The sequence below is a fragment of the uncultured Chitinibacter sp. genome, assembly GCF_945957625.1.
In the GTDB taxonomy this organism is placed as follows: Bacteria; Pseudomonadota; Gammaproteobacteria; order Burkholderiales; family Chitinibacteraceae; genus Chitinibacter; species Chitinibacter tainanensis.
Map to the genome: position 1 here is coordinate 1 of NZ_CAMFLP010000002.1, position 55,113 is coordinate 55,113.

Annotated in this window: 57 protein-coding genes and 2 tRNA genes (1 of these 59 only partly in view); 22 read left to right on the forward strand and 37 right to left on the reverse strand. The window is 57.2% G+C overall.

The window, feature by feature from the left end; all coding sequences use genetic code 11:
* The 6 genes from QV747_RS03785 to yihA all read right to left on the reverse strand — a co-directional run.
* Window positions 1–2,764: Hpt domain-containing protein (locus QV747_RS03785; protein ID WP_288791469.1), on the reverse strand; the 2,764-nt coding region annotated here is incomplete at its 3' end.
* 61 nt (window positions 2,765–2,825) lie between these two features.
* On the reverse strand, window positions 2,826–5,003 hold the full coding sequence (locus QV747_RS03790) for a methyl-accepting chemotaxis protein (protein WP_028450399.1): 2,178 nt from the start codon (window positions 5,001–5,003) through the stop codon (window positions 2,826–2,828).
* Between the two features lie 36 nt (window positions 5,004–5,039).
* Window positions 5,040–5,513 carry a chemotaxis protein CheW gene (locus QV747_RS03795; RefSeq protein ID WP_273429680.1) on the reverse strand — a complete coding sequence of 158 codons (474 nt, stop codon included), beginning with the start codon at window positions 5,511–5,513 and terminating at the stop codon, window positions 5,040–5,042.
* Window positions 5,514–5,573: 60 nt separating this feature from the next.
* Window positions 5,574–5,930 carry a PleD family two-component system response regulator gene (locus QV747_RS03800; RefSeq protein WP_373277574.1) on the reverse strand — a complete coding sequence of 119 codons (357 nt, stop codon included), beginning with the start codon at window positions 5,928–5,930 and terminating at the stop codon, window positions 5,574–5,576.
* 41 nt (window positions 5,931–5,971) lie between these two features.
* Window positions 5,972–6,355: a twitching motility response regulator PilG gene (gene pilG, locus QV747_RS03805; RefSeq protein WP_028450402.1), complete on the reverse strand. Its 384-nt coding sequence runs from the start codon at window positions 6,353–6,355 to the stop codon at window positions 5,972–5,974.
* A 304-nt stretch (window positions 6,356–6,659) separates the two neighbouring features.
* Window positions 6,660–7,289: a ribosome biogenesis GTP-binding protein YihA/YsxC gene (gene yihA / locus QV747_RS03810; protein ID WP_273429677.1), complete on the reverse strand. Its 630-nt coding sequence runs from the start codon at window positions 7,287–7,289 to the stop codon at window positions 6,660–6,662.
* Between the two features lie 133 nt (window positions 7,290–7,422).
* Between yihA and QV747_RS03815 the strand changes: the two genes are divergently transcribed.
* The 4 genes from QV747_RS03815 to QV747_RS03830 all read left to right on the forward strand — a co-directional run bounded on the left by QV747_RS03815 (window position 7,423) and on the right by QV747_RS03830 (window position 12,260).
* Window positions 7,423–8,037, forward strand: coding sequence for a cytochrome c (locus QV747_RS03815; RefSeq protein ID WP_034619738.1), 615 nt, complete (start codon window positions 7,423–7,425; stop codon window positions 8,035–8,037).
* A gap of 81 nt (window positions 8,038–8,118) precedes the next feature.
* The gene (locus QV747_RS03820; RefSeq protein ID WP_273429674.1) at window positions 8,119–10,164 is read left to right on the forward strand and encodes a cytochrome c biogenesis protein ResB; all 2,046 of its coding nucleotides are present in this window, start codon (window positions 8,119–8,121) and stop codon (window positions 10,162–10,164) included.
* The gene (gene ccsB / locus QV747_RS03825) at window positions 10,161–11,465 is read left to right on the forward strand and encodes a c-type cytochrome biogenesis protein CcsB (protein ID WP_273429672.1); all 1,305 of its coding nucleotides are present in this window, start codon (window positions 10,161–10,163) and stop codon (window positions 11,463–11,465) included. Before QV747_RS03820 ends, ccsB begins: the two co-directional genes overlap by 4 nt.
* A gap of 261 nt (window positions 11,466–11,726) precedes the next feature.
* A complete protein-coding gene (locus tag QV747_RS03830; RefSeq protein WP_028450407.1) occupies window positions 11,727–12,260 on the forward strand; it encodes a hypothetical protein in 534 nt (177 codons plus the stop codon).
* Between the two features lie 3 nt (window positions 12,261–12,263).
* On the opposite strand, the gene QV747_RS03835 is transcribed toward QV747_RS03830, so the two are convergent.
* From QV747_RS03835 to QV747_RS03875, 9 genes are all read right to left on the reverse strand, one after another.
* Window positions 12,264–13,322: a GTP-binding protein gene (locus tag QV747_RS03835; protein WP_273429669.1), complete on the reverse strand. Its 1,059-nt coding sequence runs from the start codon at window positions 13,320–13,322 to the stop codon at window positions 12,264–12,266.
* Between the two features lie 14 nt (window positions 13,323–13,336).
* A complete protein-coding gene (pth, locus tag QV747_RS03840; RefSeq protein ID WP_047396949.1) occupies window positions 13,337–13,951 on the reverse strand; it encodes an aminoacyl-tRNA hydrolase in 615 nt (204 codons plus the stop codon).
* A gap of 74 nt (window positions 13,952–14,025) precedes the next feature.
* On the reverse strand, window positions 14,026–14,505 hold the full coding sequence (locus QV747_RS03845; RefSeq protein WP_288791470.1) for a GNAT family N-acetyltransferase: 480 nt from the start codon (window positions 14,503–14,505) through the stop codon (window positions 14,026–14,028).
* A 39-nt stretch (window positions 14,506–14,544) separates the two neighbouring features.
* Window positions 14,545–15,120 carry a 50S ribosomal protein L25/general stress protein Ctc gene (locus tag QV747_RS03850; protein ID WP_028450410.1) on the reverse strand — a complete coding sequence of 192 codons (576 nt, stop codon included), beginning with the start codon at window positions 15,118–15,120 and terminating at the stop codon, window positions 14,545–14,547.
* A 131-nt stretch (window positions 15,121–15,251) separates the two neighbouring features.
* Entirely contained in the window at window positions 15,252–16,202 is a 951-nt protein-coding gene (locus QV747_RS03855) for a ribose-phosphate pyrophosphokinase (protein ID WP_028450411.1), read from the reverse strand.
* A gap of 61 nt (window positions 16,203–16,263) precedes the next feature.
* Window positions 16,264–16,340: transfer RNA gene (locus QV747_RS03860), tRNA-Gln, on the reverse strand.
* A gap of 18 nt (window positions 16,341–16,358) precedes the next feature.
* Window positions 16,359–17,270 carry a 4-(cytidine 5'-diphospho)-2-C-methyl-D-erythritol kinase gene (gene ispE, locus QV747_RS03865; RefSeq protein WP_273429663.1) on the reverse strand — a complete coding sequence of 304 codons (912 nt, stop codon included), beginning with the start codon at window positions 17,268–17,270 and terminating at the stop codon, window positions 16,359–16,361.
* Window positions 17,267–17,866: an outer membrane lipoprotein LolB gene (locus QV747_RS03870; RefSeq protein WP_288791471.1), complete on the reverse strand. Its 600-nt coding sequence runs from the start codon at window positions 17,864–17,866 to the stop codon at window positions 17,267–17,269. Before QV747_RS03870 ends, ispE begins: the two co-directional genes overlap by 4 nt.
* A complete protein-coding gene (locus QV747_RS03875; protein ID WP_273429659.1) occupies window positions 17,832–19,574 on the reverse strand; it encodes a tetratricopeptide repeat protein in 1,743 nt (580 codons plus the stop codon). Before QV747_RS03875 ends, QV747_RS03870 begins: the two co-directional genes overlap by 35 nt.
* Window positions 19,575–19,658: 84 nt before the next feature.
* On the opposite strand from QV747_RS03875, the gene mutM reads away from it, so the two are divergent.
* The 3 genes from mutM to QV747_RS03890 all read left to right on the forward strand — a co-directional run bounded on the left by mutM (window position 19,659) and on the right by QV747_RS03890 (window position 23,384).
* Window positions 19,659–20,474, forward strand: coding sequence for a bifunctional DNA-formamidopyrimidine glycosylase/DNA-(apurinic or apyrimidinic site) lyase (gene mutM / locus QV747_RS03880; RefSeq protein ID WP_273429657.1), 816 nt, complete (start codon window positions 19,659–19,661; stop codon window positions 20,472–20,474).
* 78 nt (window positions 20,475–20,552) lie between these two features.
* Complete coding sequence (locus QV747_RS03885) at window positions 20,553–22,547, forward strand: dynamin family protein (RefSeq protein ID WP_051259022.1); 1,995 nt, start codon at window positions 20,553–20,555, stop codon at window positions 22,545–22,547.
* Between the two features lie 78 nt (window positions 22,548–22,625).
* The gene (locus QV747_RS03890) at window positions 22,626–23,384 is read left to right on the forward strand and encodes a copper homeostasis protein CutC (RefSeq protein WP_273429655.1); all 759 of its coding nucleotides are present in this window, start codon (window positions 22,626–22,628) and stop codon (window positions 23,382–23,384) included.
* A gap of 3 nt (window positions 23,385–23,387) precedes the next feature.
* On the opposite strand, the gene QV747_RS03895 is transcribed toward QV747_RS03890, so the two are convergent.
* From QV747_RS03895 to QV747_RS03915, 5 genes are all read right to left on the reverse strand, one after another.
* Complete coding sequence (locus QV747_RS03895) at window positions 23,388–24,518, reverse strand: oxidoreductase (protein WP_273429653.1); 1,131 nt, start codon at window positions 24,516–24,518, stop codon at window positions 23,388–23,390.
* A gap of 102 nt (window positions 24,519–24,620) precedes the next feature.
* Entirely contained in the window at window positions 24,621–25,085 is a 465-nt protein-coding gene (locus QV747_RS03900) for a GNAT family N-acetyltransferase (protein ID WP_273429651.1), read from the reverse strand.
* Window positions 25,086–25,139: 54 nt separating this feature from the next.
* Window positions 25,140–27,359 (reverse strand): ATP-binding protein, encoded by a 2,220-nt coding sequence (locus tag QV747_RS03905; protein WP_273429649.1) that lies wholly within the window; start codon window positions 27,357–27,359, stop codon window positions 25,140–25,142.
* A 106-nt stretch (window positions 27,360–27,465) separates the two neighbouring features.
* Window positions 27,466–28,854, reverse strand: a complete 1,389-nt coding sequence (gene argH, locus QV747_RS03910; RefSeq protein ID WP_273429647.1) for an argininosuccinate lyase — start codon at window positions 28,852–28,854, stop codon at window positions 27,466–27,468.
* Between the two features lie 168 nt (window positions 28,855–29,022).
* Window positions 29,023–29,742, reverse strand: coding sequence for a pseudouridine synthase (locus QV747_RS03915; RefSeq protein WP_047396953.1), 720 nt, complete (start codon window positions 29,740–29,742; stop codon window positions 29,023–29,025).
* Between the two features lie 138 nt (window positions 29,743–29,880).
* On the opposite strand from QV747_RS03915, the gene QV747_RS03920 reads away from it, so the two are divergent.
* Together QV747_RS03920 and QV747_RS03925 are read left to right on the forward strand one after the other, a co-directional pair.
* Window positions 29,881–30,402 (forward strand): GNAT family N-acetyltransferase, encoded by a 522-nt coding sequence (locus QV747_RS03920; protein ID WP_273429643.1) that lies wholly within the window; start codon window positions 29,881–29,883, stop codon window positions 30,400–30,402.
* An 84-nt stretch (window positions 30,403–30,486) separates the two neighbouring features.
* Window positions 30,487–30,720: a TIGR02450 family Trp-rich protein gene (locus tag QV747_RS03925; RefSeq protein WP_028450422.1), complete on the forward strand. Its 234-nt coding sequence runs from the start codon at window positions 30,487–30,489 to the stop codon at window positions 30,718–30,720.
* Window positions 30,721–30,776: 56 nt separating this feature from the next.
* Here QV747_RS03925 and QV747_RS03930 read toward each other — a convergent pair whose 3' ends face one another.
* Together QV747_RS03930 and QV747_RS03935 are read right to left on the reverse strand one after the other, a co-directional pair.
* Window positions 30,777–31,055, reverse strand: coding sequence for a peptidylprolyl isomerase (locus tag QV747_RS03930; protein WP_028450423.1), 279 nt, complete (start codon window positions 31,053–31,055; stop codon window positions 30,777–30,779).
* 291 nt (window positions 31,056–31,346) lie between these two features.
* Window positions 31,347–31,691: a hypothetical protein gene (locus QV747_RS03935; protein ID WP_028450424.1), complete on the reverse strand. Its 345-nt coding sequence runs from the start codon at window positions 31,689–31,691 to the stop codon at window positions 31,347–31,349.
* A 115-nt stretch (window positions 31,692–31,806) separates the two neighbouring features.
* Here QV747_RS03935 and QV747_RS03940 point away from each other — a divergent pair, with 115 nt between their 5' ends.
* Window positions 31,807–32,562, forward strand: coding sequence for a molybdopterin-binding protein (locus QV747_RS03940; RefSeq protein WP_273429639.1), 756 nt, complete (start codon window positions 31,807–31,809; stop codon window positions 32,560–32,562).
* Between the two features lie 266 nt (window positions 32,563–32,828).
* Window positions 32,829–33,860 (forward strand): patatin-like phospholipase family protein, encoded by a 1,032-nt coding sequence (locus tag QV747_RS03945; RefSeq protein ID WP_273429638.1) that lies wholly within the window; start codon window positions 32,829–32,831, stop codon window positions 33,858–33,860.
* Here QV747_RS03945 and QV747_RS03950 read toward each other — a convergent pair.
* The 3 genes from QV747_RS03950 to QV747_RS03960 form a co-directional block, all read right to left on the reverse strand.
* Window positions 33,844–35,049: an MFS transporter gene (locus QV747_RS03950; RefSeq protein ID WP_273429636.1), complete on the reverse strand. Its 1,206-nt coding sequence runs from the start codon at window positions 35,047–35,049 to the stop codon at window positions 33,844–33,846. The two genes, QV747_RS03945 and QV747_RS03950, sit on opposite strands and share 17 nt — an antisense overlap.
* Window positions 35,050–35,147: 98 nt before the next feature.
* Complete coding sequence (locus QV747_RS03955) at window positions 35,148–36,437, reverse strand: hemolysin family protein (protein ID WP_034619741.1); 1,290 nt, start codon at window positions 36,435–36,437, stop codon at window positions 35,148–35,150.
* A 63-nt stretch (window positions 36,438–36,500) separates the two neighbouring features.
* On the reverse strand, window positions 36,501–36,785 hold the full coding sequence (locus QV747_RS03960) for a hypothetical protein (protein ID WP_047396790.1): 285 nt from the start codon (window positions 36,783–36,785) through the stop codon (window positions 36,501–36,503).
* Between the two features lie 186 nt (window positions 36,786–36,971).
* On the opposite strand from QV747_RS03960, the gene QV747_RS03965 reads away from it, so the two are divergent.
* The 4 genes from QV747_RS03965 to QV747_RS03980 all read left to right on the forward strand — a co-directional run bounded on the left by QV747_RS03965 (window position 36,972) and on the right by QV747_RS03980 (window position 40,354).
* The gene (locus QV747_RS03965; RefSeq protein WP_028450428.1) at window positions 36,972–37,349 is read left to right on the forward strand and encodes a hypothetical protein; all 378 of its coding nucleotides are present in this window, start codon (window positions 36,972–36,974) and stop codon (window positions 37,347–37,349) included.
* A 247-nt stretch (window positions 37,350–37,596) separates the two neighbouring features.
* Window positions 37,597–38,967: a peptide MFS transporter gene (locus tag QV747_RS03970; protein ID WP_273429631.1), complete on the forward strand. Its 1,371-nt coding sequence runs from the start codon at window positions 37,597–37,599 to the stop codon at window positions 38,965–38,967.
* A gap of 80 nt (window positions 38,968–39,047) precedes the next feature.
* The gene (locus tag QV747_RS03975; protein ID WP_273429629.1) at window positions 39,048–39,284 is read left to right on the forward strand and encodes a hypothetical protein; all 237 of its coding nucleotides are present in this window, start codon (window positions 39,048–39,050) and stop codon (window positions 39,282–39,284) included.
* A gap of 92 nt (window positions 39,285–39,376) precedes the next feature.
* A complete protein-coding gene (locus QV747_RS03980) occupies window positions 39,377–40,354 on the forward strand; it encodes a sulfite exporter TauE/SafE family protein (protein WP_273429627.1) in 978 nt (325 codons plus the stop codon).
* On the opposite strand, the gene QV747_RS16595 is transcribed toward QV747_RS03980, so the two are convergent.
* Both QV747_RS16595 and QV747_RS03985 read right to left on the reverse strand, forming a co-directional pair.
* Window positions 40,329–40,523 (reverse strand): cysteine-rich CWC family protein, encoded by a 195-nt coding sequence (locus QV747_RS16595; protein WP_373317282.1) that lies wholly within the window; start codon window positions 40,521–40,523, stop codon window positions 40,329–40,331. The two genes, QV747_RS03980 and QV747_RS16595, sit on opposite strands and share 26 nt — an antisense overlap.
* On the reverse strand, window positions 40,520–41,125 hold the full coding sequence (locus tag QV747_RS03985) for a purine phosphorylase (protein WP_273429626.1): 606 nt from the start codon (window positions 41,123–41,125) through the stop codon (window positions 40,520–40,522). The genes QV747_RS16595 and QV747_RS03985 overlap by 4 nt, the downstream gene beginning before the upstream one ends.
* Window positions 41,126–41,288: 163 nt before the next feature.
* On the opposite strand from QV747_RS03985, the gene QV747_RS03990 reads away from it, so the two are divergent.
* On the forward strand, window positions 41,289–41,792 hold the full coding sequence (locus QV747_RS03990; protein ID WP_028450433.1) for a hypothetical protein: 504 nt from the start codon (window positions 41,289–41,291) through the stop codon (window positions 41,790–41,792).
* A gap of 79 nt (window positions 41,793–41,871) precedes the next feature.
* Here the strand turns inward: QV747_RS03990 and QV747_RS03995 are convergent, their stop codons facing one another.
* Together QV747_RS03995 and rlmF are read right to left on the reverse strand one after the other, a co-directional pair.
* On the reverse strand, window positions 41,872–42,162 hold the full coding sequence (locus QV747_RS03995) for a hypothetical protein (protein ID WP_028450434.1): 291 nt from the start codon (window positions 42,160–42,162) through the stop codon (window positions 41,872–41,874).
* A 93-nt stretch (window positions 42,163–42,255) separates the two neighbouring features.
* Window positions 42,256–43,212 carry a 23S rRNA (adenine(1618)-N(6))-methyltransferase RlmF gene (gene rlmF / locus QV747_RS04000; protein WP_273429623.1) on the reverse strand — a complete coding sequence of 319 codons (957 nt, stop codon included), beginning with the start codon at window positions 43,210–43,212 and terminating at the stop codon, window positions 42,256–42,258.
* Window positions 43,213–43,370: 158 nt separating this feature from the next.
* Here rlmF and QV747_RS04005 point away from each other — a divergent pair, with 158 nt between their 5' ends.
* Both QV747_RS04005 and QV747_RS04010 read left to right on the forward strand, forming a co-directional pair.
* Entirely contained in the window at window positions 43,371–44,666 is a 1,296-nt protein-coding gene (locus QV747_RS04005) for a tryptophan--tRNA ligase (protein WP_273429621.1), read from the forward strand.
* 140 nt (window positions 44,667–44,806) lie between these two features.
* Window positions 44,807–45,538, forward strand: a complete 732-nt coding sequence (locus QV747_RS04010; protein WP_273429619.1) for an ABC transporter substrate-binding protein — start codon at window positions 44,807–44,809, stop codon at window positions 45,536–45,538.
* A 137-nt stretch (window positions 45,539–45,675) separates the two neighbouring features.
* Here the strand turns inward: QV747_RS04010 and QV747_RS04015 are convergent.
* Window positions 45,676–45,751, reverse strand: a tRNA-Thr gene (locus QV747_RS04015).
* Between the two features lie 213 nt (window positions 45,752–45,964).
* Between QV747_RS04015 and QV747_RS04020 the strand changes: the two genes are divergently transcribed.
* Window positions 45,965–46,633, forward strand: a complete 669-nt coding sequence (locus tag QV747_RS04020) for an SPOR domain-containing protein (RefSeq protein WP_273429617.1) — start codon at window positions 45,965–45,967, stop codon at window positions 46,631–46,633.
* A gap of 48 nt (window positions 46,634–46,681) precedes the next feature.
* Window positions 46,682–47,341 (forward strand): thiol:disulfide interchange protein DsbA/DsbL, encoded by a 660-nt coding sequence (locus QV747_RS04025; protein ID WP_273429615.1) that lies wholly within the window; start codon window positions 46,682–46,684, stop codon window positions 47,339–47,341.
* Window positions 47,342–47,417: 76 nt separating this feature from the next.
* On the opposite strand, the gene QV747_RS04030 is transcribed toward QV747_RS04025, so the two are convergent.
* The 3 genes from QV747_RS04030 to QV747_RS04040 form a co-directional block, all read right to left on the reverse strand.
* Window positions 47,418–48,206 (reverse strand): hypothetical protein, encoded by a 789-nt coding sequence (locus tag QV747_RS04030; RefSeq protein WP_288791472.1) that lies wholly within the window; start codon window positions 48,204–48,206, stop codon window positions 47,418–47,420.
* A gap of 204 nt (window positions 48,207–48,410) precedes the next feature.
* Window positions 48,411–49,007, reverse strand: a complete 597-nt coding sequence (locus QV747_RS04035) for a hypothetical protein (protein WP_273429614.1) — start codon at window positions 49,005–49,007, stop codon at window positions 48,411–48,413.
* 388 nt (window positions 49,008–49,395) lie between these two features.
* Complete coding sequence (locus QV747_RS04040) at window positions 49,396–49,830, reverse strand: Spy/CpxP family protein refolding chaperone (RefSeq protein ID WP_273429612.1); 435 nt, start codon at window positions 49,828–49,830, stop codon at window positions 49,396–49,398.
* 157 nt (window positions 49,831–49,987) lie between these two features.
* Here QV747_RS04040 and QV747_RS04045 point away from each other — a divergent pair, with 157 nt between their 5' ends.
* The gene (locus QV747_RS04045) at window positions 49,988–50,671 is read left to right on the forward strand and encodes a response regulator transcription factor (RefSeq protein WP_273429611.1); all 684 of its coding nucleotides are present in this window, start codon (window positions 49,988–49,990) and stop codon (window positions 50,669–50,671) included.
* Window positions 50,671–51,762, forward strand: coding sequence for an ATP-binding protein (locus tag QV747_RS04050; protein WP_273429610.1), 1,092 nt, complete (start codon window positions 50,671–50,673; stop codon window positions 51,760–51,762). The genes QV747_RS04045 and QV747_RS04050 overlap by 1 nt, the downstream gene beginning before the upstream one ends.
* A gap of 90 nt (window positions 51,763–51,852) precedes the next feature.
* Here QV747_RS04050 and QV747_RS04055 read toward each other — a convergent pair whose 3' ends face one another.
* The 4 genes from QV747_RS04055 to QV747_RS04070 all read right to left on the reverse strand — a co-directional run.
* Complete coding sequence (locus QV747_RS04055; RefSeq protein WP_273429608.1) at window positions 51,853–52,080, reverse strand: hypothetical protein; 228 nt, start codon at window positions 52,078–52,080, stop codon at window positions 51,853–51,855.
* Window positions 52,081–52,249: 169 nt separating this feature from the next.
* Window positions 52,250–52,786 carry a hypothetical protein gene (locus QV747_RS04060; RefSeq protein ID WP_288791473.1) on the reverse strand — a complete coding sequence of 179 codons (537 nt, stop codon included), beginning with the start codon at window positions 52,784–52,786 and terminating at the stop codon, window positions 52,250–52,252.
* A 12-nt stretch (window positions 52,787–52,798) separates the two neighbouring features.
* A complete protein-coding gene (locus QV747_RS04065) occupies window positions 52,799–53,413 on the reverse strand; it encodes a PleD family two-component system response regulator (protein ID WP_288791474.1) in 615 nt (204 codons plus the stop codon).
* 158 nt (window positions 53,414–53,571) lie between these two features.
* A protein-coding gene (locus tag QV747_RS04070) for a radical SAM protein (RefSeq protein ID WP_273429603.1) crosses the window boundary here: on the reverse strand, window positions 53,572–55,113 show its 3' portion. The gene runs 360 nt beyond the window's last position; the window shows 1,542 of its 1,902 coding nt (coding positions 361–1,902); the start codon falls outside the window, past its right edge; the stop codon is at window positions 53,572–53,574.

The following is a 55,113-nucleotide window of genomic DNA, read 5'->3' on the forward strand; positions in this document are numbered from 1 at the left end:
CTTCGGCTTCGGCTTCGGCTTCGGCTTCGGCTTCGGCTTCGGCTTCGGCTTCGGCAAATGCTGGCACCAACTCAGTATCAAACGCCAGAGCTGCAGGTGCGGCATCGGCCGCTATTTCCTCGCCATCGAGCGAGAGTTCGGCTCCACTTGCCTGCAACTCGCTCAACCGCGCCACCAAGCCTGGTGCGGTCGGTGGCACTTGCTGGTTGAAAATCATGCCCAGCATGATATCGAGGGTGTTTACGGCATCGGCGAACAGATCTTTATGTTCACCGGCTTCGGCGCCCAGATTTTGCAGGCCATGCTCAACGGCGTAGGCTAGCTCCCCCTGTGGGCGGAAGCCCGCCGTCGAAGCGATACCACCCAGGGTATGGGCGGCCAGAATAAACTGTGGCTCGGTTTGATTGGTTTCCGCCAGCACGGCCACGCCATGCTGCAGCGCTGCCAAGTGTTTTTTGGCCTCATCGCAGAAGATGCCAAACAACACAGGTGACACAGCCACCGCGCCAATTTGGATGTCGGTATTTTCTTCGCTGAGCGCGGGCTCCTCGAGTGTTACTTCAGCCACCGGCGCAGGCGCTTCATCTTCACCCGTTTCAGCCATACTCCGCAGGGTATTGGCCTCCAGCTCAATTGCGCTGCTCTCTACCGAGACATGCCCCTCTTTTTGCAACTGTTGAACCCAGTTACCAAACGCGGTGTGGGTCAGTTCCAACAAGGCCAAGAGGCGTGGCGTGACTGGTTTTTCCAGCTGTAGCCATTTGTTCATCACCTGCTCGATCGACCAGGCCACTTCACCCAGTTGGAACAGCCCGACCATGCGGCCACTGCCCTTCAGAGTGTGGAAACTACGGCGGATGGTGGTGATGGCTTCGTGCTGCTGTGGATCGGTGCGCAGTACGTCAATATTCTGCTCAATCGCCGCCAGCACTTCGACCGCCTCTTCGAGATAGACCTCCAAGAGTTCGGCATCCATCGCCGCTTCTGAGACCGGCAGTGGTTTATTTTCAAGCACCGGCTCTGGCGCTTTCACTGCGACGGGCGCCTCAACAATACCCTGCACCTCGGGCTCGGCTTCCAGCGCCGCCAACGGGGCTTCTTCGATCAGAGCGGGCTGATCCTGCTCGCCTTGCAAGCGATGCAGCATCGGCAGTAGTTGATTCTCTTCATCCCGTTTTTGTGCAAGATCATCAACATAGAAGCCCAATGCCGACAGCGCCTCAGCAAGCTCTTCGAGCTTGCTTTGCTCTGGCAGCTCTTCGGCTTCCATATAACTGGTGATCCGCAACAGGCATTGGTGGCATAGCTCAACCGCCTGCGGGCGATCCAGCATCATCAGTGCGCCTTGCACCTGATGCAGCATCGGCTCGATTTGCTCAAGCTGGTGGCGCTGCGCCGGGTCACGGAAGAATGCATCCAGGATTTCTTCGATGCTTTGCAGATTGCTGCGAATCTCATTCGACAGCTGACCCAGCAACATCCGCTCCTGAGCTTCGCGACTCACTTCATCCAGCTGCGGTAATTCGTGGCTAGCCGCTGGGTCTTGCAAGCGGGCGAGCAGCGCATGAACTTGCTCGCTGAAATCTTCGGCCTGACTTGGATAAATCAGCAGCGCATTTTCGGCCAGCAAGAGCCCGGTGGCGATTTCCAGTGCCAAGGTGTCGGCCGCTTGCGGGCTATCGCTTGCCGTTAGCAAACCTTGCAACAAACCTGCAAAGCCATCAATTTGCAGCGCTTCGCTCTTGGCCAACACTTGGCGCAAATGCTGCTGCACTTGGCTGCGTTTTTCTTGATTGCCGCTGGCTACCCGCGCCCACAGATCTTTGGCTTGGCCCAATTCATCGCGCAAACTGCGCGCGAGCTGTTGCCCAGCAACGCTTTCGGCCGAGATGACGTCCTGCTCATTTGGCAGCATGGCCGCCAATTCAAACTGCTGCGCAAGACCTTTTGCCAGTGCGCTATCGGTATCGAGCTGGACCAGTACATACAACAAATCACGGAATAAGCGCTCGGCCACCTTGCTTGAGCCATCAGCCAAACGCCGAATTTGCAAATTCAAACGCAGCAGGAGCTGCTTAGGCTCAAGATCCAGCCCGGCGCGGTTAGTACCTAGGCCATCAATTACCGCCGCCGCGGTCCACCAGAAAGCACGCGGTATACTTGATGATTGCGCTTTGGCTAGCTCCGCCAAAGCGGCGGCCATCACTGGGGTGACCTGATTTTGCCCTTTCAGCCAGCGCAACAGGCCGCTCTCATAGCGTTTGCGCTGCTCGCGGATCAGCGCGGTGAGCGCTTCGGCCGCCAGCGGATTGCTGGGCAAGCCCACGGGCAAATCCAGCATCAGTTGCGGGAAAAACAATTCCGCCCCTGAAGCACTGCCTTTGCGCAACTGTGCCAGCAGCCGGAAGGTGGGCAGCAGGCTCAGTGGAATATTCGGCATGCCAGCCATCAGCCGTTGCAGATACTGATTGATATCGGCCAGGCCTTGCTCAATGGTGGGTAAGCTCTCGACGGTGAGGTCGCCACGCTCAAGGGCAAAAATCACCTGCTCAATTTCTTCGCAGAATCGCGCCACCCCAGTCAGCTCAACCAGCTCTAGCGCACCATAGGCTTGGTGCAAGTAACTAGCGGCATGTTTGAGATGGGAAGCATCGGATTTATCCTTGAATTGCTGCAAGGATTGCCGGGCCTGAGCCAGCGTATTCTCGATTTCTGCGTTCACCCACAGCAACGAGCTTTTATCGAATTCAGTATGCATGCTCATGGCAGAATCCCATGAAAGAAGGGTTGAACCAACGGTTCAACCCTGTCAGATCAGAAAAAAATCAAGACAGCTTGAAGCCGGCCACCGAAGACTTCAGCTCAGAGGCCAGACCAGTCAGCTCACCAACCGCTTCAGCCGACTGTTTGGTACCTTGGGTGGTTTGTTCAGTAATGGCCAAAATGTCACGCATAGTGTCGGTTACTTTGGCCGCCAATGCAGTTTGACCCTCAGTTTCGTGGGCAATCGATTCAATCAGACGAGCCAGTTCACGTGATACGCGACCGATCTCTGCCAGCGCCGTACCGGCCGAATCAGACAGTTTCGCCCCTTCCACTACACCTTGCGTCGACACTTCCATCGCCGCGACCGCATCGTGGGTATCGGCCTGAATCGTTTTCACAATCGCGCCAATCTGTTTCGTTGCTTCACCAGAGCGCTCCGCCAGTCGCTGAACCTCTTCCGCTACCACCGAGAAGCCACGGCCAGCTTCACCGGCGGCGGCGGCCTGAATCGCGGCATTCAAAGCCAGTACGTTGGTCTGTTCGGTAATGTCGGAGATCAACTCTACGATCTCGCCAATCTCTTGCGACGATTCGCCCAGACGTTTAATCCGTTTTGCAGTTTCCTGAATCTGCTCGCGAATCTCGTTCATCCCTTTAATTTGGTTATTTACCGCATCCGCACCCTGCTCTGCGGCTTGCAGCGAGGTTTGGGCTACATCTGCCGATTGGGCGGCGGTGGATGATACGTCCTGAATCGACTGAACGATCTGCTCAACGTTGCGATTAGTGGTTTCAATCTCGCGCGACTGACGCTCAGCGGCTTGCAGCAGCTGCTCAGAAATTTGCTGCGCCTGAGCGGTCGATGAATTTACCTTGTCAGTCGCACGGTTAATCCCCGTAATCAGCGTCCGCAGCTCTTCAATCGTAAAGTTAATCGAGTCAGCAATCGCACCGGTCAGGTCCTCGGTTACCGAAGCACGAATGGTCAGATCACCATCGGCCAAGTCACCCATTTCATTCAGCAAGCGCAAAATCGCGTCCTGATTTTTGCGGTTCTCAGCCTCGGAGGCCAAACGACGTTTTACCGACTCTTGGTTGAATACACGTACCAGCAACAGCAATGAGCCCAAGGCCAAACCGATCAGCACCAGCTCCAAGGCACCAACAATGAAACCACCGGTTTTATTGTCATACTGGGTTGCCAGTTCAGCGGTATCGGTCAGCAGCTTATCCGAATCTCGCACAATCGCCTGATTAGCCAAGCGAGTATTCACCAAGGGCTGCATATTGGTTGAGAACGAAGCCACCACCACTTCAAAGTCTTTAAACAGACTTTGAATCTGTTCGATTTTTTCGGCCAGCGCAGTGGTTTCTACCGCACGAATTTGCAGCTCTTGATTGCCTTCGGCAAAGCCTTTCAGGATTTCTTTAAACGTCGATACGTCTTTGCCCAAAAGGAATACCACCTCAGGGTTGATCAGCTCAGAGGCCAGCATCGCATTGGCGTTTTTCGACATCCGCTGCGACAACATCGACAGCTGATTGGCGTAGTCCAGTTCCCGCGCGTTTGCACCGCCATCGGCCAGCATCGAAGTCAGCTGCTGGGTTTGCTCGAGTAGCTTGGCATCATTGACGTTAATACCATCCACACTCTTACCAATGGTAATCAGCTGGGGTTTTTGCTTCAGAATGGTATCAACCGTTGGCCGGCTTGGATTAGGGCGGTAAGACGCATTCCAAGTTTCGGTAATCTTGCCGATCAGCTCAGAGCCAGAAACTTGAAACAGATTCCAAGAGCCTTGGGCATCGGTCAGTTCGGTCAAGTTGGCATCAAACTTGGTATAGGCGTCTTGCAAAATGCCAAACGCTTCTTCATTACCTTGCACCGCCTGATTAGACGCCCGTGCCAAACGCTGCGAAAGCATCTGCATTTCCGTCGCAATCGCTTGGTGGTTGGCATTGGTTTCCGCTGAGCGGAAAGACAAAAATGCAGTCAGCGCAAACAGCAGCAAACTGAGCACCATCACCAGCAGCAAGATGGCCATCTGTTGCCGTGATGGCAGATGCCCGATCAGCGGCAGCGGTTTAGCCAGCTGTGAAGTATCGCCTTCCGGCAGGCGGATTTTGTCCAAGATCCACGTTGTTCTCGACGGATCGAACGATTGCTTTTTCGGTTCGGCCTTTCCAGCCTGATCGCTACCCGAAAAGAGCCCCTTGATTTTATCCACCACTCCCATTGCTGCCTCCCAAACCACACCCAATAGTGATCGTTTTTATGCAATACCTGTTTGCAAAAAGCTTGGCTGTTTCGCCAGCTCTTCAATAATTAGTGTTTTCCATTCTGCCCCTGCCGCATCGCGATAGCGATCACCCAGCCAAGGTGGCGCATCGGCCGCCGCAGGCTCAGCGCTAAAATCGGCCAAGTGTTTCAAGCCCAGCATTTTATTAACCAGGATTGCCGCATGCGGCAAATGCCGAGGCTGCAACATCACCAGCCGCGACATATTGTTAAACCCAGGATGGCTCAAACCCAGAAACGCAGGCAGGTCGGTTACGCTGACCAAATTTCCGCGCACATTGGCGATGCCCTTAAACCAAGGATGAGCCAGCGGCACCCCCGCGACCAAGGGCAGCGGCATCACTTCAGCGACGTCACCTAAATCCACCAGCCAGTTTTCCGTACCAATCTGAATACCCAAACGCGCATCGACCTGAGCCACTGCGGCGGCAGATTGCAAGCGGTCCATTACCCCTTGCTGGTACTCTCGCAAACTAATCCGTTTTGCCATGCTGAGCCCTACCGAGAATTACAGACTGGCAATTTTGCTAAGCAACTCTTGCGAATCCACAGGTTTTACGACGTACTCAACCGCGCCCTGGCGCTTCGCCCAGACCATATCGGTTTCTTGATTTTTCGAGGTACACATGATGATAGGGATATGCTTAGTCGCTTCATCGCGACTGATGGTGCGGGTAGCCTGAAAGCCATTCATACCCGGCATTACCACATCCATCAGGATCAAATCAGGCATCAGGTCTTTGGTCTTGGCAACAGCTTCTTCACCCGACTCCAAAGTCATAATCTGAAAACCGTTTTTCGTTAGCAATTCACCCAAGAAATGACGTTCGGTTGGAGAATCATCAACGATCAGGATTTTTTTGATGGCCATTTCGGTTTATCCACAAAGTAAATTCAATCAACAAATTAGGCTAAGCCAGCGTGTGAGCGTACCGCAGTCAACAAGCTGTCTTTGGTAAATGGTTTGGTTAGGTATTCGTCAGAGCCCACCATGCGCCCACGTGCACGGTCAAACAAGCCATCCTTAGAAGACAGCATCACCACTGGGGTTGACTTAAAGCGCGGGTTCTTTTTGATCAAGGCGCAGGTCTGATAACCATCCAGACGCGGCATCATAACATCGACAAAAATGACATGCGGATGATGATCGGCAATTTTGGCCAAGGCATCAAACCCATCTTCAGCCAAGATCACTTCACATCCGGCCTGCCCTAGGAAGATCTCGGCACTGCGGCGGATGGTGTTGCTATCATCGATCACCATCACTTTAACACCCGCTAAACTCGACATCTCAACCTCCCCGATTCCATTGCCGCGCGCGGCACACGGCTGACACTGCAACGATAGCACAGGCGCTTTAAAGCGCGTGTTATCTAGTTGATTTTCTATTAAGGCTAAAATCTTATGCTGGCGGGAAGGATTTAGACAAGGCTAATACAGAAAGCGTAGAAAAAAAGAAACCCCAGCCGAAATTATCCTTGACTGGGGCCACATAGATGCTCCAAACGGAGCCCCGCTCAGGGAGGAAAAGCGGGAGGTGCAGGGGCGCACCTAGAGTTCAAAATAGCCGGACTGACTCATTAAGCAAGGAAATTTATTCCCCGTCCATCGGCTCTTCATCCTGCTCGGTAGCCATCGCAGCCGCAAACCAAGCCCCCACCACTTGCTCGACTTCATCAACGCCCTGTTTTTTCAAACTGGAAAACAGCTGCACCGTGATATGCGGATAATCGGCGAATTCTTTTTTCACCGTGCGCAGCGCTTGGGTTTTTTCTTGGTTATTGAGCTTATCAGCCTTGGTCAGCACGCAATGAATCGGTTTGCCGGTCGGCATAAAGAAATCGAGCATCAGCCGATCCAGCTCGGTCAACGGGCGGCGGCTATCCATAATCAGCACGAGGCCAATCAGATTCGGGCGGGTTTCCAGGTATTTCCCCAAAAGGCCCTGCCAATGCAGGCGGATTTTTTCAGGCACCGCGGCATAACCATAGCCGGGCAAGTCCACCAGTCGCCGTAACTGGCCAAAATCGAAGTAATTGATATGCTGAGTACGGCCAGGTGTTTTTGAAACATATGCAAGCCGGGTGTGATTGGCCAGCGTATTGATTGCACTGGATTTACCAGCATTAGAACGACCAGCAAAGGCCACTTCTAGCCCGTCGGGTGGAAGTGCTTTTAAATCATTGACGGTAGTGAGAAAAGTAAGGCCTTGAAATAGGGACATCTGAAAGCGCCATAGTGGTTTGTATCGGGGTCTTGCTATAGAATACCAGCATTTGATAGACCATCGTCGGCAACAACCGGACAAAAGTCCACCCAAAGCACCGACAAATACGCACAATTACGGGAGCGGATTTATGCGCAGCACGACTGTAGCAATCAAGCTAGCAGCACTTTTGATGATGGCGCCGGCAGTTTTCGCCGCCGGCAGCAAAGGCGACCCCAGCAAGGGCAAAGTGATCGTCGATCAAGTTTGTGCCGCCTGTCACGGCGTTGATGGCAACAGTGTCGCAAGTGCAAACCCGCGTCTGGCTGGCCAGCACCCAGAATACATTGTGAAGCAGTTGCATGAATTCAAGACCCAAAAGCGTAAAAATGCCGTGATGCTGGGTATGGCTACCCCGCTGTCAGATGCCGATATGGCCAATGTGGCCGCTTATTTCAGCCAGCAAAAACCGAAAGCTCAAGGCGCCTCAAATAAAGAATTGATCGAAGCCGGCAAGAAAATCTACCGCGGCGGCGTTGCCAGCAAAAACGTACCTGCCTGTATGGCCTGTCACGGCCCAGCGGGTTCGGGCATTCCTGGCCAATACCCACGCCTGAGCGGCCAACATGCGGCTTACACTGCGGCCCAGCTGACTGCATTCCGAGTCGGCGAGCGCAACAACAACCAGCCGATGAGCGAAATCGCCGCCAAATTGTCTGACCAAGAGATCAAAGCGGTTTCTGAGTACATTCAGGCACTTCATTAATCATTCGCGCAGGAACTTGCGGTTCCTGTTGCTTACCAAGAGGGGTCAAGGTCAGCACGACCTCTGCCCCTTTTTTAGTTTATGACCCAAGCTTCCCGCCATTTGCCCTTCCGCCGCGCCTTGTTTGACCTGCTGTCATCCATGCGCTTTGCCATCAGCCTGCTCACCATTCTGGCCATTGCGTCCATCATCGGCACCGTTTTAAAACAGAACGAGCCCTATGTGAATTACCGGGTGGAATTTGGTGAGTTCTGGTTCAGCATTTTCCAGCCCTTGGGGCTGTTTGATGTTTACCACGCCAGCTGGTTTCTGGTTATTCTGACCTTCCTCGTGGTATCGACCAGTTTGTGCATCTGGCGTCACTGGCCGGGCGTTGTGCGCGACTTCAAAGGCTACCGCGAAAAAGCCAGCTTAAATTCGCTGCGCCTGATCAGCCACCACACGGAACAAGCTAAGCGCCTAGAAACCAGTGCCATTGAAAGTTATCTGCAACGCGAAGGTTATCGCTACAAAATCCGCCACGAGGGCGATACCACCCTGCTGGCGGCTAAAAAAGGCAGCTGGCAAAAACTGGGCTATCTTTTTGCTCATTTGGCGATTGTGGTGATTTGTATTGGCGGCCTGATGGATGGCAATTTGCCATTAAAACTACTGGAAACCTTTGGCCTGAAAGCCCCGGAAGTACGGGATATTCCACAAAGCCAGATTCCAGCCATCAGCCGGCTTGAGAGCAATAATCTGTCTTTCCGTGGCAATGTCACCTTAAGCGAAGGGAGCAGCGCTTCAGTCGTGTTTCTGAATGCCGGCAATGGCTATTTTGTGCAAGAGCTGCCCTTCGCGCTCAAACTCAAAAAATTTCATATTGAGCATTACTCCACCGGGATGCCCAAGCTGTTTGCCAGCGATATTGATGTGCTGGATCTACAAAGTGGCAAGGTCATCCAAAGCGGCACGGTGAAAGTGAATCACCCGCTGATCGTTGATGGGGTAGCCATCTATCAGGCCAGCTTTGGCGATGGCGGCTCGGGCCTGGAATTTATGCAGTGGGATCTGGCCAGCGGCAAAACCAGCCCGCTCAATACCCGCTCGCAAACCAATCAAGCCCTCACTTTAGCTGGCCGCCAATATCAACTGGAAGTCGGCGATCTGCGCCCGTTCAATATCGAAGATCTTGGCAAACCCGCCGAAGGCAGCACTTCGGCTGTCGCGGTGGATAAACTGCAAGAGCGGCTGGCCAGCGCGCAAGCCGTCACCAGCAGCAAAAATCTGCGCAACCTTGGCCCTATGGTGCAATTCAAATTGCGCGATGACACCGGCCAAGCGGTGGAATATCAAAACTATATGGCTCCGTTTTTTGAAAATGGTGCCAGCTACTTTATGACGGGTATACGCCGGGAAGTATCAGCACCATTTAGCTTCGTGCGCATACCCCTAGATAGCGACAACCAGATCGCCAGCTTTATCCGCCTGCGCCAAACCTTGCTGGATCCAAGCCTGCATGCGGAGATCGCTCGCCGCACCGCGGCCAAAGCTCAAGCTGGCGGTGGCGTGTCGGCACAAAGCCAAGCTCAGTTTGCCGAAGTCACCCAAACGGTACTCAGCCAATTTGCGCAAGGCGGCCTGCCAGCGATTGATCGCTTCTTGGCCGAGAAAGTCCCCGATGACAAACGCCAAGCCGTAGCGCAAACCTATCTAAAAGTCCTGCAGGGTGCGGTGATTGATGCCATGGATGTGGCCACCGGCCGCGCGGGGCTGCCACAACTGCCGATGAATGAAGCCAACTATCGCTTTCTGATGGATAGCTTGGTGGCCACCAGCCAGCTGTTTGATTACGGCAGCCCGATTGTCCTGCAACTGAATGGCTTTAACGAGGTCAAAGCGAGCGGCTTCCAGCTCACCCGCTCACCCGGCAAGAACGTGGTGTATCTGGGTTCGCTGCTGCTGATTCTGGGCGTATTCTGCATGTTCTACATCCGGGACAACCGGCTGTGGGTGCATCTGAGCGAGCAAGGCACCTTGCTGGCGATGAGCAGCAATCGCAAAACCCCGGATCTGGATCGCGAATTTGCCCGCCACCAGCAACAACTGCTGGGGCAGAAACCTACCGAGCAAGAGTCTGACGCATGAATGCACTTACCCCCGCCCGCAACTGGGCCGACTATGGTTACGCGGCACTAATTGTGCTGGCTGGCTGCCTGACTTGGCAGCTCTATCACGGCTATCTGGATTATTACGAGCAAGGCATTTTGCTGGGCTCAGCCGCCGGCCTGATCTGGCTGGGCTGGTTCTGGAAACCCATGCGCTGGTATTTCCCGCTCACGGCCTTGCTGGCACTGGCGGCCATTGGCTTGTATCAGGGCGAGCTTGCCCGTGGGCAGAGCGCGTTCTGGCTCAAGTACATCCTGTCTAGCCAATCGGCGGTGATGTGGATGTGCGTGCTTTTTTTCTTGGCAATGTTTGTTTACTGGCTGGGCCTCTTTAAACGCTCGGCCACCGCGCTGCGGGTTGCCACTGGCCTAACCTGGGCCGCCGCCGTCATGGCCATGACCTCCAAGCTGGTGCGCTGGTATGAAAGCTATCTGATCGGTGCCGACATTGGGCATATCCCGGTCTCGAATCTTTACGAAGTATTTATTCTGTTCTGTCTGATCACCGCGCTGATGTATCTGTATTACGAGGCGAAATTTCAGGCTCGCTCCATGGGCGCGTTTGTACTGCCGATTATCTGTGCGGCCGTCGCCTTTATCATCTGGTACACCTTTGATCGACAGGCGCATGAAATTCAGCCACTGATTCCGGCACTGCAATCGTGGTGGATGAAGATCCACGTGCCAGCGAACTTTGTTGGCTATGGTGCGTTCGCGATCGCCGCTATGTTGGGCATTGCCTGGCTGTTGGCCAGCCCGAAAGCCATCCAGCCCGCCACTCGCAAAGGCCTGCTGGTGGGCTCGCTGGCCGTGTTTGCACTCACCCTGCTTGCCCACCTGAACGCCGCCAGCCTCGCTAGCGATCCAAATAACCTCACCGGCGTTGGCTTTGCGGCGAAATTTGGCTATAGCATTGCCGGCCTGCTGCTGGTTGCCGCCAATCGTGGCCGCTTGCAGCATGTCTTCCCTAAGCCCGACATGCTGGAAGAAGTGTCATACCAAGCCATTGCCGTCGGCTTTCTGTTTTTCACCATCGCCACCGTACTGGGTGCAATGTGGGCAGCAGATGCCTGGGGCGGCTACTGGAGCTGGGATCCGAAAGAAACCTGGGCGCTGATCGTGTGGCTGAATTACGCCACCTGGCTGCATATCCGGCTGGTGAAAGGCTGGCGCGGTGAAGTGCTGGCTTGGTGGTCGGTGGTCGGGCTGTTTATTACCACTTTTGCCTTTATTGGCGTGAATATGTTCCTCTCCGGCCTGCACTCCTACGGCGGGCTGTAGACCAGAGCTGTTTGACGCCAACAGGCCACCCACGGGTGGCCTGTTTCCATTTTGCAACAATCGTTTGAAACTGCCCGCCAGCCAAAAGCGCCAGCAAATCAGCGCAAAAGCCTTGTTAATACAGGCTTTGCATCATCATTTGCTTATTCTTGCGCCGCCGCAAGATACCCCGGTAACATTTCCACACACCCACGGGTGCAAGGTCGGCGATAACATGTTCGCTCGCTATGCTGCTACGCCACAAAAAGGCATGTTTACACCATGGATAACAACACGCTATTCATCCGCACGGAACTCGGCAACCACGAGCTGCAAAACCGCTCGGCCGGCTTCCCGATCAAGCAGCGTCAACTGCTGTTTCTGATTGATGGCCAGAACCGGATCGCCGATCTGGCCGCTTTTAGCCCAAATCTGGAAGAGCTCAAACTCCGGCTGGTTAAGCTAATGGAGCTGGGCCTGATCGTTGAAGAAGGCGCGCGCCAGCCACCTGAGCGCCTGCCCAGCATTTTCGATCCAACGGTACAACCAACCATCCCGCCACCAGGCTCAACCCCGCTCAAAGGCCTGCCCAGCGCTAAAGCGCTACAGAATGTGCGCCGGATCATCAGCATGACCGACCAGACCTATCTGGGCGGCAAGCTGGAATTTATGCTGCAGGATGTATTCGATGTGATGAGCACACCGGAAGAGCTGCAGTTTTGTATTGACCGCTGGCAGCGCACCATGCGCGACGCCGGCCTTAACGACATGGCCGATTCGTATATGTGGCAGGTGCGCAGCGCGCTGAGCGATTAACGTTTAGCGACGCGGCGTCATGATCGCCGCCAAGAGTTGTGCTTCCAGCAGCGCCCAATCGGGCGCTGTTGTGCTTTCTACGATCACCTCAAAACGACTATCGCGGCGGTAGGCGCTAGGCGCAGCGCCCACCATTCCTTCCACCCAGTCAAAGCGATACCAGTCGCGCTCGGTCTGAAACACCCCTTTTGCCCGACTCAAGCCCACCAGCCCAAGGTTATCGGGGCTTTGCAGCGCTTCAAACAAGCCCGCCACCTGGGCACTGGCAAACCAAGTATCGGGCGAGAAAATCCAGCCGCAGCTATGCGAGCCAAGGCTGGATTGCGTTTTGCGCACCGGCCACACCAGAGGCTGCTCGCCGGCATCCGCAGCCGGAGCTGCCTTGCGGCGCGGCAGCAAACGATGCCCCTGCGGCGCTGCCACGGGCTCTGCTGGCCAGCGCTCGGGGTGTAATTCCAGGTCCAACAAATCAGCCGCAAAAACGCCCTGCCGCGCTCGCTGTACAGCCAGTTTGGGCGGAAACTGGGCGGCCGCCATCTGCTCAGCCGCCGTGATTTGCGCCTCGTCGGCCAGATCACATTTATTCAGCACCAGCACATCGGCCAATTGCAGCTGATCGCGCCACGTTTCGTGCGTGGTGTAGCGGCTATCGGCCAGATGCCGCGGATCAAGCAAGGTGACAATCGCGCGCAATTCAAAGGCGCTAGCGAGCATTGGGTCGCGCAATAAATCCACAATACCCGCGGGGTGTCCCAACCCAGAAGGCTCGATTAATAAGCGCTGCGGACGAATACCCCTGGCTAACTTGGTGAGTGTGACTCGCAGCTGCGGGCTGGTGGTGCAGCAAATACAACCGCCCGGCACTTCCGCCACCTGCAAGCCCTCACCCGCGGCCGACAGGCTCGCGCCATCAATCCCCACCTCGCCAAATTCGTTCACCACAATGACCCAGTATTCATCGGCCGGTTTATTCGCCAGCAAATGCATGAGGGCGGTGGTTTTACCCACCCCGAGAAAACCGGTAACGATATTGACAGGGATTGGGGCAGCGGCAGATGTCATAGCAGGCTCGGTGTTTATTCGGATTTCGGGGCCGGTTTGTGTTCGCGCTTCTTGCTTTCATCGGTATGCAAGAGGCTCATTGCTTGGCCACTTTGCCCGGCCAACAGCTTAGGCAACACGCTCAAGGCCTTGATCACGGCCTTATCGATTTCTTCCTGCTCTTCGCGCCGCGGCGGTTTCAGCACAAAATTAGCCACCTCGGCCTTATTGCCCGGATGCCCGATGCCTAAGCGCAAGCGCCAGTAATTGGGCGTGCCCAGATGGGCCTGAATATCGCGCAGACCATTATGCCCACCGTGACCACCACCTTGCTTGAGTTTGGCCAAACCGGGCGCCAGATCCAGCTCATCGTGCACGACCAAAATTTCGTCAGGCAGAATTTTATAAAACTGCGCCAGCGCCACCACCGCGAGGCCGCTGCGATTCATATAGGTTTGCGGCTGCAATAGCCAAACATCATGGCCAGCCAGATTCACCCGCCCCACTTGGCCGTGAAATTTGCTGTCCTGCCGCAGCATAATCTTGCCATCGCGGGCGAGCTCATCCACCAGCCAGAAGCCCGCATTGTGACGGGTGGCCGCGTATTCGGCGCCCGGGTTGCCCAACCCTACGATTAATTTTATTGTCATATCCAGCTCAATTAATAGCCTGCTAAACGTTCAGACGAATCATACCGCACCTACATTCGCCCACCCTACACATGCTAATTGAGTCCATATTCCATAATTTCTTCATCAGCACTGAGCACCTGCACCGAGTGCCACCCCTGCGAGCGGTAAAAACCATAAGCTCTTAATCTGGGATCTGGCACAGCGCTGAGCCAGATTCTTGGCACACCGTGCGCCTGCAGAGTGGCTACCGCTTGCTCAAGCAATTGACGACCAATACCCAAGCCTTCGTATTCCGGTGCAACGGCCAATACCAACATTTCGCCAGAGCGAATATCAACAGCGCAAAAGCCAGCGTAATTTTCGTTGAGTTCGCACAACCAGCCGACATGCCATCCTCGCTCTAGCGCAACAGCCGCACTGCATGGCGTAATGCCTAAAGCTTCGAGCTGCGACAAACTAAGCGGGTTTTCCCGCGTTCGGCTGCGCAGAGTAAAAAGATGCGGCAAGTCATCGGCTTGTGTTTTTCTAATCAGCATGTTTTTTGCCAAAGTGATATGAAAAAACCCCGCCAAAGCGGGGTTTCTCGTTAGGCTCTACCGAGGTGCGAAAGCTTAGCCTTTCGCGCCGTTCAGCAGAGAAACCGCCAGGTCTGCACCGCGCAGCAGTGAAACCAGTTGTACGCCTTCTGGCAGAACCAGATCTGACAAGTGTACAGACAGGTTGCCTACAGCCAGGTTGGCTTGGTCAACAGTGATGTACTCTGGCAGTTTAGAAGCAGCACAACGAACCATTACTTCTTTCAGTACGTTGCTGATGCTACCGCCTTGCAGTTTAACGCCTTGGCAAGTATCGCCATTCACGAAGTGCAGAGGTACTTTCAGCTCAACAACGGTGTCGCTGTTTACGCGCTGGAAGTCAACGTGCAGTACTTGCTGTTTGAACGGGTGGTATTGCACCGCGCGCAGCAGAACTTGCTGAGCCGCTGCACCGTCAACTGACAGGTTGATCAGAGCGGTGTGGAATTTCTCGTCTTGCAGCGTGTAGTACATGCTGTTGTGATCGAGGGCGATAGCTTGAGGCTCGCCTGCACCGTAAACGATGGCTGGCAGTTGGCCAGCTTTACGCAGGCGGCGGCTCGCACCAGTACCCTGCAGTTCACGGGCTTTAGCTTGAATTTCGAAAGTCATTTTTAAAACTCCAGTTTGGATAACAACATACGCCCCCCGCGACCAGAGAAGCATATGATTCAGAGGGTATATCCTCAGAATGCTTTTACTACAAAGCCTGCAGGGCAATACCTGCAGGCCGTATAAATCAATTAATCAACGAACAGGCTAGACACCGACTCTTCGTTGTTGATGCGGCGCATGGTTTCTGCCAACAGGCCCGCAATCGAAACAACGCGCACACGACCGCTGGCTTGCGCTTCTTCCGACACCGGAATGGTGTCAGTCACCACAACTTCATCCAGCGCCGACTGCAAGATGCGCTCTACCGCCGCGCCCGAGAATACCGGGTGAGTCGCATAAGCCATGACCTTTTTCGCGCCGAATTTTTTCAGTGCTTCAGCGGCTTTACACAGGGTATTGGCGGTATCGATCATGTCGTCGATGATGATACAGGTGCGATCTTTCACATCACCGATGATGTGCATCACCTCAGCCACGTTGGCTTTCGGGCGACGCTTGTCGATGATGGCCATATCCACACCCAGCTGTTTCGCCATCGCCCGCGCACGCAATACGCCGCCCACGTCAGGAGAAACAATCATCAGGTCTTCATGGTTTTTAGCGCGGATATCGGCCAGCAATACTGGCGTGGAATAAATATTATCCACCGGAATATCGAAGAAGCCTTGAATCTGGTCGGCGTGAACATCAACCGTCAACACGCGATCAACCCCGGCCACTTGCAGCATATTGGCTACGACTTTAGCCGAAATCGGTACCCGGGCTGAGCGCGGACGACGATCCTGGCGGGCATAACCGAAATAAGGGATAGCGGCGGTAATCCGGCCGGCCGAAGCCCGTTTCAGCGCGTCCACCATCAACATCATTTCCATGATGTTGTCGTTGGTCGGCACACAGGTGGATTGCAATACAAATACGTCACGACCACGGACGTTTTCCAGCAACTCCACCGTCACTTCTCCATCCGAGAAGCGGCCAACAGTGGCGCGCCCCAGAGAGATGTCCAGGTGATTCACTACACGCTCAGCAAGCCGTGGGTTGGCATTGCCGGTAAAAACCATGAGGCTGTCGTAAGCCATTTTCGATTCCTGAAAAACGAAAAGCGTGTAACCGGTGATTACACGCTTTTCTTTTTATAGGTGGCAGGGGAAGAAGGATTCGAACCTTCGCATGCCGGAATCAAAATCCGGTGCCTTAACCAACTTGGCGACTCCCCTAACGAATTTGCCGCTGACTTAGTCAGTCGCAAAATCGAGTAACTGGTGCTGACTTATTGAAGAGCAGGTAAACCCGGTCATCCCTTCAAGAAGGCAGGATATTACTGCATCCGCCTGATTTTGTGAAGCGTTTTTTTGCGCACTTTGCCGCGCAAACGCTGCAAACACACAACTGCCCGACCCCGTCATTCTAGCGGGCGCAAACTGATTGAGCCAGTCTAGCTGCGCGCCAATCAGGGGGAATTTTGCCACCGCAACGGCTTGCAAATCGTTGTGCAATTGCATCCAGTCGACTTCACCGGCCAGTAGCGCCGCCTTCACCGAGGCCGTATTCCGCGGCAAATCTGGGGAGCCAAAAATCGCGGGGGTAGGCACATGCACGGCCGGGTGTAGCACCACGAATTGCTGCTCGGGCACCGCTATCGGCGTCATGAGTTCGCCAATACCTTCTACCAGCGCCGTGCGCCCAAACAGAAAAAACGGCACATCGGCGCCCAGCTGCACACCCAGCGCCATTAAGGCCGCGCGGGATAAATTCAGCTGCCAGAGCCGATTGAGCGCCAGCAACACGGTGGCCGCATCGGAGCTCCCGCCGCCCATGCCACCGCCCATCGGCAGCACTTTATCCACCCGCAGATCCACCCCCAGCTGACAGCCCGTGTGTTGCTGCAACAGCCGCGCCGCCCGCACGGTGAGATCACTCTCAGCCGGCACCCCCGGCAGTGGATTGTGATGCACCACAGCCGCATCGTTCCGCACGCGCAGCCAGATCGTGTCTTGTCGATCAACCAGCTGAAAAATCGACTCCAGCAAATGATAACCATCGGCGCGACGGCCAGTGACATGCAAAAACAGGTTTAACTTGGCAGGGGCCGGATAGGCCTGAAAGCCCGCCGCATCAACGACGGGAAGATAAGAAGCTGTGCTCATGGTTGTGCGGCGACGCTCGCCTGCTGCCATTCGTTGATCAAAACGCGGATTTTAATCGCATCCTGCGCGCTGTCGAGCCGTTGCAACTCGATCCGATAGGGCCATTGGCCACCCCGGTAATCGCTAGGGCTAATCCGCCAGCCCGCCTGCACGAGGGTGTCGCCCTCGCGGCTAAATGCTGCCGTGGGCGCCGGTAAGCCACGCAACCACCAGCGCATCCCACTGACTGGCAACTGTACGCCGGTTAATTCCAGCAATAGTGCTTCAGGGTCGCGAGCCGTGCGGCGCTCGGTGCCGCGGTCAAGCTCGGCCTCGACCACCATATCTCGCTCATAGCGCAAACGCAACTCGGCCAAGGTATTACCCAACGGCGTATTCAGCGCCAGCGTGTCACGCTCGGCGCTGGCCTGCCAAACAAACTGCACGGTATCCGCCCGCTCAGCCTGGCGGATATTCACCCGCCCACTGGCGGCAAAGCCTTGCGCTGGCGGCGCCAACGGCGTCGAACTACAGGCTGCTAGCCACAAAGCCAGCAGCGCCAATCCCAATCCTTTCATCCGCTCAAAGCCCCAGGCGCCGGCGAGTTTCCAGCGCAACCTCATCATCCGGCTGGCGCGCCAGCGCTTCATCCAGCAGCGCTTTGGCACGCGCGATATCGCCTTGCTGCGCCAGCACTTCGGCCAGGTGGGCGGCGACTTCAGCATCTGGCATCTGCCGGTAGGCACGCTCTAATAATTGCTGCGCCTCGGCCACCTTACCCTGCTTAAAGCGCAGCCAGCCCAGCGAATCCAGAATCACCGGATTATCCGGCTGCATCGCAATAGCTTGCCCTAGGTAGGTATCCGCCTCAACGAGACGATCAGTGCGGTTCGCCAGGATATACCCCAGGGCATTGAGGCCATTCACGCTATTGGGCTGCTGCCGCAGAAATTCGCGCAAATCCGCTTCTGCCCCGGCGTAATCACCAGCCAGATCACGATACAGCGAGCGATCATAAAATAGCTCGGCCTCATCGGGCTGCGCCGCAACGGCTTTATCCAGCGCGGCCAATGCTTTATTCAGTTGCCGGCGCTCGCGCCAGACCTGCGCCTCGATCTGCGCTTTGCTGGCCTGCTCTTTCGCGGTGGCGACCGGTAGCGCAGCCAGCGCCTGATCGGCCTTGGCCTGCTGACCGAGCTTGGCATACAGCCGCGGCAAGCGTGGCTGCAGCAAGGCTTGCTTATCGGTGCCCGCTTTCAAATACCAATCCACCGCATCTTGATATTGGTGTTGCTGCTCGGCCACCTGCCCCAGATACGGGGCCAGCTGGCTGGTGGCCGCGGGGTTGAGCGTGACCGCGCGCAGCAAGCTGCGCTGTGCCTTGGCCACTTCATTAAGTTGCATGGCCACCAAACCATGGCCGATCAGCGCTTCGAGCTGATCCGGGTTTTTCGCCAGCACCTGCTCGTAGGCGCTCAGGGCCGGCACCAATTCGCCACTATCTGCCGCCAAGCGCGCTTGCGCGAGTACCACGCCCAGCGATTGCGGATTATTTTTTGCAGCCTGCGCCAGTAGTTGGGCTGAGGCTTGCGGGTCTTTGCCTTCCAGTAGCTGCACTTTATACAGCACCGCTGGCTCCCAATCTGGCCGTTGCTTCAGGGCCAGATTCAGCTCGGCCAGCGCAGGGTCGATTTGCTTGGCACCGCCATAGCCAACCGCGCGAGCAAAATGGGCCTCGGGTAGATTATCGTAGCGCGCAGTTAGCTCGAGCGTGAGATCGAGTACGGCTTGGCGATCCACTTCTTTGGGCCACAGCTGATGCATTTGCAGGAAAAAGGGCGCCACTTCGCTGGGCTTAGCTGCAAACATCGCTTGCAGATGCGGCTTGGCTTCAATCAGCCGGCCACTACGCAGTAATAAGCTTACCATCAGCTGCCGTGCCGCGAGCGCCTCGGGGGCAGCGGCAATCCAGATTTCGGTCGCTTCTTGCGCCAACACCAATTGCCCAGAGGCCACAGCAAGCTGGGCCGCTCGCTGCGCCACACGTGGGTCTTTGGATTTGCGCGCCAGATCCACCCAGGCTTCGGCGGCGAGGCCAAATTGACCACGTTGCGCTGCGATATCACCCACTAAGAAGCGCAACATCAGCTCATCGCTCATTTCCAGCTTGGGTAGCTGCGCTTCGCTGTATTGGGGCAGCGCATCGGCATCATTATCGGCGGCAGCTGGCGTCGGGCTGGGGGTGGCCGCTGGCGGCAAGGTACTGGCGCAGCCACCAAGCCATAAACTCAGGGAAACCAAGACAGCACGAAGGGGGAAAGTCATGAATGCTCCAACAGTGAGCGGCGACAAACGGAATGTCGATATTAGGTAAACTAGGCGGCAAAGTCCAACTGCAGGCCCTGCCCCATGCCCGAACTCCCCGAAGTAGAAACCACCCGCCGCGGAATTGAGCATCATCTTTTACAGCAAACCATTGCTGACATCATAGTGCGCAACCCGCGGCTACGCTGGCCTGTGCCGGCCGAGCTGGCGCAGATTTTGCCCGGGCAAACCATTTTATCGGTGCGCCGGCGAGCCAAATATTTACTACTCGAAGTAGAGCGCGGCACCGTGCTCATTCACCTCGGTATGTCGGGCAATCTGCGGGTATTAACCGAAAACTATCCGGCCGAAAAACACGACCATATCGATCTGGTGCTCGCCAATGGCCATTTGCTGCGCTATCGCGACCCCCGGCGTTTTGGTGCCTGGCTGTGGCTCACCGGCGACCCACTGCTGCACCCGCAGCTCGCGGCACTCGGCCCCGAGCCATTAAGCGCAGCGTTTGATGCCACTTATCTGGCTGGCCAGCTTGCCAATAAACGCACCCCGATCAAACCCAATTTAATGGATAACCACATCGTGGTCGGCGTCGGCAATATTTATGCCTCCGAATCACTGTTTCGCGCCCGCATCAACCCGCAGCGCCCGGCCAACAGCCTAACAGCGGCCGAAATCAGTCGCCTAGTAAATGAGATCAAGCACACACTTACCGAGGCGATTACTGCTGGCGGCAGCACTTTAAGGGATTATGTGGATACCGATGGCAAGGCCGGATACTTCATGATTAATAGTTATGTCTATGGCCGCGCGGGCCAGCCTTGCCGGGTGTGTAGTACTGCAATTACAACAATCCGGCAGGCGCAGAGGGCGACTTTCTATTGTCCGCGCTGCCAAGATTGACAAGCGCCAGAGGGCGCGGCATAAACAGAGAATAATTAAGGCAAGCAGCCAGATGCGCCCGGCGCACAAGGGGACAAAATGAGCACCGATTATCTGCACCAGGAAGAAGTCGCGGCCAACGATCATCTGATCGCCAATTTTCAGGCCTATAGCCAATGGCGCGGCACGCTGACGCATTCGATTGCCCAGCTGTCCCGCTGGCTGAGCGATCAAGACCTGAATGACACGCAAACCACGCTGCGCATTCAGGCCATGATTGAGCGGCTGAAAGAAGACAAACTCAATATCGCCTTCGTGGCCGAGTTTTCGCGCGGCAAATCCGAGCTGATTAACGCGATCTTCTTTGCCCATTATCGCAAGCGGATTTTGCCATCCAGCGCCGGCCGGACCACCATGTGTCCGACCGAGCTGCTGTTTGATGCCAGCAAACCGCCTTGCCTGCAGCTGTTGCCGATCGAAACCCGCGCCGATAACGTCACCACGGTGGAATACCGCCGCTATCAAGACGAATGGCACACCATCGCGCTGAATATCGACGATGCCGATTCGATGCAGGAAGCCTTTAAAGAAATCGGCCGCACCCAGCGCGTCAACATCGAAACCGCCAAGAAATTCGGCCTGTACGATGAAAACGACCCGGATCAGGTCATTACTGTTGACCAACGTGGCGAGGTAGAAATCCCCTGCTGGCGCCACGCGGTGATTAACTTCCCGCACCCGCTGCTGGAGCAAGGTCTGGTCATTCTCGATACCCCAGGGCTGAACGCCATCGGTACCGAGCCTGAGCTGACGCTGAACCTGCTGCCCAACGCCCACGCCATTCTGTTTATTCTGGCCGCCGATACTGGCGTCACCAAATCGGATATCGAAGTATGGCGCAACCACATTGTGCGCAACCAGAGCGGCAAACGTGGTCGCTTGGTCGTGCTGAACAAGATTGATGGCCTGTGGGACGACCTGAAAACCAGCGCCGAAATCGAGCAGGAAATCGCCAAGCAGGTTAAAACCACCGCGGATCTACTCAGCCTGCCACCGCAGCAGGTGTACCCCGTGTCAGCGCAAAAAGCGCTGGTGGCCAAAGTTCAGAATGATGACGCCCTGCTGGTGCAATCCCGCCTCACCGCGCTGGAAAAAGCGCTTTCAGATGATCTGCTGCCCGGCAAGCAAGATATCGTGCGCGATGCCACGCAAAGCGAAGTGGAAGACGTGGTCTCTGCCGTCCGGGCGATTTTGCAAGCCCGCCAGGAAGGCGTGAGCGAACAGCTCACCGAGCTGACCGGGCTGCGCGGCAAAAACCAAGACGTCATCTTGCAGATGATGGACAAAGTACAACTGGATAAAAAACAGTTCGAGCAAGGCTTGGTGCGCTTTCAAGCGCTGCGCTCGGTCTTTACCCAGCAAACCAACAAGCTGTTTTCGCTCTTGGGCAAAGACGCACTGAAAGCCGAAATCGACCGCATTCGCGACCAGATGGAGCGCAGCCTGTTCTCGTTTGGCGATGGCGGCTTGTCGGCCACGATGGATAAATTCTTCATCGATGTGAATGGCTCGATTTCCAAATCTGCAGAGCAGATCGCCGAAATTCAGGCCATGATGGCCGCGATGTATAAGAAATTCAGCGAAGAACACGGCTTGGGCACCGCCACACCGCCACCGTTCTCCACCCTGAAATACCACAAAGAGTTGGCTCGCCTCGAGAAATCATTCCGCGAGCATTTCAATACCGTGGGCAATCTGCTCACCACCAGCCGTGGTCGCCTCACGCATAAATTCTTTGAAACGGTGGCCAGCCGGGTGGTGTATGTGTTTGAAGTGGCCAACCGCGATGTGGAAAACTGGCTGAAAGCCGTGATGGCACCGATGGAAACGCAGGTGCGCGAGCATCAATTGCAGCTGCGACGCCGGCTGGAATCGATCAAACGTATTCACAAAGCCACCGATACGCTGGAAGATCGTATCCTCGAGCTGGAAGAAATCGATCGCCAGTTGGCCGAACAAATGGGTGAGCTCAACGGCCAATTGCGAAATGTTTACACTGCGCTGCAGGCCGAAATGCAGAGCAAAGTGGCATAATCAACCCACGCATTGACCCCAACGCCGCAGCAATGCGGCGTTTTTTATGGGCGCTCGCGCCCACACAAGGAGGAACGCATGGATGATCTGCAACTGGAAATTTGCGCCGGCTCGGTCACATCGTGTCTGGCGGCACAGGAAGGCGGCGCACACCGGGTCGAATTTTGCGACAACCTACTTGAAGGTGGCACCACGCCCTCTTATGGCCAGCTGGCTGCCGCGCGCGATCGGCTCTGGATCACGCTGAATGTCATTATCCGCCCACGCGGCGGCGATTTTCTGTACAGCGATCTGGAATTCGAAGTGATGGAGCGCGATGTGCTGATGTGCAAGAAGATAGGGGTGGATGGTATTGTCATCGGGCTCTTAAACGCCGATGGCTCCGTCGATATACCCCGTACTCAGCGTCTAGTTGAATTGGCCGGGCCGTTGCCAGTGACCTTCCATCGCGCCTTTGATGTTGCGCGCGATCCGCAGCAAGCGCTGGAAGACATTATCCGCTGCGGCTGCACCAAACTGCTGTCGAGTGGGCAAGCGCCCACGGCGCTGGAAGGCGCGGCATTGCTGCGCGAATTGCAGCAGCAGGCTGGCACGCGCCTGCAGGTCATGCCCGGAGCCGGCGTGCGAGCCCACAATATTGCCGAGCTGGTGCGCGCCACTGGCTGCCGCGAATTTCATAGCTCCGGCCGTGCCGCCGCCGCCAGTGGCATGCAGTATTTCAACCCACAGGTCAAAATGGGCGCGCCGGGCCAAGATGAATACAGCCTAGTGGAAACCCGCGCCGAGCTGGTACGCGAATTACTGGCCAATGCGCGCAGCGCGCTGAGCGCCGCCTAAACCTTAAATTACGGCGATGCGGCGCCCTTCGGCGCTGCTTTGCCGAGCCAGATCGAGGATATGCATCACCTCACGGGCTTGATGCCCGGGCACCGGATTAGGCGCCTCGCCCAGAATCGCCTGGCGGATCTGGCGGTAGTAGGCCAGATAATCGCCGGCCGGCAATGGCAATTTATCTACCAGGGTATCGTCGCCTGAGGCTTGTAGAATATCGGCCTGGCGCGTATCCCTACCCCAGGTATCTTGATCTGGCCGGGCGCCGTCTTTGAGCCAGCCTTCCTGATGGTCAAGACCATTGACCTTAAATGCCGCCTGACTACCCTGCACCAAAAAGCGCGGGGTGCCGCCATGCACTAAGGTACCGGCCGAGAGTACGGCGCGCATGGTCTTGTAATGCAGCACCACGTGAAAATCATCGACCGTGAGCGCGCCTTCACGGCGCAAGCTCAAATCGGCGCTCACCGCCTCGGGGGGGCCAAATAATTGCAGCGCCTGATCCACCAGATGCGGGCCCAAGTCATACCAAAGCCCGGCGCCCGGCACATCGGCCTCGCGCCAGCGCGACCGCACCTGTGGGCGGAAACGATCAAAATGGCTGGTAAACGACACAATATGCCCCAAGCGACCCGCCCGTACGCAGGCGGCCAACGCCAGATAATCGCTATCCCAGCGGCGATTGTGAAACACCGAGAGCAAGAGCCCGGCGGCATCGGCTCGCGCCACCAGATCATCGGCTTCGCGCAAATCCAGCGTAAATGGCTTATCGATCACCACATGCTTGCCCGCCGCCAGTGCAGCGCGAGCCAGCGGGTAATGGGTTTCATTGGGGGTGGCAATTACAATCAGATCGAGCCCCGGATGCGTAATCAGGCGATCGGGCTCGGTTTTGATCACACAATCGGGCCAGTCGGCGATCACATCGGCGGGGCGGGAGCTGGCAATCGCCGTGAGCTGCAAACCGGGGCAACTATCAATCAGCGGCGCGTGGATCGTTTTTCCGGCATAGCCATAGCCAATCAATCCGACTTTCAATACTGCGGCATCCGTCACAGCCAACTCCTGCATCAAAACAGCCGCCACTGTATAGCGATTCAGGGCGCGTGTCAGTAAGGTGTTTACGGTGTTTTGCTGCACCGCAACCTCCCTTCAAGCCCGCAATGTGATGTAGTTCAAACAAAAACAAGGCTTTAGCTTTCTTTACCATCACAACCAACGTCAATCCAAGCTTACACGGCGTCAGGATTTGCTCGCCACTGGCTCGCGCAGCATATCCACATGCTCAATGCCATCTTCATCGTAAGGCGCCGAAATCGTCACATAGCCATGCCGGCCATAAAAGCCTTGCAAGTGGGCTTGCGCGCCAATTCGATTGCCTTGTTCCGGATAGCGCTGGGCGGCAAAACGCAGCCCTTCGGCGATCAGCGCGTGGCCAGCGCCAGTGCCGCGCCAAGCCGGCGCCACCACCACACGCCCCAGGGAAGGCTCGGCAAATTTCTCGCCCGGTGGCACTAGCCGCAAGCAGGCGGCCAGCTGCTCACCATCCCACCCCAGCAAATGATCGGCACTCAGATCGAGCACATCCAAGTCGGGGTAGGCGCAGGCCTGCTCCACCACAAACACGGCCTGCCGCAGTTGCAAATAGTGATAGAGGGTTAGCGAATCGAACTCAGGCCAGCGTCGCCATTGCCATTGCAAATCCATCTCGCGCTCCGGGCAAAAGGCTTATTCTACGTGGGCGGCGCCGCTGCCGCAGCCTTAGTGTGCGCGTTGCGGGGCGGCCACCGGCAAGCGCAGGATAAAGCGGGTGCCCTCACCCAGCGTACTTTCCACCCGGATATCGCCACCGAGCACCGAATGCACAATGTTGTAGACAATATTCAGCCCGAGGCCCGACCCCCCTTGCCCCAGTTTGGTGGTAAAGAAGGGCTCGAAAATCCGTGAAAGATGCTCGGCGGGGATGCCACAGCCATTGTCCGCCACCACCATTTCCAGCTCGCTAGGGCTCACCCGCCGCGCTGTAACCGTCACCTTGCCATCATCGCGGCCGGCAAAGGCGTGGTTTTCGGCATTGGCGATCAGATTATTCAGAACCTGCGCCAGTGCCCCGGGGTAGCTATCCAGCCACAATTCGGCCGGCACCTCGCTAGACAGCCGCTCGGCCGAATACAGCACGCTCATGGTTTGCATCACCTGCTGCACAGATTCGGCCAGCTCGAAGCGCCGGCGCTGATCGCTGGTTTGATCCACCGCCACCTGCTTAAAGCTACTGACTAATTGCGCCGCCTGCTGCAAATTGCGCATCAAGATTTGCAAGCCCTGCTCGGTAACCTCAACATATTCGGTGAGGGCTGCTTTGCGCAGCGTTTGCTGCGACAGCTGCTCGGCCAGTTCGCGATTTTTCTCCTGCAAGGTAGAGCCCATGGTGACTCCAACCCCAATCGGGGTATTGAGCTCATGCGCCACCCCGGCCACCAGATTGCCTAGCGCGGCCATTTTCTCTGATTCCACCAGCATGCGCTGGGTGGCTTTGAGCTGGGCGATGGTGTCTTGCAAGACAGCATTGGCCTCGACCAGCTCCCGCGTGCGCTGGGCGACGGTTTCTTCCAGATGCTCGGCATGGTGAGTGACGGCATGCAGATAGCTGGCCCGCTCGCGCGCCGTGGCTGCCACTTGGTGAAAACTATCCTGCCAGGCTCGCGGCACGGATGGCGCTTCGCTGTCGGGCGCGTTTTGCACCCGCCCCACAAAATCTACCAGCCGTAGCGCCGGCCAGGCAAAAAAGTAAGAAATCGCCCACGCCGCGCACAGCAGCAAGGCCAGTAGCCCCACCATCACCAGCGAGGTGGCCTGCTGGGTGCGGGCATTGGCTTGCTGCAATTCCAGTGCTGAAAAATACACCAGCAGATGCCATTGCTTGCCCTTCACCGGCAGCCCCAGCCAATACCAGTTACCGGCCTGCTGAAAGCTGCTGTGCTTGCCGGCCACTAGGCTAGCCAGTGGGATCTGCCGTAAATCTGCCGGGAGTATATCGCCCAACTTAAGGATATCCTTGGCATTCAGCACCATACCCTCATCATCGGCCAGCACATTGCCCACCGAATCGACGACCAGCGCGTGTCCGAGCAGGTTTTGCTCATGCCGCAACACATTGGCGAACATCTTGAGCGTGACATCAGTACCCACCACCCCGGCATACTGCTGCTCGACGTACAGCGGGTGCAATAGGCTTACCATCGCGCCCTTGCCGCCCGCATCATAATACGGCGTCGTCCAGCGCATTTCGCGGTTGGGATTGCGGGTGGGCGACATCAGCTGTACCGGGCGAGTGCCACCGGCATCAAACACTACTTTGAGCATACCGGCGGTATCTTTGGTGCCTGTGGCCTGCCATAGCTCAGGCTCGGCAATATGCGGATAAATTGAAGAAAAGTCTTCGCGCGGCGAGTAGTAATACGACCACTGAAAGAAGGGGTGGGCCTGATGCGTCGCATGCATCAGCGCAAAGGCGCTCATGGCGGCGTCTACTTCCCGCGCCAACTGCGGCTGGCTAAGCGCTTGCGGAGCCACCAGCGCCTCACCCAGTCGTTCGCGCCACCAGGGTTTGAGCTTTTCGCCAATCAACGCCCCACTACCACTGCGGCGCACCCCCTGGCTGCTGAGCTCTTGCCACACAGCGGGCGACCAGCCGAGCGCGGGCTTTTGCAACACATCGGTCATTTGCTGGCCCAAGCGCTGCAAATGGCTGGTGGCCACCTCGGTTAGCTGCTCGAACGACAACCGCTGCTGCTCGGCCCGCGCCTGCGTCAGCGCCAATAGCCGCGCCTCGCCGGCGGCTTCGGTGTGTTGCTGGTAATACCACAGGCCTGCCAGCACGGGCAGCACCATCGCTAGCAAAGAGAGCACAAATTGCCGCTGCAAGCGCCGCAACGGCCGGCCGCTGGCCGGGGCAATGGCAGGAGAGGAAGGGGTATGCATGGCCAGCTCACCAGTGACGGGTCGAACAGCTCAGTTATAGACCGCCCACCTGCCGCGGCCAATAAAAAACCCGGCCAAGGCCGGGTTGGTCGCACAAGGCATCAGCTTAGCCACCGATGCGCTCGCGCCATTTGGCCACTTGCACCAAGACCTGGAATGGCGCGGTGCCACCGACGTGGTTACGCGCGTCCAGCGAACCTTGCAACGTCAGCACTTGCTGCACGTCGTCTTCGATCAGCGGCGAGAAGGATTTCAGCTCCACCAAGGTCAGATCGGCCAAATCTTTTTTCTTCTCTTCGGCGTAACGCACCGCCAATGCCACCGCTTCGTGCGCGTCACGGAATGGCAGACCGCGTTTGACGAGGTAATCAGCCAAGTCGGTCGCAGTCGCAAAGCCTTGCTTGGCCGCGCGTTCCATCGCTTCAGGTTTCACAGTGATGCCGCGCATCATGTCGGCGTAAATACGCAATGTGTCGGTCAGCGTGTCAACGGTGTCAAACAGGCCTTCTTTGTCTTCCTGATTGTCTTTGTTGTACGCCAGTGGCTGGCCTTTCATCAGCGTGAGCAAAGCCACCAGATGGCCATTTACACGGCCGGTTTTCCCGCGCACGAGCTCAGGCACGTCGGGGTTTTTCTTTTGCGGCATGATCGAGCTGCCGGTACAGAAACGGTCGGCAATATCGATAAAGCCGTAACGAGGGCTCATCCACAGGATCAATTCTTCTGACAAACGCGATAGATGCGTCATGATCAGCGCGCCAGCGGCAGTAAATTCAATCGCGAAATCACGATCCGACACGGCGTCGAGCGAGTTTTCGCAAATGCCTTCAAAGCCCAGCAATTTCGCGGTAATGCTGCGATCAATCGGGAAAGTGGTCCCTGCCAGTGCTGCGGAGCCCAAAGGCATGCGGTTCACGCGTTTGCGCGCGTCGGCCAGACGCTCGGCATCACGGCCCAGCATTTCCACATAGGCGAGCATATGGTGACCAAAGGTCACTGGCTGCGCCACTTGCAAATGGGTAAAACCGGGCATCACGGTGCTGGCGTTTTTCTCGGCCAGATCGACCAGCGAATGCTGCAGATCACGCACCAAGCCCAAAATCAAATCAATCGCGCCGCGCAGATACAGGCGGATATCGGTGGCCACTTGGTCATTGCGCGAACGCCCTGTGTGTAGGCGTTTGCCGGCGTCGCCGATTTTATCGGTCAGACGGCGCTCGATATTCATGTGCACGTCTTCCAGATCCAGGCTCCACTCGAAGCGGCCGGCGCGGATGTCATCCAGAATATCGGCCATGCCGCTTTGGATGGCGCGCAGATCTTCATCCGACAACACGCCCACCTGATTAAGCATGCCGGCGTGCGCCAGTGAGCCCTGAATATCGACTTCCGCCATGCGGTTATCAAAAAAGACCGACGCGGTATAGCGTTTCACCAGCTCAGAAACGGGCTCGTTAAAACGGCCAGACCAGGTTTTATTGGCGGAATCAGACATTGCAAGGTTTCCGGAAAATAGATATGAGAAATCAGCGGCGATTATACGGGAAAATCCTGCCCCTCGCGCAGCCGGCGCAGTGCACGCCCACGCCGAAGTGGCGACACTGATACTGCCACAGGTATTAAGCCGCAAGGCAAGATAATCATTGCCTTGGTGGCAATACCCCTAGCCCTGCCGTTGCAAAATCGCCAGCTCGGCCTCGGTAAGAAAACGCCATTCGCCCTCAGCCAGATCAAGATCAGCCAGTTGCAGCTCGCCAATCGCGGTACGCGTCAGCGCCGCACAGTGATTGCCCGCAGCGGCCAGCATGCGTTTCACTTGGTGGTATTTGCCTTGTTCGAGCACGATTTCAATCTCGAATTCGCCCAGCTGGCGCGCACTCAGCGCCGCAATTGGCGCGGGCTCATCGATCAGTTGCACGCCTTTCAGTAGGCTTTGCACGAGTGCCTCATCCACCGGGCGGGCGGTGGTGGCGCGATAGGTTTTCGGCTGATGGCGCTTGGGCGAGCTTTGCGCATGAATAAACGCGCCATCGTCTGATAGCAGCAACAGCCCAGTGGTGTCGTGATCCAGCCGTCCTACCGGCTGCACATCGCGCCATTCCATGTTTTCGGGAAATAAATTCAAAATCGGCGGGTGATGGCTGGGCTTGCGCGAACATTCGTAGCCGCTGGGCTTATTGAGCACCAGATACACTTGCGCGCGGTATTCCCACTCTTCGTCAAACACAGTGAATTTCAGCCCCTCGGGGATGAATTCGGTTTTCCAGCTGGTGACCGTTTCGCCATTTACGGTGACTTCACCGTCTTCGATTAGCTCACGACAGCCTTTGCGCGAACCAAAGCCCTGGCTTTGCAAAATCCGGTCTAAGGAAAGTTTTTTCATACCCTGCATCCTGAATAGTCTACCGCCATTGTAAAGCAGCCACGCGTGGCTTACGACCACGCTGATCGGGGTGATCCCGACTGGCCTGCCGGCGCCGCACCGCTTAGACTGAGGCTTTGCCGATTCAGCGAGTGCACCATGCCGGTAGTTCACTGCACCCTTGAGCGCCATGGCGCCGCCATTTTGGCCATTTTGAACGACGCCATCCTGCATAGTACGGCGCTGTATGACTATCAGCCGCGCAGCAGCGAGCAGATGGCCAGCTGGTTTGCCGCCAAGATCGCCGGCGGCTATCCGGTATTGGGGCTGGAAAACAGCGCTGGCGAATTACTGGGCTTTGCCAGTTATGGGCCGTTTCGGGCTTTTCCGGCGTTTAAATACACGGTGGAACATGCGATTTATGTGGCGCCCGGGCAGCGTGGGCAAGGCATCGGCGAGCAATTATTGCGGCTGATTATCGCCGCTGCCGAAGCCGATCAGCGCCACACCCTGATCGGCGCAATCGATGCCGCTAACCACGCCAGCCTCGCGCTGCATCAGAAACTGGGCTTTATCGAAACTGGGCGCCTGCCGCAGGTGGGGTTTAAATTTGGCCGCTGGCTCGATCTGGTGTTGTGCCAGCTCACACTCAGCACCCCGGCACAGCCGCAAGACGGTTAAATATTACGAAAGCATATTGAAATCGTGGCGCAATCTCTGCATGCTATCAGGTTGTTTGTGAGAAAACCTGCAGGACACCCTAGCATGCCGCACCCCACGCGCCGCTGGCATCCAAAAAAATTGCTACGCAGCAAATGGACCGCCGTACAGCCGAAAGAAAAAGAGAAGCACTTTATCGTTGTGCGGGTCGAAACCGACCCGAATAATATCCAGCGCATGACCGACATCACGCTGGAGGCGGTGTTTACTCGCCGGCACTTTACCGTGCACTGGAGCGAGCTGAGCAACACCGAGCACTGGAAGGTAGGCTGGGTATAGCCCTGCAATCCTTTAAAATAAAAGCCTACAGACCCATACCCACCATGCAGAACAACTTAGCCGCGGGTTTCCACGATCAGCAAGTGGTAGCCAAACTGGGTTTGCACCGGGCCTTGTACTTCATTCAGCGGCGCGCTAAACACCACCTTATCGAATTCCGGCACCATCATGCCCGGGCCAAATGAGCCCAGATAGCCGCCTTGGGCGCTAGATGGGCAGCTAGAATGCTCGCTGGCCACCGCGGCAAAATCCGCCCCGGCCAGAATTTGCTCTTTCAGCGCCAGACATTGGGCTTCGGTATTCACCAGCAGGTGACGGGCGGTAGCTTGAACCATGAAATACTCCTGAGTAGATAGAAAAACAGCGGCACAAGGCCGCTCAGATGGATGGCCAACCCCACTCGCGCAGCGAGGCTCCCCTCAAGGAGGGGACGGGAGGGGTGGGAATAGAACATGAAGGCTGCGGATTGAAAGCCCTATTTCCCAGGCCCGGCTTGGCCGAGACTTGAAGAAGATTGCTCTAGCACTTTGTCAGTAGCCTGAGCAGCACAAGGCCGCTGCGGTTGGGGAATGTATATGGGCGCGGGGCGTTTTTTCAAGCCAAGGCGCGCCTAGGCGCTGTGCGGCTCAAACAAATTCATCGGGCTCAATGGCCGGATCGAAATGATGCAGCACCAGATAATCATCCCAGCCCTCATCGCCCTGGGCGATCGCCATGCTGGCGCGCTGCAGCTGAAAAGCCAGCAGCGAGCCATCATAAATACTGCTTTTCACCTCATCCCACAGCGCCGCCAGATCGTCGGTTTTGTATTCGAAATTCAGATACGGGCCTTCTTCTTCGCCCTCGGTGACCCGCGAACCACGCACCAGCGGGTGCTGCGCCAGTTTGGCAAAAGCCGCCCGCGCCTGCTCCAGATTCAGCGTTGGTACGCGCTGCGGGTGTAGTTGAATCAGCAAAATGCGGGGTTCCATGGGGCGTCCTTGGCGGGCGAAGCAAAACCGACATCCTACCCCAAGCCGCCATCGCTGTGCTTGCCGCCGCGCCGCGCGCATCGCAGAATAAGCCGCATCAATCTGGGAGCAAGCCATGGCACAGTTTCAGTTTTTCATCATTGGGGATGAAATCCTCAGCGGCCGTCGCCAAGATCAACATTTTACTCAGGGGCTACAGGCGCTCCAGCGCCATGGCCATCAGCTGGTGGGCGCGCGCTATTTGCCCGATGATCCGGCCGTGATCGAGGCGGCCTTTGCCGCCACGCTGGCCGCTGGGGCCAATGTGATCAGCTTTGGCGGCATTGGCGCCACCCCCGATGATCACACTCGCGCGGCGCTGGCCCGCGCCGCTGGCGTAGCGCTCAGCCCGCAACCCAAAGCAGTAGCGCTGATCGAAGCGCGCTTTGGCAGCGACGCCTACCCGCATCGCATCCGCATGGCCGAGTTTCCGGCTGGCAGTAGCCTGATTCCCAATCCGGTCAATCAGGTTGCCGGGGCGTGGTTTCGCCAGCATGCGTTGCTGCCGGGTTTTCCCAGCATGGCTTGGCCGATGCTGGAATGGGTGCTGAGCACGCATTTTAGCGATGGCGAGCTGGCCACCGTGTGTAGCGTGGTCGTGCCCGATGCGCGCGAGGGCGATCTGATTACCCTGATGGAAGAATGGGTGCAGCGATATCCGGCGCTGGGCTTTAGCAGCCTGCCCAGCTTTGGCAATGCGCGCCACCCTAGCCCGCATATCGAATTCAGTTTCAGCGGACCGGCCGAGCAAGCCGAGGCGGCGCTGGCGAGCTGGTGTGAGGCGCTGGATGCGCGTGGCCTGGCCTGGTTCCGTCCGGCCCCGGCGCAGTAGCGCTGGCCATGTTTCTAACCTGGGCTAATCGTTTTTTGCCCCTTCGGCGATGGGGGCAAGGGGAATTAAAGCCCTCATCCATCGGCGAGGCACGAATCAACACGCATGGATTACATCACCCCAAATCAGCAGGTATACAGCCGCAAGCCATATAAATAAAAGCCCAGTAGCCTATACCCAAGCCCAATAGCACTACTTCACACGGATTTCATTTGTGCATCGCAGCACATGGGCTTACAGTCAGCTTTTTGCTTGCGGAGAACATCATGTCAGCCCCCCATGCCAAACGCGCCCTGATCATCAGCGGCGGTGCGCCCAATGCCACACTGGTGGCCGGGGCACTGGAAGCCTTTTATGAGCTAGGGGTGCAATTTGATGTGATTTCGATGGCCGGCGCGGGCGCGCTATTGGGGCTGATGTATACCGCGCCGAAAAACGGCGACCCGGTCAGCACCCTGCGCGGGCTGCAGGAAATGGGCATTGCCGACTGGCTGTACCGTGCGTTTCCGGTCAATTTCAAAGTCTTTAACAAACCCGGCCCAATGGCGGCGTGGTATCGCTCGCTCTTAAGCAGCAACCCTTTCCTGCAAGCCGCCCAGCATTGGCCGGCCAGCGATCCGCTGAGCCAGCTGGCCAAAGACAGCGCCAACCTCATGCTCGCCAGTGCCTGCCCCAGCGATCTCACGCCTAATTCGCTGGGCCTGTGCGCCCATGTGCCCTTTGCTGAGCAGCTGATCGATTTTAGCCAGCTGGCTAAAAGCCCCACCGCCCTGTGGATCAATGCCTACAACCTGAGCCAGCGGCGGATGGAAAACTGGTCGCAGATGGAAATCGACCCACCGCGCCTGCAGGCGGCGCTGTCCTTCCCGCTGATTTATCCTCCCACCCAGCTGGGGGATGATTTTTACATCGAGGGCGCGGCGATTGATTGCCTGAATTTCAAAACGCTGATCGAGCACTACCCCGGCGGCATTGATGAGATAGTGATTTTTGATTTACTCGGCGCCGAGCAGCTATTGCGCCAGCCACGCGATTTGTACGATGCGTGGGTGATGTCGATCATCATCCCGCTGGTGGAAATCGCCCGCGATGATGTGAAGCTCTTTGAAGCGCTACACAACCCGCACGGGCAGATTCGCCTGCATAAAGTGCCGCTGCTGGAAGCGATAGCGCCGCAAGATTTACCAGATGTGTTTGACTGGTCGCGCAGCAACCTCAGCCGCCTGTATCAAACGGGCTATGCCACCGCCAAACAATACGCGCAGGCGCAGCTTCGCCACGCTATGACACCGCTTTAATCCGCGCCGCGATCCAGATGCCCACCAGCCCGGCCAGACAGCTCAGCAGCCCCACCCAGCCGTAGTGGGCCAGATAGCCATTGGGCTGCTGGGTAATGATCAGCCCGGCCAGCAGCGAAGCGCAGCCCGAGGCGAAATTTTGCACGGCCGAATTAAATGCCATCAGCCGGCCGCGTAAATGCGGCCGGGTGGCACCGGTGACCAGCGCCGTGGCTGGGATAAAGCGCCCGCTGACAAACACAAAAAACAGCAGGCTAATCGCCAGATGCCAGCCCAGTGGCGCATGGAAAGATTGCGTCACCAGCACAATCGGCAAAAAGCTCAGCACAATTAACGCGGCCACCACATGCCGCTTAGGATAGCGATCACTCAGGCGGCCAATCAGCGGGCGGCTGAAAATCGTGCCCGCGCCACCTACCAGATACACAAACATCAGCTCGCTTTGCGCGATACCGCTGTTGGCAATCATCGTGGGTGCGATAAAGGGGATCACCAGAAAGCCGGACACCATCAGCATCGCGGTGAGCCCCACCGCCCACCAGTGATTGGTATCGGCCAACAGCTCACGGTAGTTATCCAGCCAGTTGGCATTCGGGTCGAGCCGGGCCAGATGAGCGCGCACCGGCGGCACCCACACCAGCGCCGCCAGCAACACCACCACACAAATCCCCGCCAGCGCATAAAACGGCAAACGCCAGCCCGCATGCGCTGCCAGCCACAGGCCCAGCGGCACGCCAGCAACGGCCGAAAGTGAAAAGCCCAGCATCACCCAGCTCATGGCCTGCCCGCGCCGCTCGGGCGGAATCACATCGCCCACAATGGCCATACAGATCGAGCCGAGCACCCCACCAAAAATCCCGGCCAGCACTCGCGCCAACAAGAGCCAGTGAAAGTCGGTCGCCAAACCGCAGGCCAGCGTGGCCACAATCAGCCCGGCATAGCAACCCAGCAAGCTATGGCGGCGGTCAAACCGATCGGCCTGCGACGAGGCCAGCAAGGACGACGCCCCCGCGGCCAGCGAATAGGCCGAAACCAGCAAACCAAACTGTGCGGTGCTGATTTTCAGCTCGGCCATCAGGTAGGACGCCAGCGGCATCATGATCATGAAGTCGGCAATGCAGGTAAACATCACCAGCATCAGCACCAGCAAGAGGCCCAGCTCTTGGCGCGCATTCATCGGTCTTGGCATCGCGTACTCCTGATGAGGTTGGCAGGGTATCTTAACAGAAGCCAATCAGATTAAAGATTACAAGGGCATACTACTTGGATGTATCAGGGGCTAGCTCATCAAGACTGCCTCGGATCCAGGCGAGTGACCAAGAGCTGGTCAATGCGGTGCTGATCGATATCCACCACCTCGAATTTAAACCCGGCATGCTCAACCGCATCGGTACGCTTGGGCACTTTGCGCAGCATATACATCATAAAACCGGCGATGGTTTCGTATTGCTCGTCATCGGGAAAATCGATCATCAATACCCGTTCCAGATCGCCAATCGCGGTCACCCCATCCACCAGCCAAGAGTGCTGATCACGCTGCACGATCAGCTCTTCATCCAGCGCCACGCGCTGATCGCCCATGATGGCGCCGGTGACATCATTGAGGGTAATCAGCCCCACCACCAGCGCATATTCATTGATGATCACGGCAAAGTCTTCTTTGGCGGCGCGCAGCTGGGTCAGGATTTCGGCCAGCGACAGTGCCTCGGGCAGCACCAGCACATTGCGCAGCAAACCATCGCCGCGCAGGGTAATGGGCTGGCCTTCCAAGAGGCGCTGCAAGATATCGCGCGAATCGACATAGCCCAAAATCTGGTCAATCTGCCCCAGACACACCGGGTATTTATCATGCGGATGACTCAAGAGTTTGCGCTTGATGGTTTCTTCGCTGTCCTGGCGGTCAAACCAGATAATGCTGTCACGCACGGTCATGGTCGATGGCGCGGTGCGCTCTTCGAGTTCGAACACGTTTTCGATCAGCTGCTGCTCTTGCGCCGCCACCCGGCCGGTTTTGGCGCCTGCCGCCGCCATAGCCAGAATATCATCGGCGGTAATGTCATTGCCGCGCGCGGCCGGTAAGCCCAGCAAACCCATTACCCGGTTGGCCAAGCCATCAAAAATGATAATCAGCGGCCGCAGCAGCCAGACGCACCATAAAATCGGCCGCACCACCCGCACCGCCATTTGCTCGGAAATCACCATGCCGATGCGTTTGGGCAGCAAATCGGCCAACAGTACAAAGCCGGCGGTGACCAGCAAAAAGGCGCCCAGCGAGCCAAACGTTTGCGCCTGCTCGGCGGGTAAAAACTGCCCGAACCAGCGGGTGAAGGTGGCCGAATACACGCTCTCGCCCAAAACACCGGCCAAAATCGCCACGGCGTTTACACCGATCTGTACCGCAGTAAAAAAGTGCCCGGGTTGGGCCAAGAGCTCGAGCACTTGCGCGGCGCGTGGGTCGCCCTCATCGCGCATTTGCTCCAGTTTGACTTTACGACTGGCGGCCAGTGAAATTTCGGCCACCGAAAAAAACGCGCTGCAGCTAATCAGCAGCAAAATAATCAGGGTGCTTCCCAGCATGAGTCAGACTCAGTAATGACGATGCTTTCAGCATACCGCAGCGATGATGGCTTTTCTGTGTAATTAGTCCAGCGGCACCAAGGTCAATGGGGGCTTGACGCTAGCCTGCGCCAGCGGGCGCAGCTGCAATAGCATCCGCTCATAGCAGGCGCGCAGCGGGCTATCAGGCGCCAGCCGCGCCATCAGCCGGCATAATTGGGCCACAAATTCTTCGCGGCTTAGCTCACGCACATCCACCGCGCGCTCATCCCCCCACGGATCGCGCGCAGGGCGCACAGGCGCCACAGTTTGGGGGCCTTGCAACGGTTCATCATCACCCGCTAGTAATTTATCGAGCCAGGTACGCATGGGTCCATTTCCAGTTTTTTCTGTTTATACCCAAGATGTTAACAAAGCTAGCCGCCCACGACTGTCAACAATTGTCATCGCCTAGCGCAAGAAAAAGCCGCCGCCGGGGTAGTCAGCCGGCGGGTAGCCTGCTACACCAAAAGAGAGGCAGCCCGCAGAGCTTGCCCTTTCTGCCAGGAGAACATCATGACCCAGCCGCATGGCCGTATTACCATTTCCTCCCGTATCGATTTTGTCCGGCTGGCCTCGGAACAAATCAGCGATACCATCTTGGTACTGCTGTACGACGTCACCGACGAACGGACCAGCAAAGGGCGCAGCACCTTGGTGACCTATCTGAAAGACATCGGCATGAACACCGTAGCCGAAGCGATTGAAGCGCATAAATCGATTGTGATGTTTGAGCTGGCCGCCGAGGCGGTGAACGTATGGCAACAGATCAATGATCACACCAATGCCATTGGCGCGCATATCTTCTGGCGCGGCTTGCAAGACGACGCCGTGCACCATGCGCTGCTGCAAGCGCGGCCAAAGGAAATCAGCCCATTGGTACATGCCCATTAATACCCCTACCGGGTATTAACTCCACAGGGCGTACTGACAATCCCCAGCTGACAATACCCTTGTAAGGTAGCAAGATGCAGCATTCTCAACAGGGTGAGCGATCACCCTGTTGTCATTTTTGCCGCTGATGAACGTGTCATTGTTACTTCACCAGTTGTACATCCACCCCGTACGCTATTACACAAGGTTGCAATAGCGATCGTTCTTTTCATCCACGCGCCGGCGCTGGCCGGAAAGCAGGTTAACCATGCTGAAAGCACACCCCCGCGGGCTTTATCTTTTGTTTGCCACCGAAATGTGGGAGCGTTTTTCCTACTACGGCAATCGTGCCCTGTTAACGCTCTTTATGCTGTCGGCCCTCTCGTTCGACAAACACTTCACCGCCGCCCTGTATGGTCAATACACCGGGCTGGTTTTTCTCACCCCGCTGATCGGTGGCTATATCGCCGACCGTTTCTGGGGAAATCGCCGCTCGATTATGGTGGGCGGGATTTTAATGGCCGCCGGCCAGTTTTCGCTGTTTGCCGCCGGTAGCGTTTACCAGCAGCTCAATCTCGCCATCCCGCTGTTTTATCTGGGCTTGGGGCTGATTATTCTGGGCAATGGCCTGTTTAAACCCAATATTTCCACCATGGTCGGCCAGCTGTATAGCGCGCAAGATCAGCGCAAAGACGCGGCCTACACCATTTTTTATATGGGGATTAATCTGGGCTCGTTTATGGCACCGCTGATTTGCGGCACGCTGGGCGACACGGGCAATCCGGCGGATTTCCGCTGGGGCTTTTTCGCCGCTGGCACTGGGATGCTACTGAGCCTGCTGATCTTTGGTTTGCTGCAAAATCGCTATCTGCGCGACCCGGAAGGCCACGCCATTGGGATGGCGCCAGCCCAACGCAGCCAAACTCAAACCGCCAACCATCAAGAGCCACTCACCCGTGCCGACTATGACCGGATGCTGGTGATCGGCGTGATTTCCTTCTTTGTGATCTTCTTCTGGGCTGCATTTGAGCAGGCAGGGGTATCGCTGACTTTCTTTGCCAATGAAAGCCTAGACCGCGAGATTATGGGCTGGACCGTCCCCACCTCATGGTTCCAATCGCTGAACCCGGTGTTTGTCCTGCTGTTTGCGCCTTTGCTAGCGCAGCTGTGGGTGAAGCTGGCCAAACACGATCGCGAGCCGGCCTCGCCGACCAAAATGGCCTATGGTCTGTTGCTGCTGGCTGCGGGTTTTCTGGTGATTGCGCAAGCGGTTGATCAGGTCGGGCCGGGGGTTAAAATCTCGCTCTTTTGGTTGGTAGCGATGTACTGGCTGCATTCCATGGGTGAGCTGTGCCTGTCACCGATTGGCCTGTCTTTGGTCAATAAACTTGCCCCAGCCAAATTTGCCTCGCTGCTGATGGGGGTATGGTTTCTCTCCACCGCCGCCGCGAACTGGTTTGCCGGTGTATTGGCTGGGTTCTATCCAGAAGCCGGCAAAGCCGCACCGAGCTTTTTGGGCTGGCAGATTCACTCGCTGAATGATTTCTTTATGCTGTTTGTGATTATGTCGTTCACCGCCGGGGCGCTGCTGCTGCTGACCACCGGCCAGCTGCAAAAACGCATGCACGGCGTAAACTAAGCCGCGCCAGCGGTAATCTTCCCGGCAGGGGCGGGTACTATGTCACGGCATAGCCCCCGCCCCTGCGGCATTATCGGGGTATGCGCGCCGCTCTATTGACCCTCCTTCTGCTCACTCTGCCTGCTGCTGCACAGGCCAGCTGCAAAGCCTTGCACGGGCGAGATTTCCGCCTGAGCAATGGCATCCTTTTAAGCCATTTGCATGGTGATTTGTTTCGCGCCCCGGGCTTAAGCGCCGATACCTATAACGTCCAAATTAAGTCGCGCAAATATGTGCTGATGCGGGTGAGCTACGAACAGTTCAAGTGCTTTGACTAATCATCTTCCGGTTATATCGACATAACCAATCCGTCTAATTCCATCTAAAGACTCTGGCTATACTGCGCAGCATTGCTTTGCGAGCCCTAGCCATGAAAATCCGCCACCCCGATCTACGCGATACCGCCGAAAACCGCGAACACGCCGCACTGGGCCTACCACCGCTGGATACCGCCATCGAAGTAGAGCGCCGCTTCTGGCAGCGTAAGCGCTACCTTGGTCTGGCTTTACTGATTCTCGTGAGCCTGATCGGCTACACCCTGCAGCACGCCGAATTAGGCTGGCAAACCAGCTTTGCCAGCGGTGCCGAGCGGGTGCTGACCTCGCCCATGTTCTGGGCGGCGGTAGGAGTTGGCTTTGCCGCCCAGGCCATCGATGGCGCGCTGGGCATGGCCTATGGGATTAGCTCCAATACATTTTTGATCGGCATCGGTGCCACGCCTGCCTCGGCCTCGGCGGCGGTGCATGTGGCCGAAGTCTTCACCACCGGTTTTTCCGGGCTGTCGCACCTTAAATTTGGCAATATCGATCGGGCGCTGTTTAAGCGGCTGGTCATCCCCGGCGTACTGGGCGGCGTATTGGGCGCCTACCTGCTCACCAGCATTGATGGCAAAGCCATCAAACCCTTTATTGCGGCGTATTTGCTGCTGATGGGGCTGTATATCCTGCGCAAAGCATGGCTAGCGGCCAAGCCTAAAGCCAGCTCCGGTGAAATCCGTCATGTGAGCAAACTGGCGCTGCTAGGCGGTTTTGTTGATGCGGTTGGGGGTGGCGGCTGGGGGCCGGTCGTAACCAGCACCTTGGTGGGCCGTGGCAACGATCCGCGCCGCACCATTGGCACCGTAAATGCCGCCGAGTTTTTCATTGCCTTTAGCACGGCTGGCGCATTTTTGCTGTGGGCCGAGATGGATCACTGGCTGCTGGTGGCCGGCCTGATCGTGGGTGGCCTGTTTGCCGCGCCATTTGCCGCCTGGCTATGCCACAAGCTGCCAGCCCGCAGTCTGCTCTGGCTGGTGGGTACGCTGATTTCTGCGCTAAGCGTGTTTAATCTGTATCAGGCGCTGCGCTAAGCGGCACGGGCGAGCGGGCAGCCAGCTCGGCCGCCAAACAGGCGGGGCACCAACAGCTTGCCGCTGCGCTGGGCACCGCCAGCACCGGTGGATATTGCTGGCACCAGCATGGCTGCTCCGCCACGGCCCCACAGCTAAACTCCGCCCCGCAGCGACTACACTGGTTCACTGGCTGGCCTCAGCCAGTAAATCATCCACTAGCTGAGTGACTGCGCCGGTCAAAGCCTGGATCGAACCGGCAAAATCCCAGGCTTCGTCACTGATCGCGACCGGATTGGATACCGCGCGTAGCTCAAAAAACCGCACCTGCTCTGCCAAGCAAACCTGAAAAAATGCCGCGCCTTCCATGTTTTCTAAATCAACCCCGCTCGTCTTCACAAACGGCGCCATCGCGGCATTGAGCGAATTGCTGTGCGCCAAAGGCCAGCGCGGCTGCGGCGGCTGATGCGGTGATACCCAGCGCGGCATACGGGTGAAATCCATCTCCAGGGGCAGATCGGCCAACTGCACAAAGCCTTGCGGGGTAAAAAAGCCCAAGTCGGCCTCACATTCACTCTGCACCAGCGCCACTTCGCCCAGCTGCAGGGCCGAGCCTGGGTACACCCCGGCAATCCCCGCCAAAATCAGGCAATCAGGCTGTGCGCGCATAATCGCCCGCAGCGTATTGGCCGCAGCCGCACTATGGCCCACCCCGCAAATCGCGACTTCGACCCGAGAATCGGCAAAAAACTGCGCCTCGGTGGCTGTGGGAAATAAAACCGTGATTTTCATGCTGGGCACACCTTGGCAAGGCTATGGCGAGAGCTGCATTTTAACGAGCCGGCTTGCTGCGCAGCAAACGCAACAAGCGTGCGACATTCATCAGAAAAAAGTAATTATTAAGAAATCTTTAACGTAAGATAAGCGGTACTAAGCAATAACCCTAGGTGTGCGTATGGATCGGAAAGCCGCGTTGCAGGATTTTTTTGAAGCATTTGGGCTGGCCTACTCGGCCTTGAATGTGGAGGCCACCTGCGCCACCTTTGTGATGCCATTTACCACCAATGTGCAAGGCGATATCACCCACTGGAGCGAATTCGAGCCGCTGCGACAAACCACCGAAGCGCTGTTCATGTGGTACTACCAGCAAGGCTTTCGCAGTGCGCGCTACAAGGTGCTAGAGCAGGTAATGGTGGGCAGCGATCACGCCACCGTGCAATTGCGCTGGTATGTGGCGCGTGAAGATCGTCATTACTGGGTGCACGAAACCGGCTACCAGCTGCGCTGGGTAAATGAGGGCTGGAAAATCTGCGGCATTATGCAAATCACCAGCCCCGAGCGCAGCGACCTACTGCTGGATGAACAAACCGCCGAAGCCTGGAGCCCACTCGCGCTCGCCGATGAAGCCATTGGCGGCCATCTGCCCATCCCAGGCCGCGAAATCAATCAGCTGCAATAGCGCGGCCTTGGCGTAAAAAAACGCAGCGATACCCGCCTAGGTATTGCTGCGTAACGCGCATTGAGTAAGGGCTGTGGCCTTATACGCTGTCGCTAGTGCCTAGCGCAGTCAGAATCGTCTCGGGCGATTCATGCTCGATCAGCACTTCGCGCAAACGATTAAAAGCGCGTGCGGCTTCTTCCGGATATTTGCCAAACGAGGTCAGGTTGCTGTGCTTCCAGCCGGCGGCATGCAAGACCTGATTGCGAAACTTTGGCCCATCCATCCGTCCCTCGGCCATCTGTAGCAGCGCCCGCTCGATCAGCACATGGGGAAAGGGGTCGCGCGAAATGGTGCTGAAATGTTGCGGCAGAACTTCATTGAATTGCATACGGCACCTTCGTGGATTCAGTGAACTGGTTTATCCATCTAAGGCGATCTGGCGCACTTTTGCCAGCCGATTTGCAAATAAATCATCCGAATCTTACATTTTGTCCTGCGGCCAACGCCAAGCCAGCAAACGGCTGACTTTTTGCCCCTGACTCATTGGCAACACCCGGACTTCGGCCGCGCCTTGCAGCGCGCGTTGCAAGGCCGGTAAATGCTCGCTTTTTGCCACCAGCGTGGTAAACCAGCCCACTTGGCGGGCAAATTGCCGGCTCTCTTCGATCATCCGGCCAATAAAGGCCAGCTCGCCCCCGGCGCACCACAGCTCATTGCTCTGGCCGGCAAAATTTAGCGGCGCGGCGCCCGTCGTGGCCTGCCCCAAATTGCGCACTTTGCGCGCCGTCCCGGCATTGGCTTCGGCGGCATTGCGGTGAAACGGCGGATTGCAGAGGGTAAAGGCAAAATACTCGCCCGGCTCGATTACGTCCCGAAAGATCTGCTTGGGCTCACGTTGCCAGCGGGTGGCTAAGCCATCCGCCAGCACCGGATTCGCGGCAAAGATGCGCGCCGCATTACTGAGCGCCGCGCGATCGATATCAGCGCCGACAAACGACCAGCCATAGCTCACGCGCCCCAAGAGGGGATAAATGGCATTGGCTCCTACGCCGATATCCAGCACCCGCACCGTTGGGCCGCGTTGCGGCTTGCCAGCAGAATCCAGCAATAGATCAGCCAGGGTATGGATGTAGTCAGCTCGACCAGGAATGGGTGGGCACAGATACCCCGGGGGGATATCCCATTCGCCGACCCCGTAATACAGCGCCAGCAAGGCGCGATTGAGGGTCTTTACAGCATTCGGGTCGGCAAAATCTATGGTCGGCTCCCCGCGCGGATTGGTGCGCACCAGCGCGGCGAGCTCGGGTAGGCAGGCGGTAAGCGCGGCAAAATCATAGCGCCCTTGATGCGGATTGCGTGGATGCAACTGCCCTTTGGGTACAGAGCGGGCCGACAGTGGAGCCCGCGGACGGGGCTTGGGGGCAGTGGAGCGAGACATGAATACCAACCAGAAAAACCCGTTACGGGCACAGCTGCCGCCAGCCTAGCAGAAAAACCACGCCCGCCGGCCAATTCTTGCGCCAAAACACACACACGCCGCAGCGGTGCTGCTAGACTTGCCGGCTTGAATTGATTGTCTTGCAGGAAACTCACATCATGCGCAGCACCCGTGTTTTAACCGGCATTACCACCACCGGCACCCCGCATCTGGGCAACTATGTAGGCGCGATTCGCCCGGCCATCGAGGCCAGCCGCAATCCCAACACCGATGGTTTCTTTTTCCTTGCCGATTACCACGCCCTGATCAAATGTGACGATCCTGCCCGCATCGAACGCTCGCGCCTCGAAATCGCCGCTACCTGGCTAGCCGCCGGGCTGGATACCGAGCGCGTTACGTTCTATCGCCAATCGGATATCCCGGAAGTTAGCGAGCTCAATTGGCTGCTGACCTGTGTGACCGCCAAAGGCCAGATGAACCGGGCCCACGCCTACAAAGCCAGTACCGATGCCAACGAAGCCGCGGGCGAAGATCTGGATCATGGCGTGACCATGGGGCTCTTTTGCTACCCGATTCTGATGGCGGCCGATATTCTGCTGTTTAATCCGCACTTGGTACCAGTAGGGCGCGATCAGATTCAGCACATCGAAATGGCCCGCGATGTGGCCGCGCGCTTTAATCATCTCTTTGGCGCCGGCAAAGAGCTGTTTGTGCTACCCGAAGCGCACATCGAAGAACACGTGGCTACCCTGCCGGGGCTGGATGGCCGCAAGATGAGCAAGTCGTACGACAACACCATTCCACTGTTTGAAGGCGGACCGAAAGGGCTGAAAGACGCCGTTGCCCGCATTGTTACCAACAGCCTGCTGCCGGGCGAGCCGAAAGACCCAGATTGCCATCTGGTCACCATTTACGAAGCGTTTGCCAGCGCCGAGCAGGCCAAACAGTTCCGCGCCGATCTGGTTGCGGGCCTGGGTTGGGGCGACGCCAAGAAGCAACTGGTGGAGCTGATCGAAGCCCACGTGGGCCCAATGCGCGAGCGCTATGCCGAGCTGATGGCCCACCCAGAACGCATCGAAGAATTGCTGCAAGCCGGTGCAGCCAAAGCCCGCGCCACCGCCACCCCTTTCATTCAAGAGCTGCGCGAAGCCGTCGGCTTGCGCCGCATGGTGGCCATTGCCCAGCCGGCCGCCAAAGCCGCCAAAACCAAAGTGGCCTTGCCGCTGTTTAAGCAATACCGGCTGGCCGATGGCCTGTTCTACTTCAATTTCAGCGATGCCAATGGCCGTTTGCTGCTGGAAAGCCAAGGCTTTGCGCAGGGCAAGGAAGCAGGCCAATGGATTGGCCAGCTCAAGCGCGAGGCCAGCATTCCCGCCGACGCACCGCTGCAACTGGCCGAGGGCATCAGTGCCGCCGAGGTGGTTGCCGCACTGCAAGCACTGCAGGCTGAATAAACGGCCACCGGGTATACGCACCACAGCTTTATATAAAAAGGCCTGTAGCCAGATACCCACCCTTTACACCAAGTATTAACAACCCTCTCAGCAAAAGACACGCCGCAGGTCTAAATTATCGGCATATACGGGAGAGACCCATGCTTGGACGGGGGTGGCTACTAATTTGCTACTTCAGCGGTTTGGCGGCCAGCCACGCCGCTGAGCCACTGCGGGTGGCGATGGGGATCAGCAAAATGCCCTATGTGTCGATGGAAGCGCAAAACGGCATCGAATACGAGCTGATTACCCGCCCTCTGCTGGCCGCCGGCTATACGCTGGATGTGCAGCACATGCCCAATAAACGCGCCCAAACCCTGCTCGAACGCGGCGAGCTTGATGCCGTGATCAGCCTAAGCGGCAACTATCTTTCCCTGCCCTATATTCGCTACCAGAACATGGCCATTAGTCGCTGCGCCAATCAGGTCAAGCTACCTGACATAGCCGCACTAAGCCGCTATCAGGTGGGGGCGTTTCACGGAGCGAGCCGTTTTCTGGGGCCGGAGCTGGCTCAAATCGCAGAAAACCGTTTGCGCTATCAGGAATTGGCCGATCAGAAACTACTAAACCGGATGCTGGCGATTGGCCATCTGGATGTCGTGATTAGCGATATCAACATCTTCCGGCATTTTGAAGCGGGCGTGCAGCCCACAGGGCCGATTTGCCCGGTAGCGCTGTTTGCCCCCACCGACTACCGGCTGGCCTTTCGCCAGGCGCCAGTGCGAGATGCATTTGATCGGGAGTTGGCCAAGCTGCGCCGGCAAGGCCTGTATGAAGAACTGAACTGGCGCTATTTGCGCAGCAAAGATGCCGCGCCATTCAAACCCCAATAACCGGGGTATGGCGCGTCAGTGCTAGATAGATAACGCACCCAGGGCAATACGTAATAGGGTATTTGGTTTATTTAGATCACCAACATTGCCGCGCAGAAACGGAAAAAGCCCAGCACTAGGCTGGGCTTTTCGGATCTTGGTGCCGACGGCAGGAATCGAACTCGCGACCCCCTGATTACAAGTCAGGTGCTCTACCAACTGAGCTACATCGGCGTCAGAAGCTGCGCATTTTACCAGAGCCGTTTGAATCTGCAAGCCCCTTGTGCGAAATTTTAGCTTCCCCCTGTTTGTGCCAAAAAACACAGCCCCGCTGCCCAGCGGCACTGCTGGCCAAGTATTCGGCTGGACAAGCCCCGCCCGCAGGGAGAGAATCACGCCTCAGTAGTTTTTCCACGGTTCGCGCACGGAGATAGTATGAGCCGCGACATGAAGTCGAGTCGAAACAATTCACGCAGCAGCAGCGCCCCCAAAAGTGGCGGCAGCTCAATGCTCACCGGCCTCTTGGTCGGGCTGTTTGTCGGGATCGCCATTGCCATCGCAGTGGCGCTGTTTTTAAACGCGCGTGGTAATCCCTTCGCCAAAGATCAAACAGTACCTAGCGATGCTCTCGCCAGTGGGCCGGAAACCACCACCAGCGGCCCGGAAATTCTGCAGCCGGGCAATGGTAAAGACGCAGTGCCGGTGATCACAACGCCGCCCAAAGCCTCTGCCGCCAGCGCGGTCGCCAAGCCAGAGAGCGCCAACGCCAGCGAAGACCGTTTTGATTTCTATAAAGTCTTGCCCGAAGCCGGGGAAAAAGGCCCTGCTGCCACTCCAACTAGCAAACCTAAACCCAGCAGCAGCCCGGCGCCCGATGCAAGCAAACCAGGCTTACTGCAAGTGGGCGCCTTTCAGAACGAAAACGATGCCGACAATCTGAAAGCCAAGCTGGCGCTGATCGGGATTGAATCGCGCATCCAGACCACCGAAGTGGCCGATAAAGGCGTGTGGCACCGCGTGCGCGTAGGGCCTTTCCACGATCAAAGTGAACTTGAACGCATTCGTGCGGTCTTGAAAACCAACGGGATTGACAGCACGATCGTCAAAGTCAATTAATAATACCTGCTGGCCACCCGCCGCCAGGGATAGAGGAGCTGAAACCAGATGTTGAAACAATGGATTAAAACCTGCCTGTTGACTGCCACCTTGCTCGCTGCTGGCACGGCCAACGCCGCCATCACCGAAGGTAAAGAATACAAAGCCCTCGCCAAGCCACAACCGGTGGCTGTAGCGGGCAAACAAGAAGTGATCGAGTTTTTCTGGTACGGCTGCCCACACTGCTTTGCCATCGAACCGCATGTGGAAGCGTGGGAAGCCAAGCTACCGAAAAACGTAAATTTCCGCCGTGTGCACGTGATGTGGGATGGCCGCAATGATCTGGAAGGCCACGCCAAAATCTTCCTCGCACTGGAAGCCATGGGCCTAACCCGCAGGCACCAGATGGCTGTATTCAAAGCCATTCAGCAAGATCGCATCGAGCTGCGCCGCGAAGAAGCCCTGTTTGAGTGGATCGGCAAGCAAGGCATTGATGTGAATAAATTCAAAGCCAATTACAACGGCTTCTCCACCAAAGCGCAGCTGAACAAACTGAGCGCAATGAGCCGTGATTACAATGTGGATGGCGTACCGATGTTTGTCGTGAATGGCAAATGGGTGACCAGCCCATCGATGGTAGGTAAAGAAGATGACACCATTACCAAGGTGATCAACGAGCTGCTGGCCAAAGACAAAACCGCGCCAAAATCAGCTCCGGCTAAAAAATAAACCTTAGCTCACGCTAAACAAAAGCCACCGCATGCGGTGGCTTTTGTGTTTTCAGACTTAAGACAACAGCCTTGACCTATACCTCGCGGTAGGTTTTCTTATCGGCCGATTTCATTTTTTCGTATTCATTGCGCAAAATGCACACCAGCTCGCCTTCGCCGATCCCCCGCACTGTCACTTCGCGGGTTAACAGGTAATCGGTAAAAAACGGCGTGGTGCGCTCATCATCCAGGTCAAAACCGCGGCGATTAAAGGCAAAGGTAATACCGGGCAGCTTTTGCAGCCGCGCCGCCATATTGATGCACGAGCCCACATAATCATTGCCTTCCCCGACCGAATACACAGTGCCCCGCGCTAAACCGACACGCAAGCGGTGCGGTGGCTCGGCTACTTTGGATTTCAGATTGGGCAGAAATTCGTGATGGTATTTTTTGCAAATACTGTAGCTACTGGCGACCACATTGCGCATGGCCGCTTGCGAGAGGCCACGGCAGCCCCATAAAACCGGCAGGCCATCGCCCAGAAACTTGGTAAAGAACGGCAAGGGGCACCACAGCGCCACGCCCTCGGCCTCATCTTTTTGCTTCATTTCATTGCGCAACTCATTCATCAGCCAGCTGAGAAACGGGTGCAAGAAACTGGGTACGGATAAATGTGGGTCAATCTGGTTGCAGAATTGGGTAAAGCCTTCCAGATCAAACACCGCCGCGATCGCGTCGGTGGATTTAGATTCCAGCGACAAATCGCCCAAGCCCAGCATCGAGGCATTAAATTGCTCGAAAGATTCATGCTTCAGCAGTTTACGCCGCTGGCCATCTATCTCGGTGCGGACATAATCACTGCTGCGGGGCTTGTAGGTGGGCATAGCAGATCATGCAGAACGTGTAACAGCTGTTGATGATAAAGCCTGCGCCGCGGAATCGAAAGTCATTCCAGCGCACTGTGCTAAACACCCGCATCGCTGAATACCGCGAAGCCACCGCGGCGATGGCCAGCTTGGCAGATAGGGTATTGCCCCCTAAGCATTATTTGATAACGCCTAGCAGGCCATACCCTATCAGATACTCACCTAAACCTGTGTCTCAACCATATTGCCACGGGGGCCGTCGGTAGGCAGCTGGCTTTGAAACGCGGAGAGAAAATCCTGCAACGAAGCCTGGCTTCTATCGCCCCCCAAGGCCTGCACCAGCGTACTAAAGCTGCTTTGCAACTCGCTCACGCTGTCGTCGCTACTGCCCGCGCTTACCTTTTGCAGCAGGCTTTGCAGGTCAGCCGCCATATCGGGCTTGCCGCCCCCCATCCTGCTCGCCACAGGCATCGACTCGCCCTCCGCCTCTGCACCTTGGCTTTGTGCACGCATCGACTGCATCAGCGTTTGCATAAACTGCCCCAGCGCCTGCTGGACGCTGCTGGTGGCGCTACTGCTGTCGGTGCTGTCACTGCTGCTGGCAGCACTGGTGGAGCTACTGGTACTGCTGGCCCCATCCAGATTCAGCCCCAACTGCTGTAGCGCCGAACTAATGGCCGACTGCAGCTTGCCGCCCCGCTCGCCCGCCGGCGGCGGGCCGGGTGGTGGAGCTGGGCGGGAGCCACGGGTTTCACTGCTACTACTGACCGAACTGAGCTGGCTTACCCAGCTACTATTACTCACACTGGAGATACTCATGATGAACTCCCAAAAAATAAACACAGCCCGCCGGGCATGGCCGCCCGGCCAAGGCAGCCAGGCCTAAGCAAATCATCGGCCAAAACCTGCCAAATTCAGCCCTGCAAGGTGTAAAAGCAGGTAAAACTGGGTTAAGGCCACGCGGCCTGCTCCCGTTTGGGCCGGGCAAAATCTGCCACGACGCCCGTTCAAACCGCTATTTCAGGCCCGCGCTGCAGCGCTAGCCCGCCCCGGCAGCAGGGCGGCAAGGCGGAACGGCAACTTTGCCGCCCCCGTCTACCCAAGCGCCAACAGGCTTGGCTCACCGAAATAAAAAAACAGCGGCAAAATTCACCGCTGCCCAAGGTCGCCAAGCGACCACACGAAGAAAACCAGCCCTGCCGCCGTATCAATGCCCGCGCGGTTGTGGCGGGCGCGCCAAATTGGCACGGGCTTGCTCTTGCTGCGCGGGGGTCAGCAAAGCAAAGATCTGCTGCTCTAGCGCCAGATGAGCCAGCATGGCCTCGGCCTGCGTAGCTTGTTGCTGGGCAATCAACACCCGCGCTGCCTGCGAATCGAATTGGGGGGCGGTAATGAGCGCGGTCAGCTCTGGGTTGGGTTGCGATTTGGCCGGCGACGGCTGCTTGGCCAGCAAGGCCTGTAACTGACTTTGCTGGCTGGCGCTGAGTACGATGTCACGCAGCAGCGGGCTGCGTGGTGGGTGCATCTGCCCTTGAGCGGGCGGCTCGGGCGGCATGGCCAGCGCCGAAGTGGGGGTCGCCACGGCACTTAAGGTGGTCAGCAAGACCGATAACAGGGCAGTACGGGATGTAGAAACAGGCATGTTGAGCTCCAGACTGCGTTCCGGCCCCTGCCGGATCACGTGTGCTTAGTCTGCGTGGCTCGCACGTTAATGGCGGTTAAAGAGATGTAAAAAGCCGTAAAGGTCGGCAAAGGCCGCGCATAAATCCGCTATCCTGAGCACAAACAAGGGGAACACCATGCCAGCCGCCGTGTTATTAGTGGATGATGATGTCGAGCTAGTCAGCCTGCTGCGCGAATATTTGCAGCAAGAGGGTTTTCGCGTGGGCGTGGCCCATGATGGCCTCAGTGGCGCGCAGGCCGCGCTATCGGGCGAGTATGCAATTGCCGTGTTGGATATCATGATGCCGCAGCTCAACGGCATCGAGACGCTACGCAAAATTCGCAGCCTGAGTAATCTGCCGGTGATCTTACTCACCGCGATGGGCGACGACGCCGACCGGATTATTGGCCTCGAGCTTGGCGCGGATGATTATGTGCCCAAGCCCAGCTCAGCCCGCGAAATCACCGCCCGCATTCGGGCGATTTTGCGCCGTAGCCAGCAAACCGCCAACCCAGCTGTGCTCAAAATCGGCCAGCTGGAAATCTGGCCGGGCGAACGCCGAGCTAGCTGGGCGGGCCAGCCACTGGCGCTCACCAGCACCGAATACAGCTTGCTGGAAGTGCTTGCTCAGCAAGCCGGCCGGCCGGTGAGCAAAGAGCAGCTCTCGCAATTGGGCTTGGGCCGACCGCTGGCGCGTTTTGATCGCAGCATTGATGTGCACCTCAGCAGCATCCGGCAAAAACTGGGGCTGTTACCCGATGGCCGCTCCTGCATCCAGACCGTGTACCGGCAGGGCTATCAGCTGCTGCGGGAGGCCTAATGGGGCGGCTATTTTGGAAGTTTTTCGGCTTTTTATTTCTGGCTCAGCTGATCACCATTTTTGCGGTGGGCCTCACTTTCTGGCTGCGCGCGCCAGCCGACTGGCGACACCCGCCGCCACCCGCCGCCCATAATGGCAGCGATCACCCCCAGCCTCCACCACCGCCAGCGAGGCCACCGCATCGGGTGCCGCTGGAAGCCATGATCGGCGGCGTACTCACCAGCCTGCTGTCGGCGGCGCTGCTCGCGCGCTATGTGGCCAAGCCGATTCGCGCCCTGCGCGAAGCCTTTGCCAATGCCGCCGCTGGCGAGCTGAACTTGCGCATTGGCGCGCCACTAGCACGGCGAAATGATGAATTGGCCGATCTGGCACGCGATTACGACCAGATGGCCGAGCAACTACAAGCCCTGCTCAGCGGCCAGCGCCGCTTGCTGCACGATGTATCGCACGAGCTACGCTCGCCGCTCGCGCGGCTACAGCTGGCCATCGGGCTGGCGCAACAAAATCCAGCGCGGCAGGCCGACGCACTGCCGCGCATCGAGCGGGAAGCCCAGCGCATGAATCAATTACTGGGGGAATTGCTCACCTTATCGCGATTGGAAGCACGCGTGAGCGAGCCACGGCAATGGCTGGATTGGCAGCAGCTACTGAGCGAATTGATTGAAGACGCCCGCTTTGAAGCCCAGGCCAAGGCGCAGATGATCGAGTGGCATAGCAGCGGGGCTGCGGGGGTGTTGGGTGATCCGGAGTTGCTACGCCGGGCGGCGGAAAATATTTTGCGCAATGCCATTCGCTATAGCCCCCCGGAAAGCGTGATTCAGGTGAATCTGCAGGCGGTAGCCAGCGGCTATCAGCTCAGCATTAGCGATCAAGGCCCGGGCGTCACGCCCACTCAGCTAGCGCAAATTTTTGCACCGTTTTACCGCGCCGAAGCTGGCCAGACTAGCGGCTTTGGCCTGGGGCTCGCGATTGCCGAGCGGGTGGTGACCGCTCATGGCGGGCAAATCTGGGCCGAGAATGCCGCCATCACGGGTTTGATTGTGCATATTCGCTTGCCGGCCGCGGCAACGGCGAGCGAGCTAGATACGTAGCCTAGGTATTAGGCTGAAGCCATTATTCAACAATGCTTTTAACGCAATACCCATTAAAAAAGCCCTGCAGCGCAGGGCTTTTTTCATCGCTTAGTGCAGCACCACGTCTTCGTCGATGCGCACCAGATCATTCAGGTATTCGTAGGTTTTTTCGCCTTTAGGCCAGCAGACCCGTGCGCGATCGCCTTCGATTTTCAGCACACGGCCATCGTAGCGTTCGGCGGTAAAGCGGCCGGCGAGGTTAACGCGAGCATTCACTGGCAGCTCGTGTGCCACGCCGGAAAATCGTTCGATCAGTGATGAGATCAGCATTAACATGATGGGCTCCTGGGTAGTCGGTGACGACTGTTTGTGTAGTTGATGCATGTATATTATGCGCATTTACTACGTAACTCAACTACATTTTATTGTCATTTTTACCCAGGTGACCAACGGCGCTACGGCGCATACTGCTTGGATCACTACGTAAGCCCTCGATTACGAGGTTTTATTCCGCCTGCTGTAGTGATTCCTGCAAATGCTGAATGATGCCGCTTAAGCGATTTTGCAGCCCACTTTCATCGCTATAGCTGGTGGCGATTTGCTCCCAGGTATCGCGCACGATATTCAGTAGCACCGCCTCTTGTGCATCGCTTAGGCCTAGCCCGGCAAAGGCACGTTCCAGCTGCATCATGCCGTTACTAAAACTGATACCGCGGTTTTGATTCGATAAGCGCTGTTGCTGATCGAGGCTATCTAGCGCGGCGGTCAGCGATTGAATCGAGCGCAGGACTGTTTCTTGGCGGCGCAAGGCGGTTTGGGTGATGTCGATGGCTTTCAAGCTGGTATCGGCAGCTTCAATCAGGATGGCCAGATTGTCGCGCAAGCGGCCGCAGCGCTCGGTATCTTCGGTGGGCAGGTTATTGATGATGAGCCGCACCTGCTGAAAATGGATGGAAAGCCGGTTGCTAAATTGCACTACCCGCTCCATCGAAGACATCCGCTGCAAAATCGCGGTTTCCAGCTGGCTGGCCGGGCCATGCATATTCAGGGCATACTATTGCTGCCGATCCATCACCCCCACGACGGCTTCAAGCTCAAAGCCGCGAATCGCCTCGATAATTTGCCGGCACAAAGCCTGCGGAGTGCGGGCACTATTAAAGGCTTTCAGCGCCTGCAGCAGTGCACCGGTTTCGCCGACGCTACTCATGGCGGTAAAGGCAGTTTGAGTGGCAAATTGCAGCTGCGACTGCATCAGCGCCCGATCGGTGGATTGCTGCAGCATATGCGCGAGCTGGGTTTTCAGCAGCTTGGGGTCCAGCGGTTTGGTAATAAAGCTTTGCCCACCCACGTCGTACACTTGCAGTAGCTCATCCAGATATTCGCTGCCGGACATCATCATCACCGGAATCGCCTGCCAGCGTGGATCGGCGCGCATGGCCTGACAGAGGCTGAGGCCATCGAGGATCGGCATTTTGATGTCGGTGAGCACCGCCGCGACCGGCTCTTGCTCCAACACCGCCAAAGCCAGCTGACCATGCTTAGCGGTGAGCACCCGATATTCGCTGCTGAGGTATTCCTGCACCAGCTGCAAGATTAGCCGATCATCATCCACCACCAGCACCAGCGGCAATGACTCTGCCGCGCCACTCTGCTCCAGAAACAAATCCATGCTGCGCCCCTTGTTGAATCAGTGCTTTCAGCCTAGACCATGCTTAGGCGAAGGATAGGTCGATGTTGCAATGCGATGGCACCAAGGGCTTTAGATGCAAAAAGCCTAGAGGTATACCCCTCTAGGCTTTTCCACCCATTGGCTTGCAAGCAATACCCCTAGTATTGATTCAGCGCCTTGGCGATAAAATGTTTGGGCACAGTCGGGCGCGGCACGCGGATTTCGAACCAGCTGCGCACGTCTTCATCCAGCAGATTGCCATGCATATAGTTGTACAGCGCTTTATTCAGGCCACGCCCCATCAGATCGTGATCAATCGGGGTGCGATCGATAAAGCCCACATCGTTTTTGGCGAAAGTAACTTTGGGCAGCGGCACCAGCTCAACGCCGTACTCTTCCGGGTTTTGCCCCACTGGCGAATGCACGGTACAGGCAAAGCGATGAAAGAAGCCCGACTGAATACAGCCGGCGGCAAACAGCTGGCGTACATATTCCAGCGCATCCACGGTGTCTTGCACCGTTTGGGTCGGAAACCCGTACATCAAATAGGCATGCACCAGAATCCCGGCCTGCGCAAAACCATAGGTCACGCGCGCCACCTGATCGACCGAGACGCCTTTCTTCATTAATTTCAGCAGGCGATCCGAGGCCACTTCCAGCCCGCCCGAAATGGCAATGCAGCCGCTATCGGCCAAGAGCTGGCATAGCTCCGGGGTAAAGGATTTTTCAAAGCGGATATTACCCCACCACGAAATCGTGACATTGCGCCGCAACAGCTCTTCGGCCAGCGCTTTGAGCATTTTGGGCGGCGCTGCTTCATCCACGAAATGAAAGCCGGTTTGCCCAGTTTCGGCGATGATGGCCTCGATACGATCCACCAGCATTTCGGCAGTGGTGGTTTCGTAGCGGGAAATATAGTCGAGCGTAACATCGCAAAAGCTGCACTTTTTCCAGTAACAGCCATGCGCGATGGTGAGTTTATTCCAGCGCCCATCGCTCCATAGCCGGTGCATGGGGTTGAGCATATCCAGCAGCGACAAATACTGGTGAATCGGCAGGCCATCCCAGGTGGGCGTGCCGACTTCGCTAAAGGGCACATCCGGCTCGGGCCAATTGATGTATTCCACCTTGCCGGCCGCATTGCGGATAAAGGTGCGCACCAAGCGCTGCGCGCTGCGCTCGCCACGCAAATACGCCAGCAAGGCCAGCAAAGGGCGCTCGCCATCATCCAGCGTAACAAAATCAAAGAAATCAAACACGGCTGGCTCGGCCAGCTCGCGCAGCTCGGTATTCACAAAGCCGCCACCCAGGGCGATTTTCACCTGCGGGGCGTGCTGACGGATTGTTTGCGCAATCCGGAAAGCTGCGTACACTGCGCCGGGAAAAGGCACCGATAGCAGCACCAGCGTCGGCTGATGCCGCGCCAGCGCGGCCAAGGTCAGCGCCTGCAAAGTCTGGTCAACCAGATTGACGGGGGCCGCCAGCGCCGCGGCCAGCGGCGCAAAGCTGGGCTGCGACATCGCCAGTGATTCGGCATAGCGCACAAACTCAAAGCGCGGATCAATCGCTTCGCGCACCACATCAGCCAGATCATTCAGATACAAAGTGGCCAAATGCCGCGCGCGGTCGTAGCTGCCCAGCGCACCAAAGGCCCAATTGAGCGGATCACCCGAGCCATCATCCACATAGCTTTCCAGCGC

What these genes read in the sequence shown, in the direction of transcription:
- QV747_RS03795 (WP_273429680.1), bottom strand. Translation starts at nt 5,513, where the DNA reads ATGGACCGCTTGCAATCTGCCGCCGCAGTGGCTCAGGTCGATGCGCGT.
- QV747_RS04025 (WP_273429615.1), top strand. Translation starts at nt 46,682, where the DNA reads ATGTTGAAACAATGGATTAAAACCTGCCTGTTGACTGCCACCTTGCTC.
- QV747_RS04035 (WP_273429614.1), bottom strand. Translation starts at nt 49,007, where the DNA reads ATGAGTATCTCCAGTGTGAGTAATAGTAGCTGGGTAAGCCAGCTCAGT.
- QV747_RS03835 (WP_273429669.1), bottom strand. Translation starts at nt 13,322, where the DNA reads ATGACATCTGCCGCTGCCCCAATCCCTGTCAATATCGTTACCGGTTTT.
- pilG (WP_028450402.1), bottom strand. Translation starts at nt 6,355, where the DNA reads ATGTCGAGTTTAGCGGGTGTTAAAGTGATGGTGATCGATGATAGCAAC.
- QV747_RS03885 (WP_051259022.1), top strand. Translation starts at nt 20,553, where the DNA reads ATGAGCACCGATTATCTGCACCAGGAAGAAGTCGCGGCCAACGATCAT.
- QV747_RS04045 (WP_273429611.1), top strand. Translation starts at nt 49,988, where the DNA reads ATGCCAGCCGCCGTGTTATTAGTGGATGATGATGTCGAGCTAGTCAGC.
- QV747_RS03920 (WP_273429643.1), top strand. Translation starts at nt 29,881, where the DNA reads ATGCCGGTAGTTCACTGCACCCTTGAGCGCCATGGCGCCGCCATTTTG.
- QV747_RS03960 (WP_047396790.1), bottom strand. Translation starts at nt 36,785, where the DNA reads ATGCGTACCTGGCTCGATAAATTACTAGCGGGTGATGATGAACCGTTG.
- QV747_RS03970 (WP_273429631.1), top strand. Translation starts at nt 37,597, where the DNA reads ATGCTGAAAGCACACCCCCGCGGGCTTTATCTTTTGTTTGCCACCGAA.
- QV747_RS03930 (WP_028450423.1), bottom strand. Translation starts at nt 31,055, where the DNA reads ATGGTTCAAGCTACCGCCCGTCACCTGCTGGTGAATACCGAAGCCCAA.
- QV747_RS03955 (WP_034619741.1), bottom strand. Translation starts at nt 36,437, where the DNA reads ATGCTGGGAAGCACCCTGATTATTTTGCTGCTGATTAGCTGCAGCGCG.
- QV747_RS03815 (WP_034619738.1), top strand. Translation starts at nt 7,423, where the DNA reads ATGCGCAGCACGACTGTAGCAATCAAGCTAGCAGCACTTTTGATGATG.
- QV747_RS03980 (WP_273429627.1), top strand. Translation starts at nt 39,377, where the DNA reads ATGAAAATCCGCCACCCCGATCTACGCGATACCGCCGAAAACCGCGAA.
- QV747_RS03965 (WP_028450428.1), top strand. Translation starts at nt 36,972, where the DNA reads ATGACCCAGCCGCATGGCCGTATTACCATTTCCTCCCGTATCGATTTT.
- QV747_RS04060 (WP_288791473.1), bottom strand. Translation starts at nt 52,786, where the DNA reads ATGCATGGCCCGGCCAGCCAGCTGGAAACCGCGATTTTGCAGCGGATG.
- pth (WP_047396949.1), bottom strand. Translation starts at nt 13,951, where the DNA reads ATGACAATAAAATTAATCGTAGGGTTGGGCAACCCGGGCGCCGAATAC.
- QV747_RS03855 (WP_028450411.1), bottom strand. Translation starts at nt 16,202, where the DNA reads ATGGCTTACGACAGCCTCATGGTTTTTACCGGCAATGCCAACCCACGG.
- QV747_RS03905 (WP_273429649.1), bottom strand. Translation starts at nt 27,359, where the DNA reads ATGCATACCCCTTCCTCTCCTGCCATTGCCCCGGCCAGCGGCCGGCCG.
- QV747_RS03995 (WP_028450434.1), bottom strand. Translation starts at nt 42,162, where the DNA reads ATGCAATTCAATGAAGTTCTGCCGCAACATTTCAGCACCATTTCGCGC.
- QV747_RS03940 (WP_273429639.1), top strand. Translation starts at nt 31,807, where the DNA reads ATGGCACAGTTTCAGTTTTTCATCATTGGGGATGAAATCCTCAGCGGC.
- QV747_RS03990 (WP_028450433.1), top strand. Translation starts at nt 41,289, where the DNA reads ATGGATCGGAAAGCCGCGTTGCAGGATTTTTTTGAAGCATTTGGGCTG.
- ccsB (WP_273429672.1), top strand. Translation starts at nt 10,161, where the DNA reads ATGAATGCACTTACCCCCGCCCGCAACTGGGCCGACTATGGTTACGCG.
- QV747_RS03875 (WP_273429659.1), bottom strand. Translation starts at nt 19,574, where the DNA reads ATGACTTTCCCCCTTCGTGCTGTCTTGGTTTCCCTGAGTTTATGGCTT.
- QV747_RS03975 (WP_273429629.1), top strand. Translation starts at nt 39,048, where the DNA reads ATGCGCGCCGCTCTATTGACCCTCCTTCTGCTCACTCTGCCTGCTGCT.
- QV747_RS03925 (WP_028450422.1), top strand. Translation starts at nt 30,487, where the DNA reads ATGCCGCACCCCACGCGCCGCTGGCATCCAAAAAAATTGCTACGCAGC.
- QV747_RS04055 (WP_273429608.1), bottom strand. Translation starts at nt 52,080, where the DNA reads ATGTTAATGCTGATCTCATCACTGATCGAACGATTTTCCGGCGTGGCA.
- QV747_RS03820 (WP_273429674.1), top strand. Translation starts at nt 8,119, where the DNA reads ATGACCCAAGCTTCCCGCCATTTGCCCTTCCGCCGCGCCTTGTTTGAC.
- QV747_RS04040 (WP_273429612.1), bottom strand. Translation starts at nt 49,830, where the DNA reads ATGCCTGTTTCTACATCCCGTACTGCCCTGTTATCGGTCTTGCTGACC.
- QV747_RS03850 (WP_028450410.1), bottom strand. Translation starts at nt 15,120, where the DNA reads ATGACTTTCGAAATTCAAGCTAAAGCCCGTGAACTGCAGGGTACTGGT.
- QV747_RS04050 (WP_273429610.1), top strand. Translation starts at nt 50,671, where the DNA reads ATGGGGCGGCTATTTTGGAAGTTTTTCGGCTTTTTATTTCTGGCTCAG.
- QV747_RS04005 (WP_273429621.1), top strand. Translation starts at nt 43,371, where the DNA reads ATGCGCAGCACCCGTGTTTTAACCGGCATTACCACCACCGGCACCCCG.
- QV747_RS03945 (WP_273429638.1), top strand. Translation starts at nt 32,829, where the DNA reads ATGTCAGCCCCCCATGCCAAACGCGCCCTGATCATCAGCGGCGGTGCG.
- QV747_RS03985 (WP_273429626.1), bottom strand. Translation starts at nt 41,125, where the DNA reads ATGAAAATCACGGTTTTATTTCCCACAGCCACCGAGGCGCAGTTTTTT.
- QV747_RS04030 (WP_288791472.1), bottom strand. Translation starts at nt 48,206, where the DNA reads ATGCCCACCTACAAGCCCCGCAGCAGTGATTATGTCCGCACCGAGATA.
- yihA (WP_273429677.1), bottom strand. Translation starts at nt 7,289, where the DNA reads ATGTCCCTATTTCAAGGCCTTACTTTTCTCACTACCGTCAATGATTTA.
- QV747_RS03900 (WP_273429651.1), bottom strand. Translation starts at nt 25,085, where the DNA reads ATGGATTTGCAATGGCAATGGCGACGCTGGCCTGAGTTCGATTCGCTA.
- QV747_RS04065 (WP_288791474.1), bottom strand. Translation starts at nt 53,413, where the DNA reads ATGGATTTGTTTCTGGAGCAGAGTGGCGCGGCAGAGTCATTGCCGCTG.
- QV747_RS03790 (WP_028450399.1), bottom strand. Translation starts at nt 5,003, where the DNA reads ATGGGAGTGGTGGATAAAATCAAGGGGCTCTTTTCGGGTAGCGATCAG.
- ispE (WP_273429663.1), bottom strand. Translation starts at nt 17,270, where the DNA reads ATGAGCACAGCTTCTTATCTTCCCGTCGTTGATGCGGCGGGCTTTCAG.
- QV747_RS03950 (WP_273429636.1), bottom strand. Translation starts at nt 35,049, where the DNA reads ATGCCAAGACCGATGAATGCGCGCCAAGAGCTGGGCCTCTTGCTGGTG.
- QV747_RS03830 (WP_028450407.1), top strand. Translation starts at nt 11,727, where the DNA reads ATGGATAACAACACGCTATTCATCCGCACGGAACTCGGCAACCACGAG.
- argH (WP_273429647.1), bottom strand. Translation starts at nt 28,854, where the DNA reads ATGTCTGATTCCGCCAATAAAACCTGGTCTGGCCGTTTTAACGAGCCC.
- QV747_RS03890 (WP_273429655.1), top strand. Translation starts at nt 22,626, where the DNA reads ATGGATGATCTGCAACTGGAAATTTGCGCCGGCTCGGTCACATCGTGT.
- QV747_RS03935 (WP_028450424.1), bottom strand. Translation starts at nt 31,691, where the DNA reads ATGGAACCCCGCATTTTGCTGATTCAACTACACCCGCAGCGCGTACCA.
- QV747_RS03915 (WP_047396953.1), bottom strand. Translation starts at nt 29,742, where the DNA reads ATGAAAAAACTTTCCTTAGACCGGATTTTGCAAAGCCAGGGCTTTGGT.
- mutM (WP_273429657.1), top strand. Translation starts at nt 19,659, where the DNA reads ATGCCCGAACTCCCCGAAGTAGAAACCACCCGCCGCGGAATTGAGCAT.
- rlmF (WP_273429623.1), bottom strand. Translation starts at nt 43,212, where the DNA reads ATGTCTCGCTCCACTGCCCCCAAGCCCCGTCCGCGGGCTCCACTGTCG.
- QV747_RS04010 (WP_273429619.1), top strand. Translation starts at nt 44,807, where the DNA reads ATGCTTGGACGGGGGTGGCTACTAATTTGCTACTTCAGCGGTTTGGCG.
- QV747_RS04020 (WP_273429617.1), top strand. Translation starts at nt 45,965, where the DNA reads ATGAAGTCGAGTCGAAACAATTCACGCAGCAGCAGCGCCCCCAAAAGT.